Raw genomic sequence first — 57671 nt, 5'->3', positions numbered from 1 at the left:
GGAACAGCACCCCGATACTTTCCACTGGGATGTCCCTGCCATGACGCAACAGGTCATGGAGGGAGTGAGCTTCGGCGCCGAGCCGCTGACAGCGGGGCGCAGCGGCTTCGGCGGAATCCGAGCGGATGCCGTCTTCGAGGCACTGCAGTCGGTCCGCATGCGTGACGGCACGTACGAGGACTTCCGCGAAGAGGTCCTTGCCGCGCTGGCGAGACATGGAGCGGACCCTGAACTGCCGCACGAGAACTACACCCGATGATCGACGATGCGGCATACGGAGGATGAAATGACCGAGCAACGGCGGATCACCGTGGCCCGCGACATCGTGACCGAGTACCTGCGGGGGGATATCGACCCGGTCCGAAGTCCGGAAATGTTCAACGACGATATCGTGTACTTCGCGGTGGCCCGGCTCGACCGCCGGGACACCGACTGGCTATTGGCACAGCTCGCGAATCCGCAATGGCCGCAACACATTCGAGCCGATATCGCGGCGATGATGCCCGGGCATTACACCGAAGGCCAGGCGGCACTCGAGGTGGACAACGGCTGATGGACCATTGGCAATACGACATGCAACGAGCTCAACTCGCCGATGTCCGGGATGAGTTGTCCGCCATAAGTGCCACGGCCGGTTCGCGGGATGGTTTGGTCGAGGTAACCGTCGATCAGTCCGGCATCGTCACCGAGGTGCGGTTGGACTCGCGTGCGCTGCGTGGTGCCGCGGCGGATCTCGGCCGGGCCGTTACCGAAGCGGCCAGAGAGGCCGCGCGACTGGCGCACCAGAAGGTCAGCGAGACTATCGGCCCGATCGAGGATATCGTCGGCCGGATGCCCGAGCCGGAGGATCTGCTGCCGGGTGCGCCGAGTCTGCGCGAACCGGACGCAGAAGTCGTCCAGGAACCCGCACCGGTCCCCCATGAGGACGACGAGTACGACGACTATTACGACTGACGCGGTGGTCCCGTGCTGATCGTCGGTCGCCGGGCGGCCGTGGTTCCGGTCGGTGCGCGTGGCGCGTCCACGAACAATGGATGATCGACGATCTGTCCGTGGGCGTAGGTCGCATCGCGCAAGCGCTGCCGATTCGGCTTGTCGACGAGCATCAGCACCAGTTCGTCACAGCGCCGCTCGAATACCATCGCCCGCAACAGCATCGCCTCCGATGCCGAACGTCCGTCGGTGTCGGATCGCAACTCCCCCAATGCCACTCGGGATACGTCGGTTCGGCGCGACAGCATCGACGCGGCGAGCAGATCGTCTGCGTCGCGCAGTTCCTCCCACCAGTCGCCGGGCACCTCCCGGCGCTGCCGGATCGCCTCCAGGATCCGTTGCCGCAGGCGGGGCAAGCCGAGTGAGTCGGGCGCACCGCCCACGCGCCGATGCGCATCCCAGGCGAGATCGATGCAGCGCGATCCGATTCCCTGAGCCGGTACCTGTGCGAGCCGATCGAGCAGCTGCGGCGCGGCCACCACGCCGAGCCGATCCGACAAACCGGCTGCCGCCACGCTCAAATCCATTGCCGAGGAGGCCGATACGGGCCCCTCCATCGGCACCTCACGCAGTTGGGCGCGCATACCGGAATCGATGGGCTGCGACGATACGATCGCCGTCACCTTCGCCCCGGTCCGGCGTCCCCACGCGGCGCCGAACTCGGCGAGCACCCGCGCCGGATCGGAAACACCTTCCCACGCGGCGTCGGCTACCTCCCACATCCAGGGCGTCGATATTTCACGCGGAAGATACAGACCCGCTGGCAGCCAGCTGCGGCCCTCGTTCGAAGTGACGAAAGCGTTGATGCCGCCGGAATGTCGCATCACCGACACCGCCCACTCCAGCCCTATCACCGACGAATCCACCACGGCCAGCACACCGCCAAGCATTGTCCGTGCCAGCACGAGATCGCCGTCGACCCGCTCGCCGAGCATGAAGGTCGGAGCGGCGGCGGCCACCATCGCACCGCCGACGACATCACGGATCAGTTCGTCGCTGCCGCCGGTATCCGGTCGACCGCCCGCTGCCTGCGGATCACGTTGCGGCGCATTCGATTTCGCGGGCGGGACGGCCGCCGCATTCGGCACCGGCGCTGCGGGCCCGGCGGTTACCTTCGGCACCGGAGACCCGGACCCGCGCGCGTCGACCTGCGGTGCCCTCGATTCCATCGCCCCGGACCGAGACTGCGCGGCCGGGGCATTCGCCGACGGTTGCGCCGAAGACACCGGCGGCGCGGACGACGGCGGCGCGGAGATACCGGTCGAACCGGCTGCGGGCGGCAGGATAGTCGGCAGCATCGGGGACATCTGTCCTGCCGACGCCGTCTCCCGTGTGATCTCGGCGGAATCGGTACCGTGGCCGGAATCGGTTGCGGCCGTGTGTGTTTCGCTGTGCTGCGCGGTTTCGGTGGTATCGCCTCCGGCCTCGTCATGGGCACCTGCCGCGGTACCGTCCCGGAATTCGCCGGTGCCGGTCGCGGTGGACGGCGCACGCGACGAGACGCCGGTCGCGGAAGCACTCGGATCGGCACCGTCCGGCTGCACTGTCGGTGCATAGCCCGTGGTGACGCCCGGAGTAGCGGTCGGGGCCGATACCGCTGGCGGCATTGCTGGGCCGGTAGGCGAATCCGTTGGCGTGCCATGCGATGGCGAATCAGCGGGAAGTTCTGTCGGCCCGCTCCCCGGCAACCACATGTCGGTCGGATCCATCACCGGCGAATCGAATTGGGGGCCGAAGCCGAGCGGAATCGGGACCTGGTGGTTCGGTCCGGCCCCCGGATGCCCGATTTGCTGCGGTGGGCCAGGGAGATGCGGATGTGCGGGCCGGTGTTCCGGCGGGCCTCCCGGCAGATGGGGACGCCCGGAAGTCCAGGGCGGCTGCTGCTGCAGCTTACGGTAGAGCTGCTCCAGCGTCGGCAGAATCGTGGGGCCGATCGATCTGTGCGCGGTCCGCACAACATCTTCTACGTCGGCACGGGCCTCGGCGATGATCCGGGCGACACGGTCGCGCAGTGCGGCCGCCTTGGCCTCACGTTCGGATTCGTCATCGGATTCGTCGTTCGCCGCGGCTTGCTGCGCCTTGCGGATCTTGTCGGTGGCCGCCTCGACGATGTCGAGGATCTGGTTGCGGGTGCGATAGACCAGATCGGAGAAATGCCCGAAGATTTCCGCGGCGGCGTCCAGCGCGTCGGCGAAAGCCTGTGGATTCCCCCGCTGCTTCAACATATTTTCTTTGACGGGTTCGAGCCCCTCGCTGGCACGAACCCGATTGTCGAACTCGTTGCGGGCTTGTTCGGCGCCCAGGGTATCCAGCGCCGCGGCACCGTCGCGCGACGTGGTTTCCAGTGCGCTCCAGTCACCGGGCGGGACTTCAGGCCAGTTGTCCTGGACTATCTCGTCCCAGTACGGACTTTCGTGCTCCGGTGGCATCCGATGATCAGATCGAGTCGTATCGGTGCACGTGCGCGCCGCCTTCCACATCCGCGGCGGAGAGGACGTTCGTCGTGCTCACCGTCGCGGTGTGGGTAATCCGCGCCCCGCGGTTACTGGCCGCCAATGCGTGACCGAATGCGGTCACGATGCCCTGCCGGTGCGCGTCGAGCGACCGGTCGAGTGCCGATACCGGCCGATGGTGCAGGACCAGATCCGAAACCGTCCCGGCCACCTGCCCCGAGACCGTTTCGATGGCACCGGCGAATCTGCCTGCCGCAGCATTCACTTCGTGCGGTTCGTCCATATCCACCATGTCGGGGTCCCGTCTGAGAGAGGTTCGGTGCGGAGATTTCAGTTCAGCTGGTGGTGCCGAATTCGGCATTCACCATGGCGCGGAAGGAAGCTTCGGTGGGCAGATCGAATGAGTCGATGGTGTAGGGACGCGTGCCCTTGAACTCCATTTCGGCACGCAGCCCCACTCGGGACTTCACATGCGCCAGGCGCGCGAGCCGCAGAATCTCCCTGGCCAACCAGGCATCGCCGTTGTCGCGCGCGTCGTCGGTGATGTGCAGCCCGACGATCTCACCGTCACGATCACAGGCGACGCCACAGGTGTGGTCGGGATTGAACACTTCATAGACCATGCTCCGCCAGTCGGGAGCAGGTGCCGCCTCGTCCACGTCGAACTCGTCCGGATGTGTATCGGTCAACAGGATCACTCCTAAAGTCGTTCGGCGTGTTGACGATTCGAGGATGTGCTACGCACAGAAGGATCCTCCTCGGGTGCTTCCAGCCGCTCCCCAAGGGCAGTCCACGCGGCATCATCGATGCTCATGATCTGGCGCAGCTGCCAGAATCGAGCGCCGAGGTACATTTCGGCGGTTCCGTCCGGAGCCACATCGAGATGATCGGGCCCCTCGTTCGACGGGTTGAGCGTAACGGTCGTAATCGGGGGACGCGCGTCGTCGATATTCATGATCGTCGCGCCGCCGCCGGGGATGAAACTCTGTCGGCAGCGCGGACTCGACGCGATCGCGACATCGGCGCTATTGGTTGTCACCGTGATCTCGGGGTTCAGCAGCAACTGCACCGCCCAGGCCCGGGCCGCGAGCTCCGGCCGGTCGGCATTGATCGCGATGGTCAACGCGGTCGCCAGGTCGACGACCAACAATGCTTCGGCCGTGGTGACACCCACGATCACCAACCGCTTGGCGGTGCCGACAGGATAGGGCAGATCGTCGGCGCCGAGGGTCACCACATCCGAGCCGACACCGGCACCGGTCGCGGGATGGGCGACGACGGTCCCGGTCGCGACGTCGATGGTGTACGCGGCCACCAGACTCGGCATCCGTTCCGCGACACCGGCCAACCGGACCAGGCCCTCCTCGTGCAGCCACCGCACGGTATCGGCGACGGTGACCGCGCCGGGTTCTGTCATGACGGCACCGCACCTGCTGTCGCCGAAGCCGACCCGGACGGACCGGATGGCCCGGACAGACCCGAAGCCTGGAACGGCTCGGGCGGGGGCACCGATTCCATCACGCTCTGATACTGGCGCGCCGCATCGGCGGTGCTCTCCCGAATGGCCGCCATGATCTCGGTGACCAATTCCTGATTGGTGAGGCGGTCTACGGTGCCCGGCGCCAGGAACAGATCCGTCAGCCGGCCCATCGCATCAACCTCGGGGATGATCGCACCGCTGGGCGAGGGCCGACGAGCTCGGATACTGTCGATCCGCTCACGCATATCGGCGATGCGATGCCGCAATTCGCGGGCGGCATCGAGGGCCGCCTGTACGTCGGGGTGGATGTCACTCACACGGAACCTCCGGATTGGGTCGGGCCCTGGCCTGGCGCCGGTGTCGGCGGTGTCACGGTCGGGGCGATCGTCGGCCGTTCCCCGATTACCTGTTCGGTATGAGGGGTGTCGTCGACGTACATCAACCGGTCGGGATGCCAGGCGACCACCCGATTGCGTTCGTTGCCATTGGCGCCGCCACCTCCCATACCCGGGGACATCGGCATATAGGGCATCATTCCGTTACCGGCACCGGCACCGCGTGCGGCCGCCGCGCCCGATGAAGAGGATGACGCAGCTTCGATAACCGGCGTTCTCGGCATCCCGACCGCGGTGCTCGATGCCGCGCCCGCGGTCGCGACGATCGGCATCGCGCCAACCGAGACCGAGGTACTCGCGTCGCTGATGTCCGGAATACCGGCGCCGGAGATCGCACTCCCCGAGCCGCCCCCCGAGCCCAGCGATCCGAGGCCCGAGGGGATGCCGAGGTCGTCGTATCCGTAGTCGCTGTACTCGTCATCGAGGCCACCACCCGAGATGTCCTGGTTCTGCGCCATACTGGCGGCTGAGGACATGGCGCTCATCATCGCGGGCAGCATCTGGGACAGCATGCTGCTGCTATCACTGCCACTGCTGCTTCCTTTGCCACTGCCGCCGGTATCGCCCGTGCCACCCCCGGTGGGAATTTTGGAGTTGACGGTCGTGGAGTAACCGGTGATCGCCTCGGCGGAGCGGGCATTCTGCTCCTGGAATTCGGCAAGTGCCGCTTGCAGCGCAACCTCGTTCTTGGATTTCATCGCGGCCAGCAACCGCTTGCGGGCCGCGATGATCTCCTCAGGTGTCGGATGTTTGGCCTTCGCGGTGCTGAACGCGGTGCTGTAGGCGTCGACATTGTCGGCGAGTGCCCCCAATTCGGTGCCGAGCTGGCCCAACCAGTTTCGATGTTGGGTCAAGTGCTCGGACACCGTGGTGCCGACCGGGCTCCAGTTCTGCATCAGGGTTGCCGCACCGTCGACACCTTCGGCGGCCGCGGTGTGGAAACTCCCGGTGTACCTGCGGACATCGGCCGCGAATTTGGTCGCCGGGCCAGGACCCGGGCCGGTGTGCAACTGCTTCGCGAAGGTGAGCGGGTCGACGGATCCGGTGGCCGCGGGCAGGTTGAAGGCAGGTGCCTGTCGGGGACCGAATTCCTGCACATCACCTACCGGATTGGCGAGGATATCCGCGCCGCCGCCATTCACGACGCGCGCGCCCAGATCGTCGGCCGCGGTGTAATCGGCTGCCGCGCCGCCGATGTGGTGTGCGTGGCGTTGGACCTCGTTGAGCACGCCGAGCACGCCATTGAACAACGACGCGGCCTGCGCGTTGAGCTGGGGCACATGCGTCCCGGAGATCGGGTCGGCCCCCGCGGGCTGTACCCAGCCGTTCGGCAGTCCCGCTCCGGTGTCACGCGCCAGTGCGGCCAATTTCGCGGCGACATCGATGAGTTCCGCCGGATCGACATTCAGCGGCGCCATCGCCTCCTCCTCTCACATCCGGCTCACGATCACGCCGGAGCGGCCACTGCGGGCATGGCCGCACTCGCCGACGGATCGCCGGTAACCGGGGTACCCGCCATCTTGCCCTGATCGTGGTCCTCGGGTGCAGTCGCTTCGATGCCGTTCGGGTGGTTGAATCCGACGAATTGGCCGAATTCCCCAGCACTGTCGGACATTTCCGTCGGAGTGAACTGCTTGAGTTGACCGTTTACCACAACCTCCAGTGTGCCGCCGTCGTCGGCGGGGAAGGCCACCACGATCGCGGTGCGGTTGTCCCAGGTCGCGACATCACCGGTCATCAGCTGGTACGGATCCACCGGGGTCCCGATCTGCTTCTTATCCGACCACTTCGCCGGAGTCTTCGCGTATGCCGCCTGGGCGTCGGTGCCGCTGGCGTTGCCGAACGCCGCATCCAAAGCCTGTGCGACAGTGACGGATACCTTCTGGGTCCGACCGTCCGGGAAGGTGTACACCACGGTTCCGTCGGAACCCGGCGTGCGACCCGGCATTCCGGTCGTCGGCTGTGTGGAGGACGAATTCGCCGGAGGCGCGGTATGGCTCGCGGGCGCGGCCGCGGGCGCGCTGGCCGCGGGCTGTACGGGTTGCGCGGGTGCGACAGCGGCGGGGACGGCACGAAGTTGGTCCTCGTACGGGTCCAATTCGCCGCGCCGACTGTTCAAGTCGGTGTCGGCCTGACCGCGGTTCATCATCTGCGCCATCAGCATCGGCAGCATCGAACTCATCATGTCCATACCGGAACTCGCCGGTGATGCGGCCGCCGCACTGGGCACCGATGGTGTGGCGGTACTCGGATCCGTGGCCCGGTTGTTGAGGTTGTCGAGCGCCTGCTGCACCTTGTCGTCGAGCGAGCCACCGGTCGGCGTGGTTCCGGTGTCGACCCCGGGTGTAGTCGGGTTGAGGTCGTCCAGCCCGGGGACTTTGGAACCGTCGTCGATGGGGGTGACCTGGGTGGGGTCGGTACCCGGCGTCGTCGGAGTCGTCGGCACGGTAGGGACCGTCGCCGGGTCCAGGAGCTTCTTCTTCAGCTCCGCGTTCTCCTGCTGGAGCGCCTTGATCTGCTCTTCCAGCTTTTTGAGCGTCTCGGTCTCCTTGTCGGCACCAGCTTTGACATCCTTGCCCGCGTTGGCCGCCTCGTCGAAAGCATTTGCGACAGACTGGATCGCCTCGTTGCAGAACTCGTAGATGTGCTGATCTTCCTTCATCCCCGGTTTGGGCACAGTCGGGGCATTGGTGGAAATGTGGTCGATGCCACCATTGACAGCCTTCTGCGCGGCAATGGAGATGGCCTCTTGCTTCTTCGCCAGCGGCGCAATCGCCTTGGACGAGTCATTGATCAGGTAGGCTGCCTGTTGCAGGCTGGCTGCTGTGCTCCCGTAGTTCGTGAAATGGCCGGCCACGTCACCAACTTTCACCTGCTTAGGCATTTCCATAACAGGCGGCTCCCCCTTATTCTCCTCGCCGTTGCCGCAACTGTCGAAATAGCCTTGGAATTTCGCGGGCAGCGTCTTGTACCAAGCTATCGTGCCTGGCAGCGGCACATACTGCGCATACTTTGGATCCGTCATCTGATCCGGGTCAGGCATCCGCATCGGGAGGTGAATTTGAATCTTCAAGGAGTTGCTCCTCTGCCGCAACCGCTACGCGTAAAGGAGCGTGGTAGGTAGTTCACCCACTGCTGATGCCGCCCCGCTTGGCTGATCGTAATCTCGCCAAGCCTTTCCCCCGTACGCCGTGGCCACTGCCGCGGTCACGGTACCCAAGCCCATCTTGTTCATCGCAGACTTTGCGTACGCCAATCGGGGCAACCCGGCGTTCTTGACAGTCTTTGTAAAAAAGGCGGTTCCGGCGTCTTTGAAACTCTGGCCGAGCGCCTTCGCGCCGCCTTTCATCAAAGCGCCCTTGGCCGCACCGCCGACCAATCCACCAGGAATGGCGCCGAGGGCGCCATTGACCAGGGTGGCCTCCATCACGTCGTCCCAGCCTTTACCCTCGAACGCCGCGACTGCACCACCCACAACTCCGCCAACCAGCGCGCCACCGACCGGCCCACCAAACGCGAAGCCCACGCCGGTCGCGACGCCGGAGAGGACGTCTTTCCATCCGAGACCGAACATGTGATCACCTATCCGCTGTCGAGTGCGCGCCTACCCGCGATAGACCGTTGACGACCGTGCGTGGAACTTCTATCGACTCCCTCATTGTTGAGGATTCCCAAAGATGGGAACCCGAGGCAGGCGCTGAACGAGTCAGGATGGTTGCGGACAGGACGTGCCCCGGCCTGCCCGGATTGCCGTGGCCCCCAGTTTGTTCCGGTCCATCGGGGCGATGGATGTAGGAGGAGCTCGGATGTACCTCCGCCGCTCGCTGCACGGGTACCCGATATCGCCGGTCGCCCACGCCGACGTGCGGTGGCTGTTCGGCGGTGTGCGGTGACCAGCGCCGAGGCGGAGATCGCCGTCGAGCATCCGGAGGATGAAGGCAATGCCGAACAGGGGCAATCCGCCCCGGTAACCCCGTGGACGAACAGGCAGCGGCGCACGAATCCGTCCGTGCCGGGCCAACCGGGGGCACCGGGACCGAATAGTTCGTCACCAGCGAATCAGGGAACGACCAACACCAATCCCGTCCCGGGTCAGAGTGGTGTGTCGGCGGCGCCGCAGGGGCAGGTGGTGCCGGGTGGTTCGGGTCCGGGTTCGGCGGTGGTGCCGCAGGGCAATGTTGTCGCCCCGCCGGATGCGGGGGCTGGGCAGCCGGGGCAGGCGCCTGCTGTGCAGCCGCAGGCGCAGGCCGCGCCTGCTGAGCCTGACCCGTTGGTGGATCCGGATACGGTGGCGGCGTTGGCGCCGGCGGCGCTCTCGGCGGGGGCGATGGCGTTGGGTGTGTTGCCGATGCTGGCTTCGGCGTTGGCCGGGCTCGGTAGCGGTGGCGGTAACGGCAGCGGTGCTGGTTCAGGGACGGGTACCGGTGCTGATGGTGGTGCCGACGGGTCCGAGGGTGGGTTGTCGCCGGAGGCGCAGAAGGCGTTGCAGGCGTTGAAGTTACTCGCCGCTGTCTATGGTGACGGTAAGACCGATGACCCGGAGGTCAAGCAGTTACGGCAGCAGTTGGGGATCAACGGGACCGGTTCGGGGGCGACCGCGATCAAAGCGCGGCAGTTGTTCCAGAAGAATGCCGCGACCGCGTTCAACAACCTCGACAACCAATTGGCTTCCTACATCACCGGTTTGGCCGGTAACCACAAGGTCGACAAGAAAGCGGTCACCGCGCTCATCCGTGAGGTCAACGTCGCGTTGGCCGAACTAGGCCCGCAGGCCTACACCAAGGCCGGACGCCAGAAGGTCCACCAAATCCTCACCAGCGCACTACAAAAAGCCAGCCAGATCGTCACCGGCAGCAACGCAAGCGCCAGCGCTACGGCCAATGCGATCAACCGGCTCACCAATCAATATCTGTACAACATCGCCGGGAAAAAGTATGCGGCCGCCAGTACCGCCGGTACCAGTGGCCAGATGCCCGGCGGAACAGTCGGTGACTGGATCCAGCAGGCGCTGCAGGTGCTGCAGCAGATGGGCTACGACATCAGCAAGATCGATCCGCAGGCCATCGCGATCATCATCCAGCACGAATCGGGCGGCAATCCCAATGCCACCAATAACTGGGACAGCAATGCCGCCAAGGGCACACCATCGATCGGCCTCATGCAGACCATCGGCCCGACGTTCAATTCTTACGCTGCACCCGGGCACACGAACATCTACAACCCGGTCGACAATATCGTCGCCGGGGTCCGCTACTCGATCAGCCGATACGGTTCGGTCAGTAATGTGCCGGGTGTCAAGGCAGTACGCGCCGGCCGACCATATGAGCCGTACTGATGGCGCCCCCACAGCGAAACGCACCGGATCCGAGCCTCGACAACACCCACGAGGCCCGGCCCGGCACAACGACATCCGCGCCACGCCGGAACGCGACGCGAGGCAGGCCGGCGCGGGCACCGACCGGAACACCGGCCGCTCTCGCACAGCAGCCTGCCGCGACCGCGGCGACGCGCAGTCCAGCCGGGACGCCGATCGCCGAATCAGCCACCGCCGCAACCGGATCGCCTGTCGGCGCCCGCCCCGACGCACTCGCCGGATTCGGTGCGAGCGCACCGTTCGCGGCGGCGGCGCTCGGTGCGCTGGCATCCATGGCCGCCCAGTACGGCAACGCCAACCCCACCGCGGATACCGGTCAGCCGTACGCACCACCCGCGCTCGGCTCCGGACAACCGACCTCATGGCCCGGCGAATCGGGCACACAGTACGCGGCGAACAATCTCGACACGGCGCGGCGCGGACAGTCGACGCAATCGTTGAACGCCGAACTCGGCCGCCTGCTCGGCGGCGCCGCAGACAGCACCATCCGGGGCCGGGCCGCCATCGATGGCATTGTCGCCGAGGTGAATACCGCCATGACCGCGCTCGGTGGCGTCGCGGACACCACCGCCGGGCGGCAAATGCTGATCACCACTCTCAGCAATGCCTTACAGCGCGCAGGCGCCGTACTCGGACAGGGGCAGACCGCAGCGGCGATCACCGCGGACAAGGTTGCCGCGCTGGCCGACCGGTTTCTGCAGAACGCACGCCCGATCAGGCAGCCGCAGCGCCGAACCCAGCCGAGCACCAGCGCAGCAAGTGCACGTCCGCCGCGCACGCGCCCGTCCGGTCGCCAGGGTCAGTGGATCAACGACGCCCTGCGCATTCTGGCCGCCAACGGATACGACACCCGGTACATCAACCCCGCCGATATCGCCGCGATCATCCAGCACGAATCCGCGGGCGATCCGAATGCGATCAATCTCTGGGACAGCAACGCCGCCAAGGGAACTCCGTCCAAGGGTCTGATGCAGACCATCGATCCCACATTCAACGCCTACGCGCTGCCGGGGCACCGCGATATCTGGAATCCGGTCGACAACATCATCGCGGGCGTGCGCTACGCCATCCACCGCTACGGTTCGGTCAGCAATGTGCCGGGCATCCAGGCGATGCACGAAGGCGGGCATTACGTCGGATATTGAGCAGGCCACTCGGGTCGGCGTTGGATGGGTCAAGACCAGCGAGTGGCGTGATAACCACTCGGCAGCTTGACCACTTTGACGACATCACCGGTATGCGGGGCCTCGACGCATTGACCGTTGCCGATGTACATCATGACGTGACCAGGATTCCCGTTGTTGAATTGGGCGTCGGGGAAGATCAAGTCGCCGGGACGGATGTCAGCCGGATTGACCTTCGGCAACTGTTGATACTGGGCCGAGGCCACACGCGGGATCTTCACACCCGCCTGAGCAGCGGCATATTGCATCAGACCGGAGCAGTCGAAGGAACCCGGACCTTCGGCACCCCACACATACGGATCGCCCTGCTGGGCCATCGCGACCTCGACCGCCTTCTGTCCGGCCGTGGACGCCCCGGCGGCCGAGCCGGCGTATTTCTTTCCGGCGATGTTGTAGAGATACTGGTTCGTCAGCCGATTGATGGCGGCCGCGGTGTCGGTGGCGCTTGCGTTGCTGCCGGTGACGATCTGGCTGGCTTTTTGTAGTGCGCTGGTGAGGATTTGGTGGACCTTCTGGCGTCCGGCCTTGGTGTAGGCCTGCGGGCCTAGTTCGGCCAACGCGACGTTGACCTCACGGATGAGCGCGGTGACCGCTTTCTTGTCGACCTTGTGGTTACCGGCCAAACCGGTGATGTAGGAAGCCAATTGGTTGTCGAGGTTGTTGAACGCGGTCGCGGCATTCTTCTGGAACAACTGCCGCGCTTTGATCGCGGTCGCCCCCGAACCGGTCCCGTTGATCCCCAACTGCTGCCGTAACTGCTTGACCTCCGGGTCATCGGTCTTACCGTCACCATAGACAGCGGCGAGTAACTTCAACGCCTGCAACGCCTTCTGCGCCTCCGGCGACAACCCACCCTCGGACCCGTCGGCACCACCATCAGCACCGGTACCCGTCCCTGAACCAGCACCGCTGCCGTTACCGCCACCGCTACCGAGCCCGGCCAACGCCGAAGCCAGCATCGGCAACACACCCAACGCCATCGCCCCCGCCGAGAGCGCCGCCGGCGCCAACGCCGCCACCGTATCCGGATCCACCAACGGCTCAGGCTCAGCAGGCGCGGCCTGCGCCTGAGCCTGCGGCTGCACAGCAGGCGCCTGCCCCGGCTGCCCAGCCCCCGCATCCGGCGGGGCGACAACATTGCCCTGCGGCACCACCGCCGAACCCGGAGCCGAACCACCCGGCACCGCCTGCCCCTGCGGCACCGCAGGCGCCCCACCCTGCCCCGGCGCTGGTGATGAGCCGTTCTGCCCCGGCGGCGTACCGGATCCCGGATTCACCGGGCCGGTGCCTGTGCGCGGTGCCGCCTTGTGCCCTCGCTTACCCGACCAAGGCGTCACCGGACCGGACTGTGAATCACCCTCTCCCCCAGCGTCTTCGGTCGGCTCGTCGACCACCTCCGCCTGGTAATCGGCAGGCCAGACCTCCGCGCTCGTCACGAATCACCCCCGAGCACTCGCTTGATCCGGACATCACGGCCGGTCGGCATCGACTGCTCGACGAACCGTCCGGAATAGGGATCATAAGTCATGACTTGGGTTGCGCCGAGGGCGATTCCGGTCCGGGTCGGCGCATTGTTCTTGTACTCCCAGAAGACCAGATCACCCGCCGATACCGCGGACTGGTCCACTCGCTGCCCGCATGCCGCTTGCGCCGCAATCGTCTTCGGAAGCACGATTGCCGCCTTCCCTACACTCGACGATTGCCCGCAGGCGGTACCAGCCGAACTCGGCTGTCGGGTCGAATTACCGGCTGGCGGCACGACCGCGGTGCCCTCCGGTGGTACTGCCGTCGGGTCACAGCGTCCGGTCACCGCGGCGGCCGAGGCCTGATAGATAACGTCGCGCGTGAGTCCCGCCGCACTCGAGGGTCCATTCGGTGCACCGTCCGCGCTCCCGGTCGATGCTGTCAGCGCGTGGTTGATGGCCAATTCGCGAGCACAGTCACCGAGCAATCCATTCATGGCCGTCTGCAGCGGCGGCAGTTGGTAAGGCGCGGTGTGAATCGCGCTGGCGCAGGCGCGCTGCCAGTCCGACGCGGACGTATCATCCGGTGCCACAGTCAATTCCGCGTACGGGTTCGCGGTGGGCGCAGTGGAGGGCGCGGCGGCGGAGCCGGAGGCGGTGGCGGTGGTCGTGCGCGGTGCGGCGGTCTCGGTCAGCGACGGGTCGGGACCTACCGCGCTGTCGCACTGGTAGTGCAAGTCGGCCGAGATGGCCGAGGTTGTGCCGCCGACGACGAGAACCATGATCACGAGAAGCGAGCCGAGTCCGGACACCGCCGCGAGCAATAACCATGCCCAGGCGGGAATCATGGCCAGGAACATGAGCCGACCGATCATCGAATACCTCTCCGCACAGGACCTGCGACTTTACCTTCCCACGAATACAGACTTAATTCCCCAGCAGCCTGCGGACCTCCGCCATTGTTGGCTGCCACCTGGGATCGGCTGCATTTGTTCCGCGTGGCGTCACCGTATTCGACAAATCTCCGGACCGACCCGAGCCGAAATGTTCTGAGCGGACGGCCTGGTAGACCTGGTCGCGGAGCCTACGGATTGCCTCTGGATCGTCCGCGTTACGGATTAGCGCGTTAGTGGCAGCCTGCGATTTCTTGGCATGCTCGTTCATAATCCACTGCTTCATACGATCTGCCGTCATCTCGTCGACACCTGAAGCCTGCAATCTGCGATATTCGGCGCTGGTAGAGGACGTGTTGCCGTTTATCACATCATTGAGCGCCTCCATCTTCCTTCGCGCAAATTGAGGGTCCGCAGCGATCTCTCGCATATATGTCTCGACATAATTCAGATGCGAATAATAAGGATTGCTGTTATCGGCCAAAGTAACACCGCCCGCCCTGACCCTGCGGAATTCCCGCGCCGCCTGCTGCAGCGTCCCCATATTGGCGGCAACCTCCTCGGCAGAGCCGGTGCCATTGATCAGCATGCGTCCTGAATTCTGGGTATGTCGCAAAGCAGCGGCCAGGAACGCCAGGTCGCGATCCTGGAGCGGCTCGTTTGCAGCAGCCTGGCCGATAGTCGCACGCGAGCGCGCCGCAAGTCGGGCTCGTTTCTCGTCCCGCGCACCGGCAGACAACATGGCCCCGAACGAATCGGCCGCAGTGCCACCCACATCGATAACGCCTTGCACCGCTGCTGCGTTGCCCAGGAACGAGTCCAAACCGCCGTATTCTGCAGCTTCCTCGCGGGCATTGGCCGCGTAAAGTTCGCGGTTCTGATAAGACTGTGAATACCAACCGTACTGCCCGCCGAACCGCTTGTCCTTGGCCCACACGCCGCCCTGCGCTTCGGTAATCGCCTTTTTCATCCTGGATTGCGGATGGAACGACCCGGGCAGCCCCATCATCATCCATTCGGTCAATGGCGAGTTGGCAAGCGTGCTGGCGCCGCCCATCAAAGCCATCAACCCCATGCCCCCCATCTTGTGGCTCGCGCCGAACTGCCCCATACCGAGGGCATAACCACCGCTGCCACCCGCGCCTGTACCGGCTCTGGCACCGCCATTCTGAATGGCCAGCGCGAACCGGTTCGCAATCCAGTCGTTACCTTTCTCCAGACTCGCATTGAGGCGCTTGATCTGGAAGATGGCGACGATTTCCACGATGGCTCCGATGACGAACACCGACATGACCTGCCCGCCCGCCTGTCGGAACAGATTGCCGATAAACAGCTCATAGACGCCGAGGAATATGACGAACGCGGCCATGCGTCCGGCCGAGACGAATCCGTGGACCACACAGCGAACCGTGAACGTCTGTGTCGGTCCGTATATGAATCCACCCGCGGCGAATCCGAATATCGTCATGAATCCGTAGTAGATCGAATCCAGCGCGGCCCAGATGACCTTGATGGCCAAATATGCGCCGAAAAGCAACAACACCAAACCAGACAACAGCAGCAGGATCCCGGCGCCGATTTGACCGACGCTCGGGTTATCGGCCGACGCATAGGCGGCGCTGTCCCCGCACGACTTCATCCCGTTCTTGACCCGGTCCTCGTCACCGGCCATGACCCCGGCCGACCACACCGCCTTGCAGGATGCCCGGTCATCCACCACATGCCCGAAGTTCCACACCTGCAACGGACGTCGCGCGAAATTGTCTGCCATATCCGCTTGCATCGTCCGGATCAACTGGTTCGGATTCGGATTGCTATTGCCGTTCAACCCGGCAGCCACCGAAATGCCCACATTCCGCCCCTGCGCGAGCAGTCCGTCCGGTGCCAGTACTTCCGCCAGCGGCTCGGCCAGGAACAGCGGCCCGAGTATCGCCACCGCCACCATCGTCACGACCTGCATCGAGCCCTTGGCGAAATAGCCGCGCACGTAGAACACACCCACGGGGACCGCGCCGATCGCCACCGCGGTCATCAGCATGATCGGCGTCGCGATCTGCCCCGACAGAGCGTGGGCCACGCCCTCCAGCGGCTTGCTGACAACCGTCAGCCAGCCGAAATCCAGGGTATCGGTGGGCAGCCAGATCCCGGTTGTCGTCAAAACCAGCCAGATCGCGAACAGCAAGATGATGACGAACGACATCACAATGTTGCCAGGGCTGAGGACCCCGCCGCGATTGGTGGCGAACAGATAGCTAGAGAGCTCGACCCCGGACGAGTCCTTGATCCGCATCCAGCTGAGCGCACTGTTGGGTGCGGACACGGTGCTCGTGCTGGTTTGCGCGCTGGCCAGCACCGCCATGATGCCCGGACAGATGAACAGCACGAGCAGAACAATGGTCGCCAAGGTGATCCAGCGTCGACGGCGAGTCGCACCGATCCATTTGCGACATCGACGGAAGACCGCCGACGGCCGCCACTGGACTGGATCGAACAGCTCCGCGTCCTGGCCCAACCCGAAGTCGGTCTCCCCCGATCGAATGCCGCGACCAGTAGCGAATCTCAACGCACTGCCTGTCTTTCCGAAATAGCCGTGCGGCTGCCCGCGGGAGCGCTCGGCGTGCTGTTGATCGCGGCGGCGCGATCGATCCGGGCCGGGCCGAGCACCTTGCCACGGCCGATCCGGTTCAGCGCGTCGCGCATGAACATCTCGCCACGGCGTTCCTCCGGGACCTGACGACCGGCGCCGACCGGCGGGGACGTCTCCTCACGCAGGATCTGCAGCAGAAACGGCGCTTCCTCCAGATCCACGCCGAGCCATTCCAGACTGTTGCGGGCCAGGGTCTCATCGCGCTGCCGGAAGACGAACCGGTTCGGGATGAGATTGTGCGCGGCCCCCTGGAAGTCGGTCGCCGGATCATGCGAGGCCAACCCGATGGCCGCCAGATGCTTACGACCGTCGCGGCTGAAATCCGAGGTGACCGCCGAACCGACCTGTGTCTGGGTGAAGTGGTGCGCCTCGTCGCCGACCAGGAGTCCGAACCTGCCGTTATCGGTGAGGAATGCCTCGCGGGCCGCCACGCCGACGAGTTCGTACAGCGCGGTCCCGAGCCGTTTGGTCAGCGGCAATCGGTTGTACAGGTGTGGTGTGGTGAGCTCCTCCGCCGTCGGCAGCGCCAGTTGGTGACTCCGCACGACCGTCGCAGCGGCATTGAGCCGCAATGGTTTCAGTGTCGGATCGAACAGCACCGGCACCCGCTCGACAACAGTGCCGAGGCGCGCCGCGAGATCGGCGTATTCCTCGGAATTTCCGGGCTGGTCACGCAGCCGCCGCACGACATGGAACAGATCGAGCAGACTCCGGATACCGTGTTCGGCCATCCCCCTGATGGTCAATAGATTGCTGGCGGCCGCGCCAGCACCGGAGGTCGGCGAGAGATCCAACAGCGGCAGGATGGAGTCGAGCGCACGCTCACCGGCGATTCTCGGCTCGAACATGCGCAGCGGGTCCAGCGACACCGTCGGATTCGCGAGATCGATGACAACCGCGTTATCGATCGCGGCAGCGAAATGCTCCCATTCACCGACCTGGCTTCGGTCGATGGCCAGGAACTGCCCGCCCATATCGTGGACGAGCACCGCCATCAGCTTCAGGAAATACGATTTGCCCGACCCGAGTTCGCCGGTCACCGCGAATGATGCGGACAAGTCGTGCAGCGCGGCCTCCATGATGCCGAAATGGATCGGCTCGTATTGGCCGGACAGCAGGTTGATCCCGATCACCGGGCCGCTGTCGTCGCCGATCTGGCTGGTGATGAACGGCACGAATCCGGCCCACATATCCGATGGCACGATATGGGCGAAGTCGTCGAACGCCCGGCGCGGCGGGCTCCCGGGGACCAGCATCGACCACAGATCGACCTGGGTGCCCAGCGGTGCGGTCATCTCCACCTGGAACCGCTTATAGCGACGCTTGAGCATATTGACCGCGTCCATCGTCACTTCGCGCGAGGGTCCGCCGATTGCGATGACGGTAGTGAAGGACACCTCCGACTCACCGCCGTTGACCTCGAAATGCTGGTTGTATTCGCCCAACATCTGCGCCTTCGAGGTCAGCGTATTCTGCGCGAACGAAACCTCCTGGTCGCGCTGATCCATCTGTTCGCCCAGGCGACGCAGGCTCAGCTCATTATTCTTGAGCACCTGGTCGGCCGGTTTGGTGGAAACCCGCATGCCCCAGTCGACCGTGACATCGCCCAGGCCCTCCAGAACATTCAGAAATTCGCTGCCACCGGGAAAACGCATACCGGCGTACGGAAAAGAATGTGGAGTCAGCATCGCCTGATAGGACGGGCGATATTCGTAATCCGGCTGTACGACCTTGATCACCGGGACGAACGACGGTCGTAGGCGCCGTTTGCTGTCGGCCTGCGCGCCTTCATCCAGCGCAGCCGAACTGAATACCGCCGCCGTCGCATCGTCCAGTACGCCGGCGCGGGTCGGGGCCACCGGATCGCCCGCCGCGCCGCGCGACAGATAATGTTCCCAGAGCCATTGGAATAAGGCGGCGGGTACCGGAATCGGATCGAAATCGCCGCCGATCCGGGACAGGATTTCGTTGGCCTTTTCGTCGTAGGCATCCAACTCGGCCCGCGAGATGGCCGTCGCATCGATCGTGGTGGTACTGCCCCGCCACATCCGCGATATCGTCGACATACCGGAGTTCGCGGAGCCGACCGGGATCGTCAGCAGAAAGATCCGAGTTTGCGGCGCGATCGCGCGGACCCGTTCGAACGATGCGACCACCTCGTCCGCGTAGTCTTCACATTCGTCGAGATCGACGCCCTCCACCATCTTGGTCAATACATCGATCGTGTTCAGCCGCGCCTGGATACCGAGTAGGAGCGAACCGCTCGGCAGGCTGTTGATCAGGGCATGGTGGGCCAGCTTCACGTCGTGCTTGTCGCCCGCTTTACGCAATCCGTAGCCGAGCGGATTGATGAAGTAGGTCGCGGTGACCAGACCCGAATGGGTGAATTGCAGATTTCCGCGAATCGCGGCGGTGGGCTGCAGATCTCGTCCGAACGCCATCAGCGGCTCCCTTCCGATGTCGAGCCGCCGTTGCCGTTCATTCGATTGCGCAAGTCGGCGCCGCTACCACCCGCGCCGATGACCTCGAGCAGGCGGATCTCCGATTTCGAAGTCGTCGCCACCGCGGTCGGCCGATCCGGCAGAAGCAGTACGACGGACTCTTCGATGAACATGGTCTGACGCGCCGACTCCGTGGTGACCGGCATACCGGAGGCGGACACCGGCTTGCGGTACACGATGATCCGACCGACCCACAGTGCCCGGGAGGTCATACGCACCCCCGTATACGGCACCAGCCCCAGCGCGAACACGACCGCGATCGTCACGACCAGCCCCACCACGAAGGTCACCGCCGGGTTGAGCGGAAATGTCATCGCGCATACCGAGGTGATCACCATCAACACCACCGCTCCCGCGACCTGCGGCAGGGTGTACGGCCCGAAGGGCAGTTTCTGCCCGTTCTGGGCCTTGCCGATCATGGTGGGAACCCGCTTGATCGGCGTGAAGACCTTGATCACCTGCTGACTCATCGATAGCCACCGATGGGGTGATCGGGGACAACGATGTTGGAATCGGTGCGCGCGTAGTTGACCAGTGTCGGGAGTATCCAGAACAGGACAGCGGCCAGCAGCGCCGATCCGGCGACGGCGAGGATTTTCGCGGGCGACAGCTTGGATTTGGCCGCCTCGGATATCAGCACACCCATGCTCAGGATGGTGATCAGGATCAGGCCCGCCCACCGGACGAAGATCAGGATGTTGTACAGGATCGCGCTCAAATTACCCATGGCCGTGCCTCTTTCGTATCAGTTCTGGGTGGCCCGCGGAATCTGCACCGTGGTCGACGGCACCGACGTCGTCGAGCTCGGCGCACCTGCCCGCGGGTTCTGCTGGTCGGCGATAACGGCAGGCGGGTTGGTCATCGCGGGTACGGAATCGACCGACTGCACCTGCCATTGGCCACCATCGCGGACCATGGTCAGCGGATAGGCGAGCGTCGCGGCCGCCCCGCCGTCGGCCTTGGGATTGACGGTGACGAGCACCTGCGCGCTGGAACGCGCTGTGCCACAACTGTTGTCGTCCGAGGTGACCGCTACGGTCTCCACGGCGCTGAACGGGGCCGGTTTCAGCGCGGCGATACCGGCATCCAGGGTGATGTAGCGGCCTACATCGCCATTACCCGTCAGATAGGTGGTCAGAAAGCCCGAAGCCACTTGCGCGAGCGGCGTATCCGCGGTACACGGCGAGGAGTACGCCTGCGCCAGATCGGCGCCCCGGCTGGGCGGTTCGACCAGGGCGGGCAGCGCGAGCGCCCGCAGTCGACCGTTGAGCACCGACACGCCGACCCGATAGAACTGGCGGACCTCCGCGTTGGCGCTGCTGCTGCTGTTGGTGGCGGAGGTACCGGTAGTGCTGCTGCTGGCAGTCGGGGCGGACTTACCCACCTTGACCGAAACGGTCACCGACCAGACCTCGAGTGTGTCGAAGCTGCCGACGCGCGATACGTACACAACGGCGGGATCGGATACCTGCCGGGCCGTCGAGGGCAGCGTGATCTGCTGCGCACTGGCTCCGACGTATTCGCCGAGCCGATCCTGTTGTCCGGCAACCGAACTCAAGTAGGTCACAATGAACTGCTGGGCGAACGAGCCGGCCAATTGCGCACGCCCGATGGTCGCCGGTGTCGCACTGTCGGACGGCGGCGGCGGATCGGAGGCGAAGAAATCGAGGATCGCGTGCCCGCCGCCGAGTACGGCCAACACCGCGAGCACCGCGACGATCACATTGTCGCGACGGCGGCGTGCGACCATTCGGCGAAGTAATTCATCGCCCGAATCCGTCGATCTGCCAACCATTGTCCGCACTCCCGAAATGGTAGAGAGCACCATCATTTCCAGCCCCCGTCATCGTTCCCAATGTTGGGGACAGCGGATCAGTACACAGGACTACGTTTCAAGCGATGTTCGAGCCGATACTGCAGCTGATCGTCGTACCCGATCGGCGCGTGCCCCTGCGAGGTTTCCGGCGCATGGCGCCCGGATTCCAGCATCGGCATGTCATCGGCGACACGCACCAGCTGGGCGATCGCGAGTTGCCGACTCGGATAACCCGGGTACGGGTACAGCAGCAGCGACGTCGGGGTGTAACCACCGCCGTAGTTGAGGGCCCGCACCGTGACTCCCGCCGTATCGCCGGATTGCAGCCGATCACTCAGCGCCATCAAACGAACGCGGTCATCCGGATGGAAGACATCCACCGGACGGAACAGATAGTCCCATCGAATCCAGGGCGCAGGATCGGTCAGCCAATGCGAGATGCTGGCGCGCTCGGTCTGGATGATCGCAAGATGAGTTCCGGCCCGACGGTGCGCTTCGCGCAATCCGACCCGCTCCAGCGTCGGCCACTCGGACATCTCATTGTCCGAGGTGACATCCTCGATCAACAACCACGCGCCCTGTGTGCGAGCGTCGTCACGCGCCCGGATACTGATCCGCCACCGCCCCGGCCGCTCGGGACCATCGGTCACCGTGACCTCGAACTGAAGCTTGTCACCAGCCTTCGGACTGTAGAGCAGATCCAGGACCTCGGCATGTCGATTGAAGGCCGAGATCCGATGGAACAATTCCGCGATCGACATCACCGGCACGTGTTGCTCGGCGGAGTTTCCTGTCAGCCTGGTCGCACCGATCGGCTGCTGAATGGTCTGCGTATCGAGATCCCAGATCGCACCGACAGCGGGCGGTAGTTCCGGACACGTCGTCGCCGCGGAGCCCATCCACAAACGGACCGCGTGCACATCGCCACCCGGCCCGAACACCGGTCGTATCCGCAGCGCGTGCGGACCCGCACCGGTTGCGAGCGTCAGATCCACGTCCTCGGCTTCGTCGCGCGCCGCCCGGATCGCATCGATCAGGCTCCGGGTCTTGAGGCTGTCGTAGAGCGCCGGAGTCCGCGCCATCAGCCGCTGGAGCACTCGCTGCCAGTCGGCGAATCCACGCGGTGCGTCTCCGACAGATGCCACCGACATCGCCTCGGGCGACAAAGTCTCGATCGTTATCCAAGGATTTACTGCACCACTTGTCATCGCACTGCCCGTACCAACCGTTCGTCGGAAGCCGCCACCTGTGTGTGACACGGATAATGTACCGCTATATAACGGCTCGTTCAACAGGTTTGCGGATGTCGACATCAGTTGCAGTCTGCATCACCTGACCATCCAGCGTTCAGTGAGCGGTTGTTTCTTAACGTCCGCTTAAGAACGCATGCGGACACGTGAGAATTCCCGCAGCTCAGCGCAGTTCGCGCCGGTACGGCAGAATCGCGGCACACGGCCTGAGACCAGCGACGAACACACTGGTCTCAGGCCGTGATTGCACGCCCGCGATCGCGACGAGCTAGCCTTCCCCCGCCGTCAGGGCCAGCACACCGGCACCGGCCAGCACACCCACCGCGCCGAGTTCCGATGGCACCACCCGCAATCCGGTCAGATTGCCGAGCCGTGCATGCGTCGCTACCGCAGCACCGAGGGCCTTCCACAGCGAAGTGCCCGGCACCGCCAAGCTGCCACCGAGGACGACCAAGTCCAAGTCGAGCAGCGCGGCCACCGAAGCGACCGCGCTGCCGAGCGCCGTTCCGGCCCGGGTCAGCGCGGCATCGGCGAGTTCGTCGCCTGCACGCGCCTGACCGACCAGGTCGTCGACCGATGTGCCCTGCCAGCCTTGTGCGCGGGCCCATTTCACTGCCGAGATTCCGCCCGCCACTGCCTCCAGACAGCCACGTCCCCCGCATTCGCAGCGCTCATCGAAGCCTGGCACCAGCACATGGCCGAGGTTTCCCGCGTTTCCGGTCCGACCGACCACCACGAAACCACCGACCATGACCGCGGCACTGATCCGGTCCGAGACCGTAACCGCAAGCGCGTCGAGTACGTCGTTCGTCGCACCGAAGTTACGCTCGGCCAGGCCGACGCACACGCCGTCGAGCGCCAACAGAACGAGGGCACCCGGAAACAGCTTCTCCACCGCCGATACGATCGCGAAACCAGTCGCCCACTCTGCGATTCCGGGCGGCGCCACTACACCGGCGGCCATATCGAGCGGCCCGATCGAACCGATTCCGACTCGGGTCACATCGTTACCGCCAGCCGCCTCGAGTAGCAGGTCACGGCAGGTATCCCAGGCCGCGCGGGCCGGGATCGGGACCCGCCGGATCTCGTCCTCGCCGACATTGTCGGCCACCCGACTCGCCGCGAAACCGTCCGGACCGATCTCCAGAGCCAACATCGTCATGAGTTACACACCGCCAGAATGAAGTCCGTCGTGAACAGTGGACGAATCATAGGTCAGTGCGCGCCGGTACCGGTCGGTTCCAGCCTCCGACCGAGCACAATGTGACGGCGCGGGGTCGCGGGAGCGGGTTCGGCGGGGGCCGGGCGCGAGCCGGTTCGAATGATCCGCAGCGGCCGCTTGTGGTCGATGGGGGTGATGCGATGACGGTCCAGGTCCGAAACAACCTTCCCCGCGCTGTCATAGGGCACTCCTGCCCAGATCATCGCGCGCGGGCCGGTGCCGCGCTCGATGAGCGTCTGCGCCAGTTGTTCACATTTCGCGAAGACCGGGCAGCTCTCGCAGATTCGCATCGCCGCACGCCAAGAGTCCGGAGTGCCGACGTCCAGGTCCCAGTCGTCGGGCCCGTCCGCGCAGGGCGGCCGATGGGATGTCCCGCTGGGAAGCGTGGAAACCTTTGCTGTCACAACGGTTTCCACGACGAGGGAAGATTGCGTGATGCTCATAGCCGTCTCCGGGGATGCCGAGGGCGCGCCAACTCCGTTGTGCGGGCCCATTGGTCGGGCGGTCATCAGGGCTGCTCAACAGTCCCCGGAAGGGCCAGCATGTGCTGGTCTACGCACGTTAACGCACGATTGGCCAACTCGGCAATCGTTTCTGCCGCTACTTAACGGCACGTTGACCAACATGTGATCCTGGCGTATCGTTAGTTAACGGTACATTTGTTCGCGGGCCATCCGCTTGGGGCGAATTGTGGTTTCCTATGGATATGGCTGTTGAGTCCGAGTACACGATCGACGAACTGGCGCGGGCGGCCGATACCACCGTGCGCAGCGTCCGCGTGTACCACGAACGAGGACTCCTTCCCTCCCCCGATGTCCGGGGGCGCATCGGCTATTACGGGTCGGATCACCTCAACAGACTGCAGACGATCAGTCGTCTGCTGAGTCGGGGCATGAAGTTGAACGGGATTCGGGAACTGCTCGAGGCCTGGGATCGTGGTGACGGATTGGCGGAGGTGCTCGGTGTCAACGACCAGCCCGTCTCCGAACCGACGACGGTCGCCGCGCCGGGCACTCCCCGGGCACAGCGCAAGCATGCGCCCCCGGAGCTTCCGGAGTATGTGCAGCAGGCGCTCGCCGCGAGCGGCGATCCGCACGAGGCCTACCGGGTGACAAATCCGCGCTGCGCCGACCTGACCACCCGACTCGTCGATGCGGGCATCCCCGCGCGCGACGCCTTCCAGGTGGTCGAGCGGCTCAGAGCCGACTGCAATCAGATCGCCGATCAGTATGCGACCCAACTGTTCTACTTCCTGGCGGGCCAAGCCTATGAACAGTCCGGGCGCACACCGAAGGACCGCGCGAAACTCGAATCGGAGTTGGCCATCGCGCGGCTGATCGCCACGCGCGCCACAACGGAGTTGATCGATCAGGCCTTCGCCAGACATTCCGAACTGCCGCCCACCTGATATCGAATTACGCCACAACAATTCGATGTGCTGTCGGTAACAGTCGCCGGGCTCCGCTACGAATTCGATTACGAATCATCCTGAGCCCAATGGGTTTTCGGTGTTCGACCAACCATTACATTTGTCAGCGTGGTCGGGCGATCGGATAATATCGTTGGTACGCGACTCGGATCGGGCAGGTCAGATCGCCCGAATACGTTGTCGGACTGGGAATTCTGGGATACAGCGCGGTGGCAGCCGCGTGCTGTGATCCGTCGATACGGTTATTGGATCGGCGCGACTCGGCTGCGCAGAATAACGGCCCGGCTGCTGCTCGGCGTATTCGCGCTATTCGTCGTTCCGGTGACGATCGGCGCGGCGGCGACGGCACAGACGGGAACCGCGACCGCCGGATCATCGACGATCGATGGCGTCGGCTGGATGAATGTCCGGGATTCGCACGGAGTTCCGCTGGCCAATTATGTCTTCGCCACGAATCACGGCAGCATTCTGCATCCCGGAGATGCCGCGGTGTCCTCCGCACTCGATCTGGAATTCGCGGGGTTCATGGCCACCGAGGTCACCGGCATCTGGGTGATCGACTACGTGGTGAGCTTTCGCTGGCTCGACCTGATCGCGGAGCCGTTGACCCGGGTCGCCGACACACTCGCCGGACAACTCGGCACCCCCCTCATCCTTGTGCTCGCGGTGACCATCGGCGGAGTACCCGTGGGCTGGTTCATCGTTCGCGGATACTTCTCCAAGGCCACACTTCAGGTCGTGACGATGATCGGTGTCGCCTTGTTCAGCGTTCCCTACCTGGCACACCCGATGGCCGATGTGCTTTCTTCGGACGGATTGCTCGCACAGGGACGTGACGTCGGGGTGGCGGTAGCCGCGGGCCTCAACGGCCAATCGAACCCGAGCCCGAATGTGGTCGTTGATTCGATAGAGGGCACGCTCGCCGACAACTTCGTGCGTTATCCATTGCAGGTGTGGAACTTCGGCCATGTCGTGGACGACTCACCGGCGTGCCGAGCGGCGTGGTCGGACGGGGTATTGGCCGGTAGCGATGACAAGGTCACCAGCGGTATGAAACGCTGCGGCGACGTCGCGGCGTACACCAAGAGTCAGAATCCCAATGCGGGCCAGATCTGCACCGGACTGCTGTTGCTGGTTTTCGCCGCCGTTTTGCTGATGTTCGGCGTTTATCTGTCCGGAAAGATCGTGGTGGCCGCGGCGGAGGCGATCTATCACGCGTTCATGGCCATCTTCGGCTTCGCCGCGGGCGGATACGTCTATGGACCGAGTCAGACCTTCCTGCTGCGCAATCTGGTGGATGCTTTCGTATCGGCGGGGAAGATGATCGCGTTCACCGTGTATCTCGGCATCTACGCCCTGGTCCTCGGCGATGTCTTCAAACAGGCGCAGGGCCACGGCATCGCGGTGATCTTCATCGGTGGATCGTTCATGATCATCGGAATCGTCTTGCTACGTCGGATGAGCCGCGGCCTTGCCGCCGCGCCCGCCCGGATAGCTGGCCGGATCAGTGGTGTGCTCGCGACCGGACATGCGGCACAAGCCAGTGGTGGCGGTGGCGGAGGCGGCGCCATGATGGGAGCGGGCGGCAGTATGTCCGGAACCCAGCGCCTCATAACCGGACTCGCGGCGCTCAACACTGTGAACGCCTCGCCGGTGACCGAGTATCTGATGGGCCGCAGGCGCGCGCCGTTGAGTTCCCGCTCGAGGCTGCGCCAGGAAGCGGAGCTCGCCAATATGGTGCAGGCTGCGGAGGCGGGGCGCTTCGGCTGGATCCGCAATTACTACCGAACGCGCGAGCAGATCATCGACTCCGCGCGATCCGCCGCGGCGACCTACGGCCACACTCCGATGGGCGCCGCCGTTGCAGTGGACCGGGTGATCGACCGCGGCGGCGGCCTCGGTGATGCCGAAGCGGCCTTGTTCAGTGCAGGATTCACCGACAAGGAAATGCGGACCAACGCGATCAAGGCCTACAACTACCGCACGAGTTGGGGGCCGAATATGTGGGACGGGGACAAGCATGTCGGGCAGGCGATCGCCTCGCTCGGTGTGCTCAAGTTGGGCGAAACACCGGCCAATGTCGCGCTGTTCAAGCGGACCGCGCATCGGCTCGCGGAACGTCGCTTCGCCGATCCCGATCTGCAGTTCAGCAGCTTCACGGCGCCGGAGCAGCAGTTCCTGCGCGACTACTTCAACAACCCCACCGAACGGGCTATCCATGCGATTCGGGATGTCGTGTCGGGTACCGGAAATTCGTTGCCCAACATGACCGGCACCGTGACCCGGGAGCGGGCGGCGCTCATGAACAGGTTTATCAATGTGCACCTGAGTCGGGAGTACCTGGCGGCCGCCGAGGCCGAAGACTTCGCGGCGGCATCGGGAATCCTGCAGAAGATGGCTCTGCCCGAGTACTGGACCGGCAGTAGCACGTTGACGCCGTCGAAGGCGATACCGACGTTCTAGCCGATGACCGGAAGCTGCTTCCAGCCGACTTCGAACAACTGTCCCGCCATGCGACGGCTCGGCTTCGGCCGCGAGACGGGACAGTTGGGTCGGGATCCAATCGAGCTGCCCCGGGTCTCGAAGGGTTTGCGCCACAATAGCGTCGGTGACTCGGTCGAAGTGAGAGTCGGCGCGACCGCTACTCGGGCCGAGCCGAGGTGAGAATCTGTTGTTTCTCCCGCGCACTCAGCCGAGGATCCACCTGCGCGAATACCGCACCTATATTCCGGACGGCCGACATTACCGCTGCGAAGGCAGGCGAATTCGGTAGTTCGGCCGACGACCACGGCACCCGCGCCGACGCCATTCTTCTGCAAACACCATGCGACGGTCGCGGCCCACGATTCCAGGTGACCGAATGAATGGCGCGGGTGGTATCCCACTCCCGTTGCGGAATTCGAGATTCCGCAATCGGGAGTGGGGTCACGAACGGCACCCATCGCAGGTCGCGGCAGTTATCCCCGGCACCTCCCGGCAAGGGGGGAACAAGAGGTGAGCAATGGAACCCGAAGGGCTGCGCGACCAACGCCTTTCCGCATCGTGACGTCTCCAACACCACATCGAGGTCCAATTCTTAGCGGTGCCAGGTGCGCAACAGTACCGCCACGAGATGGCGGCTCGCACAATCCCCGTTCCCATTTTTGGGAACTCGACTTACGCTGCACTGTCTGGATCAACCGGAGGGCGCATGTCTGATCAGTACGAGCCGGTCGGCCGCAAAAGGGATGCGGCCGCAACGCGACTCGCCATATTGGCGGCCGCACAACAACTGTTCGCCGAACGCGGCTACGAACGTGCCACGGTGCGCGAGATCGCGGCACGCGCCGGGGTGAATCAGGCGCTGTTGTTCCGGTACTTCGGCAATAAGGACGAACTGTTTCGCGCATCGATAGCGGATCGGGGGCGGCGCGTGCTCGAGGAGGGCCCCGTCGAGGCGCTGCTCGGCCGCCTGTTGGCACGCGCACTGGAGCCGACCGACTCTGCGGCACAGGGGCATTGGCTCCAGGCGGCGCTGCGTTCGAGCGGACACGACGAGGGCGCGGCCGCGGTGCGGCGGGAACTGGGTGACGAATATGTGCGCGCGCTCTCCGCGCTCACCGACGGTCCGGACGCCGAGTTGCGTGCCGATCTGCTGCTGGCCTGGTTGCTCGGTATCGGTTTGGTCCGCTCGGTACATCGCCGAGATCCGCTGGCCAGCGCCGATCCGGCGGCGATTGCCGAGCATGTGCTGCGCGCCGCGCGGGTGCTGCTGGCAAGGGTGGATGTGAATTTTCCACCGTCATAACGGGATTCATCCATTGACGCGCCGACGCGCCCTGCCTACCCTCAGTTGTAAGCACTCGCTTACATCGCTTGGACACCTACCGTCCGCGTCGCGGAAGGGAGATCTGATGAGGGCAGCATCGCACAGCGATTCGATGGGTGGCGGCGGTCGGGCGACGGGTGGGCCTGTCGACCACGAGGTGCGCAGCTTCCCGTTCAGCACCCCGGTCCGCTTGGATATCGATCCGCTCTACGCCCGGCTGCGCCGCGAAGAGCCGATCAGCCGGGTACGACTCCCCTATGGCGGTGAGGGCTGGCTGGTCACTCGGTACCAGGACGTCAAACAGGTACTCGCCGATCCGAGATTCAGCCGTGCGGTGGCGGTCGAGCGCGAGGATATTCCGCGCACCACACCGGAGCCCGCGCGCCGCAATTCGCTGCTGAGTATGGATCCGCCGGAACACACGCGGCTACGCAAACTGGTGGTCAAGGCGTTTACCGGCCGCCGGGTGCAGGCATTGCGCCCACGCGCCGAGCAGATCGTGGACGAGCGGCTCGACGAAATCGAGCGCTGCGGCCCACCAGCGGATCTGGTGCAACTGCTCGCCTTGCCGCTGCCGGTCACCGTGATCTGCGAAATGCTCGGCGTCCCACCGCAGGACCAGCACCGATTCCGCGAGTTCTCCGATACGGTGCTGTCCACTACCGCGCACACTCGCGAACAGATCAGCACCGCCCGCGCGGGCCTGGAGGCCTACCTCGCCGAACTGGTGGCGCAGCGTCGCGAGGAACCGACCGACGATCTGCTCGGCGCATTGGTCGCCGCACGCGATGACGAGGACCGGCTCAGCGAGGCGGAGTTGGTCAACCTGGGCATCGGCCTGCTCATCGCGGGCCACGAGACCACCGCCAACCAGATCGCCAACTTCTGCTATGTGCTGCTGACCGAACCCGACCGCTGGGAGTTGCTTTGCGGCAGGCCTGAACTCGTCCCGAGCGCGGTCGAGGAACTGCTGCGTTACGTCCAATTGGGATCGGGCGGTTCCTTTCCCAGAATCGCCACCGAGGACCTCGAACTGGGCGGTGTCGAAATCCGGTCCGGTGAGTCCGTATTCGTCAATACCCAGGCCGCGAACCGGGACGAAACCGTCTTCGACGATCCCGAATACCTGGACCTGACCCGAGAACGCAACCCGCACATGGCCTTCGGGCACGGCGCGCACCACTGCCTCGGCGCGCAGCTGGCCAGGGTGGAGCTGCGAGTCGCGCTCGGATCACTGCTGCGACGCTTCCCGACCCTGCACCTCGCCGTGCCCGTGGACGAGGTCCCGTGGAAAACCGGCCTGCTCGTGCGCGGACCGAAGGCACTCCCGGTGGCCTGGTAAGCATCTCTCCCGATGCGACAGACCGCCGCGATACCGCCGCAGCCCCGCGCACCTGCCGTCGAGGCGCGCACGAAATCGCGGGGCGCGAACACGCGCGACAGGCGAATCGGTGCGCGGGAACAGCCTCAGGCCGCGCGACTGCTGGTTGTCAGTCCGTGAGGGCGGCAGCGAGTTCTCGGCACGATTCGCGCAGGATCTCGCAGTAGTCGTCCAAGTCGGGGACTATCTCCGGATCGCATGCCACGGATACGGTGAAGGTGTCGCCCGCGCCGACGAACGAATGCGCCAATCCGATTTCCGGATACACCGGCGGCAGCATGCCCGCGAAGCGAAACGGCTTGCCCGACAGTGACCATTCGGTGGTCGGCTCGCATCGGATGCTGGTCAGGATGGTGTGTGCGTATGCCGGGGCGTCCGGGTCGGCGGGCCCGAATGTACCGAATCGCGTCCGGTAGGTGCGGCTGGGCAACAGATCGATGAGTTCGAGTCGATTGATTTCCCGGCGACCCGATGGCGAATCGCGGCGCACGCGCAGTGTGGCGTCGACCGCCCGTGCACGAGCGGCGAGGTCGGGTTCCGCAGCGGCCAGCTCGACCGCGGCGGCGCCAACGTAATTGACACCCATTACCGGCGCGTCGGGTACCGCGACGGTCACAAGTACCGCGAGATCGTCAGGGCACGATCCATCCCGCTTTTCGAGATAGCGCTGCATGGCGCGGGATATCGCCGTCAGCCCGACCGCCGTCACCGTAATCCCGGGCGCACGGACGACGCTCAGTTCCAACGGAATCGTCCGCATGGCGCGTCCCGGCCCGATCCGGCGATTGAGCCGGGTGGCGGTGACCGGTGGCGTATTCGGCCCGCTCTCGTCGTTTTCGCGGGCGATCCGGCGCATCTCACGCCGGACCCGCACATTGAAACGCAAGGCCTGCAACGGCCAGCGCAGTGCACCGACCACGGCGGCGAGCGCCGGGCGCGGACGCCGCGTTGCCGGACCCTGCCCGTCGATTCGCAACGGCGCCGAGGCGAACAACGCCTCCGACAGCGACGTCATCGCCGGACCCGCGATCAGCGCATGACTGACGTGGATCAGCACAACGGTGCCCACACCGCTGAGCGTCGCGATACCGGTGACATTCGGAAAGACATGGAGCTGCCAGGCACTGACCCGAGCATCCAGCGGTTGCTCGAGAATGCGTCCCATCTCGTCCTGGCACTGTGCCCAATCCAGTTGCGCCGCAGCATGGGTGACAATGTGGGCGTCGATCGGACTGTCGTCGGCCACCCAGAACGGATGCCCGAGCCCGCCGGGCACCTCCTGGACCCGACGGCGCAGCGGCTCGAGCAGTTCGGCCCGCGCACCGAAATGGTCGGCGATATCGGCAGCGGTCAGCGGCGCGTCACCGTTGTCGAATACCCACCACATCGGCCAGTCGGTCACCCGGCCCGAGCGGGCCAAGTAGTAATAGGCGGCGTCATTGGCCACCATCTGTGCTTCGTACATCATGCTGCTCTCGTCGGTTCGATTGCTGCACTATGCCATCCGTCATGGGCCAGCACGTCTGCCGGAATCCACATCGGGTGCGGGCGACCGATCCACCCAGCCGCACCCCCGGCGCCCAGCGCTTTCTCTGGTGCCGTGCCCAGATAGCTTCTGCCGTATCGCTGCCGGGCCCGGGGTTGCGTCGAACGTAGTCGAATGGTGGTCGCCCACGCCGAATTCGACCGCCATATCACTACGCTCGGCGAGCTCGCGGAGGCGGCACTAGCCGCGCGACACTTTCGGCAGCAGTGAACGCCATCCACGAGTACCACCCGATGCGGGGGTGCTCACGGCGGACAGGGCGGCGAATTCGTCGTCGGTGAGTGTGATGCTGGCGGCTGCGGTGTTCTCCTCGAGATGCGCCACGCTGGAGGTACCCGGAATGGGCAGGATGACCGGCGAGCGGCGCAGTAGCCAGGCGAGCGCGAGCTGGGACGGGCTGGCATCGTCGCGCGTGAGCGAATCCAGCGGACCGCCCGGTCGCGCGAGATCGCCGGTGGCCATGGGGAACCACGGGATGAAGGCGATGTTGTTCGCCTCGGCGTAGTCGAGTACGTCCTCCGCACTGCGGTTGGCGAGGTTGTACTGGTTCTGCACCGAGACGATATCGGCGATCTTGCGGGCCTTCTCCAGCTGAGCGACACTCACCTCGGACAGGCCGATATGCCGGATCTTGCCCTCTTGCTGCAGCGACGCCAGCTCACCGAGCTGGTCGGCGAGCGGCACCTGCGGGTCGATCCGGTGCAGCTGAAACAGATCGATGCGGTCGACGCCGAGGTGGCGCAGGCTCAATTCCAGCTGTTGGCGCAGATATTCGGGGCGCCCGATCGGCACCCACTCACCGGGACGGGGCCGGGCCAGCCCGGCTTTGGTCGCGATGACCAGGTCGTCCGGATAGGGGTGCAGCGCCCGGCGGATGAGCGACTCGCTGACGAACGGCCCGTAGGAATCCGCGGTATCGATGAGCGTGATACCCAGCTCGACGGCGCGACGCAGGACGCGCACGGCCTCGTCCGGGTCCTTCGGGTCGCCCCATACACCGTCACCGGCCAGCTGCATTGCGCCATAGCCCAGGCGGTGAACCGGCAGGTCACCACCGAGGGCGAAGGTACCCGAGGCGGCGGCGGGACGGGACTGGGCTTCGTCGGTCATGCTTTCCTCTCTACAGCTGGACGTCGCTCGGAGCGGGGAAGAAACCCGCATCGATGAAGGACCTGACATAGGCGTCCAAGGCCTCGGCATCGATGGGCGGGCAATGGATACCGTACTGCGCCAACTCGAGTCGGGTATTGGTGTCCTCGACGGCGGCCGCGGCCCCGCCATAGTTGCCGCTGACCAAGGCGGCGCGCACCAGCGAATCATCGCCGGTCGCATCGCGTGCCGCCGCTTCCTCGGCCAGTTTGGTCGCGAGCTCCTCGATCGATGCGATCTCGATCGGAATCCCGTTCCTGCGCAGGGCTTCGAAGATATCGCCGATCGCCACCGGCAGGTTGTTCACCAGGTGATACGCCGCACCGACCGGCTGCTGATCCGCCAGCGCGACGATGGCGCCCACCACATAGTTCACCGGCACCAGCGACATGGTGGCGTCGCCGATCTCCGGGGCGAGTCCGAGGATCGCGGCCGCCCGGATCATGTTCCAGAACGAGTCGTCGACGCTGTTCACCCCGACCCGCGGGTCACCGCTGACGATTCCGGGACGGTAGATGCTCACCGGCACGCCGCGCGCACCGGCCTGGCGGACCAGTTGTTCGGCGACCCATTTACTTGCCACATAACCGTTTCCGGATACCTCGCCGACCGCTACCTGCGCATCCTCACGGGCGACGAAATCCGGTGCGGGAGCATTCGGAATCACGGCGTTGACCGTGGAGACGAAATGCACCGGCTTGACCCGAGCGGTGGTCGCCAGCCGCAGCACCTCGCGGGTGCCCGATACATTGGCGGCGCGCAAGCGTGCGTAGGGCTCGATGTGATTGACGCGAGCTCCGTTGTGGTAGATCGTGTCGATCTGCTCCGCGAGCCGGGCCCAGTCGGACTGGTCCAGTCCCAGTCTGGGTGCGGCCAGATCGCCTGCGACAGCGACGATTCGGCCCTGATAGGCATCGTCCCAGATCCGGTACAGCTGCATGGCGTCGCGAATTCGCTTGAAGGCCCGCTCGCTATCGTCGCCGCGCACCAGGCACCAGACCGTTGCCTCGGTGCTGGACAGGAGTTCCCGGAGCAGGTGCACACCGACGAATCCGGTTGCGCCGGTAAGCAGTACGTCACGCGGGGACTCGACCCGAGCTGGTGCGAGACCCGCACCATCGATGTCCGGTTCGAGTACGGCATCGGCGGTGATCGTCGCGGTGTCGGTGCCCGGGACCACGGCCGCGGGCTCATCCGGATTGTCCAGGCGGGAGGCCAGGCCGCGCACGGTGGGCGCGGTGAACAGCGCCGCCATCGGCACGTCGATGCCGAGACGGGTGGCCAGTGCTCGCTGCAAGGTGAAGGCGAGCAGCGAGGTACCACCGAGGTCGAAGAAGTCGTCCTCGGCTCCGGCCCGAGCGATGCCGAGCACTTCGGCGAAAACCTCGGCGACAGCGAACTCGGTGGCGGTCGCCGGTGGCACGAATTCGCGGGCACGCAGGACCGGCCGCGGCAGTGCGGCGCGGTCCAGTTTGCCGCTGCTGTTCACCGGGAAGGATTCGAGCACCATGATGGCCGAGGGCACCATATAGCCGGGAAGCACGTGCGCCAGCGATTCGCGCAGGACATCGGCATCGAGCTCGGTTACCGGCACCACATACGCGACCAACTGATCGCCGGTCTCCGACTTCGCCACCACGACCACGGCCTGGGCGACCGACGGATCCGCCAGCAGCGCGGCCTCGATCTCGCCCAGCTCGACCCGGTGGCCACGGATCTTCGCCTGGAAGTCCGTGCGCCCCAGATATTCCAGTACACCGTCGGCGCGGCGGCGCACCAGATCACCGGTCCGGTACATCCGGGCACCGGCCGGGCCGTACGGGTCGGCGACGAACCGATCCGAGGTCAGGTCGGCACGGCCGAGGTAGCCGCGCGCCAATTGGCTTCCCGCCAAATACAATTCGCCGACGACACCGGCGGGGACGAGATGCAGCCGGGAATCCAGCACATAGGTCCGGGTATTCCACAGCGCCACACCGATCGGCACCGTCAACCGATCGTCGATGGAGGCGGGCCGGTACGTCACCGATACCGCCGCCTCGGTGGGGCCGTACAGGTTGTGCAGTCCGGCATCCGACAGCGCGGCGAAATCCGCGACGGTGTTGGGCGGCAAGGCCTCACCGATGACGAACACGGCACGCAGCGAGGCCAATTGCTCTACCCGGGCAGCGGCCAGGAAGACCTGCAGCACCGACGGAACGAAATCGGTGACCGTCACCTGATGGGTCGCGATCAGCTCGGCGATATAACCCGGATCGCGCTGCCCGTGCGGTGCGGCGAGCACCAGCCGCGCGCCGACCCACAGCGGGGCGAAATAACCCCACAGCGACACGTCGAAGGTCGTCGCCGTCTTCTGCAGGTAGACATCCTCCGGGCCGAACCCGTACTCCGCGACCATCCATTCGATCTGGTTGGCGATCGCACCGTGCGAGACCATGACGCCCTTGGGCCGACCGGTCGAGCCGGAGGTGAACAGCACATACGCCGGATGATCGGCGTGCAGCGGTGCACGCAGCTCACCGGAATCGACCGGCTCGCCGGAGTATTCCGACAGCTCGAGGGTGTCGATATCGATGACCGGAACTTCGGTGACGGGTACCGAATTGCCGTCGGTCGTCAGCACACAGACCGGCTCGGCCGTCGCCACCATGTACCCGATCCGGTCGGCCGGATGGTCGAGGTCCAGCGGCAGATACGCGCCGCCCGCGGTCAGCACCGCGTACATCGCGGCGACCAGCTGCGGTGACCGCGGTATCCCCAGCGCCACAACGGATTCGGGACCGACCCCCTGTGCGATCAGGTACCTGGCGATGCGGTTGACGCGCTCGTCGAATTCCCGATAGGTCCAGGCGGTCTCGTCGTGCACGACCGCCACCGCATCCGGTGTCGTCGCCACGGCACGGCGGTAGCCGGTCAGCAGGTGTTGCGCCGATACCGGGTGCGCGGTGTCGGCCGCATCCGACAGCAGCGCGGCGCGTTCGGTCGCATCGGTCAGCTCGATCTCGCCGAGCACCACATCGGGATCGGCGGCGATGGCGGTGAGCAGGCGCGCGAACCGGTCCACGAAACCCTGCACGGTGGCCGGGTCGAACATATCGGCGGCATAGGTGACCATGCCGCCGATACCCAGCGGCGTGCCGGCCTCGTCGTAGGCGTCGCCGATATACCAGTGCAGATCGAACTGCGATACCTCGACGCCGATATCCAGGCTCGCGACGGTCAGCCCCGGCAGTTCCAGTGCGACGCGGTCCAGGTTCTGGAACGACAGCCCCACCTGGTACAGCGGATGCCGCGCGGGCGAGCGCACCGGGTTCAGCACGGTGACCAGCCGCTCGAATGGCACATCCGAGTTCGCGAAGGCCTGCAGATCGGTCTCACGCTGCCGGGCGAGCAGCTCCGTGAAAGGTGCGCCGCCGTCGTACCGGGTTCGGAATACCAGGGTATTGATGAACATGCCGATGAGGTCGTCGAGCACGGCGTCGCCACGCCCCGCCATCGGCGTACCGATGGCGATATCGTTCGTCCCGGACAACCGCGCCAGCAGCACGGCGAGTGCGGTGTGCACGACCATGAACACCGTCGCACCCCGCGCACGCGCCAATTCGGCCAGCGCGCTGTGGGTTTCGGCGTCGATCCGCACCGACACCTGGCCGCCGGCGTAGGAGCGCACCAGCGGGCGCGGCCGGTCCGAGGGCAGGTCGAGCTGCTCGGGAAGTCCGGCCAATTCCTGCTGCCAATACCCGATCTGCTTGGCCGCCAACGATTCCGGATCGTCCTCGGACCCGAGCAGCTCGCGCTGCCAGATGCTGTAGTCGGCGTACTGCACCGGCAGCGGGGCCCAATTCGGCGCCTGTCCGGCGCTGCGCGCCACATACGCGGTCATCAGATCCCTGGCCAGCGGGCCGATCGACGAACCGTCGCCCGCGATGTGGTGCACGACCATCGCCAGCACGTATTCGCGCCCTTCATCGCCATCGCCGAGGTCGAACAGACTGACCCGGACCGGCACCTCGACGGTGAGATCGAAGGCGGTCCTGACCAACGCGGCCACCGCGTCCACGATTTCGGCCGGGTCGATGCTCTGCACCAGCATCGGCGGAATGGCCTGCGCCGCAGGCAGGATCACCTGCACCGGGCCGTCATCGATGGGCGGGTAGACCGTGCGCAGAATCTCGTGGCGGGTCACCAGATCCCCGATCGCCGCCCGCAGCGCCTGCGTATCGACGGCGCCGGTCAGGCGCACCGCCATCGGCACGTTGTAGGCCAACGAGGAGGTATCCAGGCGGTTGAGGAACCACATGGCCTGCTGCGCCGCCGACAGCGGAATCCGCTCCGGCCGCGGACCGGCGATCAGTTCCGGACGGTCAATTCCGGCCTCATTCTCACTCAGCCTGGCCGCGAGTGCCGACACCGTCGACGCCTCGAACAGCAGACGCACCGGAACCCGGGTGTCGGATGCGGCGCCCAGCCGCGCCGCGAGCCGGGTGGCGATCAGCGAGTTGCCGCCCAATTCGAAGAAATCGTCGTCGGCGCCGACCGGTGTCCCTGGCGCGAGCAATTCGGTGAATACGCTCGCGACCAGCTCTTCCCATCGTCCCGACGGCGCACGGTAGGCCCTGGTGTGCAGGACCGGCGCGGGCAGGGCGGCACGGTCGAGTTTGCCGACCGGGGTCAGCGGAATCTCGTCGAGCACCATGACCGTGGTCGGCACCATATGCGCGGGCAGGCTGTTCGCGGCGAAGGCGGTGAGCTCGTCGGCATCGGCCTCCGCACCGGCGGCGGCATGCACATAGGAGACGAGAATGGTTGCACCGCTGGCGATTTCGTGACCGACCGTGACCGCGAAGTCGACGGTTTCGTGCGCCGCGAGCACGGCGTCGATTTCGCCGAGTTCGATGCGGAAGCCGCGGACCTTGACCTGGAAGTCGTTGCGGCCCAGATATTCCAGCGCACCGTCGACCGTTCGGCGGACCAGATCGCCGGTCCGGTACAGCCTGGCGCCGTCGCGATCGAACGGATTGGCCACGAACCGGGCGGCGGTCAGCGCGGGGCGCTCATGGTAGCCGCGGGCCAGCTGCGCGCCGGTGATGTAGAGCTCGCCGACCGCGCGGTCCGGCACCGGCGAGAGCCGCTCGTCCAGTACGTATTCGGTGATGGCGCGGATCGGCCCGCCGATGGTGACGGTCTCCCCCGGCACCAGCGGCGCACTGATATTGGTCATGATCGTGGTCTCGGTCGGCCCGTACCCGTTGTAGAACTCGCGGGTACGCCGCCCGGCGATCGGAATCGTCCAGCGCCGGACCAGCTCCGGCGGGCAGGCCTCGCCACCGGCGATGACCACGCGGAGTTTGTCCAGGCCGGTCGGGTCGACGGATGCCAACGCGGCGGGCGTGATGAACGCATGCGTCACCCGCTCCCGGCGCAGCAGGGCGGCCAGCTCGTCGCCGCCGTAGACCGTCGGCGCGGCCACCACCATGGTCGCGGCGCCGCCGACGGCCAACAGCAGTTCCAGCACCGATGCGTCGAACGAGGGCGATGCGAAATGCAGGGTGCGCGAACTGCTCGTCACCCGGTAGCGCTCGCGCTGTTCCGCGCAGAAACTCGACAAACCGGCCTGCGTGACGACAACGCCCTTGGGCTTGCCGGTCGATCCGGAGGTGTAGATGACATAGGCCGGATGCGCGGCGCGCAACGGCCGCAACCGATCCGCATCCGTCACCGGATCGCCGCTGTAGTCGTCGAGCCGCTGATCGATATCGTCGGCATCGATGGTCAGCCACTGCACCTCGTCGGGCAGGTCGGCGCCGACCTCGGTGACGGTAAGTCCCAGCACCGCATGCGAATCGGCGATCATGTGCCGGACCCGCTCGGCGGGATAGTTGGGATCCACCGGAACGAATCCGGCGCCGGTCTTGGCGATCGCCCACACCGCGAGCACGGACAGCGCCGAACGCGGAATGCCGATCGCGACCAGATCCTCCGGGCCGATGCCACGGTCGATCAGCAGGCGAGCCAGCCTGCTCGAGCGCTCGTCGAGGTCGACGTACTCCCATTCGGCGAGCTGTTCGGTGGCATCGGCGAAGATCACCGCGACACCGTCCGGGTTGGTGTCAACGGCATCGGCCAACAGCTGCGGCAGCAGCGTGACCTGTTCGGCCGGTCCTGGTTCGGCGGTCCGGACGGGCGCGGCCAGTGCCCGGTTCCGTTCGGCCTCGTCGAGGATGTCGATGGCACCGACGATCACCTGCGCATCGGCGGCGACCGCGGCGAGGATCCGCTCGAACCGGCGGCCGAGGCCCTCGATGGTGGCTTCCTCGAAAAGGTCTGTCGCATAGGCGAAGCCGACGACCAGCTCGGCCGGCGTGCCATCGTCGTGCTGGCGTGCTTCGACGATCACCTGCAGGTCGAATTTCGCGACGATCTCACCGGTGTCGACTGCCGAGACGGTCAGGCCCGGCAATTCCAGTGTCGGCTGCTCGATGTTCTGGAACGACAGCATCACCTGGAACAGCGGATTACCCGAGACGGCACGGGCGGGCAGTACCTCCTCGACCACCCGCTCGAACGGGATCTCCGCATTGGCGAAGGCGGACAGGTCGGTCTCGCGGACCTGCTCGACGAATGCCGCGAACGAAGCGTCGCGATCGACATCGGTGCGCAGGGTCAGCGTATTGACGAACATGCCGACCAGATCGTCCAGTTCGGCCGAACCGCGACCCGCGATGGGCGTGCCGATCGCGATATCCGAGCCGCCGGACAGCCGCGCGAGCAGCGCGGCAAGCGCGGCGTGTATCACCATGAACAGCGACGAATTGTGCTGGCGCGCAAGGTCGGCCAGACCGCCGTGTACCTGGGCGGGCACGGCGATTTCGGTCGCCGCACCGCGCATCGACGCCTGCGCCGGACGCGGACGGTCCAGCGGCAGCCGCGCGGTTTCGCTCACACCGGCCAGCTGTCGCCGCCAATACGCCAATTGCTGTGCGGCGATGGAGTTCTCGTCGTCTTCGGTGCCGATTACTTCGCGCTGCCAGAGCGCGAAATCGGCGTACTGCACCGGCAGCGGAGCCCAACCGGGCGCGATCCCCGCGGTCCGCGCGAGGTAGGCGGTCGCCAGATCCCGCGCCAGCGGTGCCAGCGAGACACCGTCCGCCGAAATGTGATGCGTGACGAGGACGAGCAGATGCTCGTCGCGGGCCGGGTCGGAGAACAACCGGATGCGCACGGGTGGATGCTCGGTGACATCGAATCCGGCGGACAACAGTGCCGCGACCCGTTCCGGATCGGCGGTCGTCTCGACCTCCAGCCCGTTCGGCAGTGTTTCGGCCACGGACAGGATCTGCTGGCGCGGCGTCGCGTCCGGACCGTCGACCGGGAACCGCGTGCGCAGCGCTTCGTGCCGCTCCAGGACATCAGCGACGGCCACGCGCAAGGCGGGTACGTCCAGCGTGCCGGTGAGCCGGATGGCGAACGGCAGGTTGTAGGACGGGGATTCGGTATCGACCTGGTTGAGCACCCACATCCGATGCTGTGCCAGCGACAGCGGGATGCGCTCAGGTCGCACCGCCCGGGTCAACGGCGGCCGATCCGCGTTCTCGGAATCCGGCACGATGCGCCCCGCCAGGTCGGCGACCACGGGTGCGTCGAACAGCGTGCGCACCGGCACCCGCGCGCCCAACGCCGCACTCAGCCGAGCCACGACCTGGGTGGCGACCAGTGAGTTGCCGCCCAGGGTGAAGAAGTCGTCGTCGGCGCCGACTCGGTTCACACCGAGCACCTCCGCGAACACGCCAGCGACGATTTCTTCGAGCGGAGTGGACGGCGCGCGGAATTCCCGGCCCGCCAGGGTCGGTCGCGGCAGCGCCTTGCGGTCCAGCTTGCCCGCGGTACTGAGCGGGAACTCGGCCAGCTCCACGATCGTGGCCGGAACCATGTACGCGGGCAGCGTGCCCGCCAATGCGGCACGCAGCGGCTCCACCTCGAGGTGCGTGCCGGGCGTCGGGACCGCGTAGGCCACCAGCTGGTCGCCGAGCTCGGTCGGCACCACAAGGACCGCCGCCTGACTCACCGACGGCTGCGCCAGCAACGCTGCCTCGATATCGCCGAGTTCGATGCGCTGTCCGCGCAGTTTCACCTGGAAGTCGGTGCGGCCCAAGTATTTCAGGACACTCGGCGCACTCCAGGCCACCAGGTCGCCGGTCCGGTACATCCGCTCGCCCGTTCCGAACGGGTTGGCCACGAACCGTTCCGCGGTCAGATCCGCGCGCCCGAGATAGCTGCGCGACAGCTGATCACCGGCGATGTAGAGCTCACCGGTGACCCCGGCGGGCACCGGCCGCAGGCGCGAATCCAGCACGTACAGGCGGCTGTTCCAGACCGGCGATCCGATCGGCAGGCCGCCCTGATCGTCGACGGTCGCGAGCCAGGTGGTGACGGCGACCGCGGTCTCGGTCGGCCCGTACACGTTGAGCACTGACGCATCGCAGACCGCGCGTACCGCGGCCACGGTCTCCGCGGGCAGCAGCTCGCCGCCGACGATGATGTGCCGCAGCGTCGGGATCGCACCGGCGGGCGTGTGGGCGGCGAATACCGCGAGCATCGACGGCACGAAGTCGGTAACGGTAACCTGCTGCGCCGCAATGGTTTCCGCGATGTAGGTGGCGTCGCGATGGCCATCTGGCGTGGCCATCAGCAACTTGGCGCCGAGCCGCAGCGGAATGAAGTAGCCCCACATCGAGGCGTCGAAGGTGAAGGCGGCCTTCTGCAGGTACACGTCGTCGGCGTGCAGCGGATACCGGGACTGCATCCAGGCCAGATGGTTGCCGATCGCCCGGTGCGAGACCGCGACACCCTTGGGCCGTCCGGTGGAGCCGGAGGTGAACAGCACATAGGCCAGGCTCTCCGGGCGCACCGGCCGCAGCAGCTCCTCGACCGTCAGTGGGGTACCGGCGAATCCGTCCAGCTCCGCGGTGTCGATGTGCAGCAACGGAATTCCGTCCGGCACCGGCACGGCGTCCCCGGTCGTGGTGAGCACGCACACCGGCTTCGCCGCGGTCAGCACGTGCTCGACGCGATCGGCCGGATGATCCGGGTCCACGGGCACGTACGCACCGCCCGCGGTGAGGATCGCGTACATGCCGACGACCAGATCCAGCGAGCGCCGGATCGCGAGGCCGACCAGCGATTCGGTGCCCACACCCTGCGAGATCAGCAGGCGGGCCAGGCGATTCACTCGCTCGTCGAGTTCCGCGTAGGTGAGCTCGGCGCCCTCGTAGGCCACCGCGACCCGATCCGGATGCGCCGCCACCGCGCGTCGATAGCCGTCCAGCAGCAGTTCGGGTTCGACCGGATGACCGGTATCGTTCCAGTCCAGCAGGATTCGATCCCGCTCGGCGTCGGAGAGCATGATGTCGATATCGCCGACCCGGGCGGCGGGATCGCCGATCAGCGCGTCGAGCACCCGGATCAGCCGCGCGGCAAAGGTTCCCACCTCATCGGCGGTGAACCCGCCACCGGCATACCGCCACGTCAGCTCGATCGTCGACGTCGCGATCGCCACCAGCGTCAGCGGGTAGTGCGCGCCGTCCTCCATACCGACGGCGGTCACCGACATGCCGTCGATGGAATCGGCGGCGGCGATCGCCTCCCGGTCGATCGGGTAGGACTCGAAGACCAGCAGGGTGTCGAATTGCGCGCCGGCACCGGCGATCTGCTGGATATCGGTGAGACCCACGTAGTGGTGGTCCAGCAGACCGGCCTGCTCGCGCTGCAGCGATTGCAGGAATTCGCCGACCGCGAGCCGTCCGTCGACCCGCACGCGCACCGGCAGCGTATTGATGAACAAACCGACCATCGACTCGACGCCGGACAACTCGGCCGGACGGCCGGACACCGTGGTGCCGAACACCACGTCGTCACGACCGGTGAACCGTCCGAGCAGGATGCCCAACGCCGCCTGCAGCACGGTGTTCACGGTGACGCCGAGTTCAGCCGCCAACTCCGAGATCCGGCGGGTGCGCTCGGTGTCGACCTCGGTGACCACCTTGCCGCCGCGGCCTTCGACCGCCCGCGATTGCGGGGCGAGCAGCGTCGGCTCCGTCACACCGGACAGCGCCTGTTCCCACGCCCGCAGCGAAGCCTGCCGGTCCCGACCGGCCAACCAGCTCAGGAAGGTGCGGTAGGAGGGCACTCGCGGCAGCGCGGACCGATCGCCCCGAGTCGCGTAGAGCACCAGCACATCTCGCATCAGCAGCGGCATCGACCAACCGTCGAGCAGGATGTGGTGGGTGGTGATCACCAGATGCCACTGGTCGGTGCGATACAGGGTGAACCGCATCAACGGCGCAGCCGACATATCGAAGCCGGTCTCCCGCTCCGCCGCCACCTGCCGCCGCAGCTCCGCCAGCCGCTCCGATTCCGGCAGATGCGTCAGATCCACTGCCCGCCAAGGCACTTCGACCCGATCCAGGACCACCTGCACCGCGCGGCCGTCGGCGGCGGTGACGAATGCGGTACGCAGATTCGGATAGCGGTCCAGGATGGCCTGGGCCGCGGCCCGCAGTCGCTCGGCATCCACGGTGCCGCCCAGGTCGACCGTCGCCTGGCTGGTATAGACGTCGATACCCGCCTCGGCGAGCTGCGCGTGGAACAGCAGACCGGACTGCAGCGGCGACAGCGGCCACACATCCGACAGCGCCGGGTAATTCCGTTCCAGCACTTCGATATCCGACTGGTCGACCGTGACCAACGGCAGATCCGACGGCGTCAGCCCACCGGCATCAGGACGTCGGGCGTGCTCGGCCAGCGCGTGCAGCGCCGCGACCCACAGATCGGCGAACTCCTGCGCCCGCTCCCGCGAGAGCAACCCGCGCGGGAAGGCGAAGGACGCACCGAGCTGCGGTCCGTCCGCGCCATCGGTGACGATCGCATTGATATCGATCACGCCGTTCGCGGGCATATCCGGATCCATCTCGGCATCCAGCTGCCCCAGATCCCCGACCGGCACCCACCCCAGGGCACCGAGCTGTTCCGGAATCTTCCCCGTCGACACCCGGCCCAAGTAGTTGAAGCTGATCTGCGGGGCACCGCCCAGTTCGGCGGCGGTCTCGGGGTTCAGGTAGCGCAGCAGGCCGTAGCCGAGCCCCTTGTCGGGCACCGCGAGCAGCTGCTCCTTCACCGATTTCACGATGTCGCCCAGGGCTTTTCCGCCCGCGAACGCGTCGGCCAGATCGGCACCCGCGAGATCGAGACGGACCGGGAATGCGCTGGTGAACCAGCCGACGGTCCTGGACAGATCCGCACCGGGGACGAGCCCCTCTTCGCGGCCGTGGCCTTCCAGTTTGACCAGCGCGGTGCCGCCCGCGGTTTCGCCGCGCCACTTGCTCACCGCGAGCGCCAGCGCCGAGAGCAGGCCGTCGTTGACACCACCGCGGTACCGGCCCGGGATCGCGGTCAGCAGCGCATCGGTCACCTCGGCGGGCACCGTCACCTCGACGCGATCGACGGTACCGAAGGTGTCCACCGCCGGATCGAAGGCGCGCGCACCGAACAGCGGGTCTTCGGTACCCGAAACCTGTTGCCAGAATGGCAGTTCCGCGACCCGTACCGGATCCTGCGCTGCCTCGCGCAGGGCATGCGCCCAGCGCCGCATCGAGGTTCCATTGGCGGGCAACGCCACCGACTGTCCCGCCGCCAGCTGCGACCAGGCCATCGCCAGATCCGGAATCAGAATTCGCCAGGACACGCCGTCGACCACGATGTGATGCGCGACGACCAGCAAGACATCACGACGGCGACCGCCCTGCGGGAAAGCGAACCAAACGCACTGCACCATCACCGCATTCGCGGGATCGAGTCGGCCGAGTGCCGCGTCGTATTCGACGCTCGCCCGCCGCGACAACTCCGCATCGTCGATATCGGCGGGCAGCTCGACCCGATGCACCAACGCGTCGACGTCGACCGCGCCGGGCGCCAAGGCCTCGAAGGTCCTGGCGGTGTCCGCGGTGGCTTCGCGCAATCGAGCGCGCAGCATGTCGTGGTGGTCGAAGACCGCGCCGATGGTCGCTACCAGGGTTTCCCGGTCGATGCCGTCGGGCAGCCGCAGCGCCATCGTCTGCGAGAACCGCCGATACGACGAGTCACTCGGCAGCATCGCCGCCATGATCGGCAGCAACGGCAGCTCGCCCACCCCGCCGCCGGGCAGTTCCGCAAGGCGCTGCTGCTCCACCGCGTCCGCCGAGGTGGCGATCTCGGCCAATGCCGCGACCGTGCGATGTTCGAAAACCTCGGCGGCGGTGAATACGACACCGCGCGCCTTGGCCCGCGAGACCAGCTGGATCGACAGGATCGAATCGCCGCCCAGTGCGAAGAACGAGTCGTCGCGACCGATGCGCTCGACCCCGAGCAATTCGGCGAATACCTCGGCGATGATCTCCTCGACCGGCGTCTCCGCCGCGCGGAACTCGCGCGGCGCGAAGACCGGCTCGGGCAGTGCCGCGCGGTCGAGCTTGCCGACCGGGGTCAGCGGGATCTCGTCCAGCACCACGAAGGCGGCCGGAATCATGTACGCGGGCAGCGACTCCGCGAGGAATTCGGCGAGCGCCTCGGTATCCACCTCGGCCCCGGCCCTCGGCAGCACATAGGCCACCAGCGCGGTCGCACCCGACGGCAGCGTCTTGCCGAGGGTCGCCGCGAAGTCGATATCCGGGTGGCCGGTGAGCGCGTTGTCGATTTCGCCGAGTTCGATGCGGAAGCCGCGAATCTTCACCTGGAAGTCGGAGCGACCCAGATACTCGATGACGCCGCCCTCTTCGGTGCGCCGCACCAGATCCCCGGTGCGGTACAGCCGCGCGCCCGGTGTGCCGATATCGGCGCCGAAGGGGCTGGCCACGAACCGCTCGGCGGACAGGCCCGGGCGCCCGAGATAGCCCTGTGCCAAGGCGGGACCCGACAGATACAGTTCGCCGATCACCCCGGCGGGCACCGGGCGCAACCGCGCATCCAGTACGAACGCGCCGATACCCGCGATGGCCGTGCCGATCGTGATGGTTTCGCCCGGCGCCAGCGGCGGGGTACTGGTGGCGAGAATCGTCGCCTCGGTGGGTCCGTAGCCGTTGTGGAACGCACGCTCGCCCGCCCAGCGGCCGACCAGCTCCGGTCCGAACTTGTCACCGGCCACCACGACGACCCGCAGCTCGTCCAGACCCTCCGGATCCACTGACTCCAGGGCGGCCGGGGTGATGAGCATGTGGGTGACGCGCTCGCGCCGCAGCAGGTCCGAGAGTTCGGCCCCGCCGAAGACCGATGGCGGGGCGATCACCAATGTCGCACCGGAGGAAAAGGTCAGCAGGAGCTCGAGCACCGAAACGTCGAAGTTGGGCGAGCAGACATGCAGGACCCGCGAATCCCCGGTCACCGCGTACTGTTCGCGCTGCGCGGCAACCAGTCCTGCCAGCCCACCGTGCGTGACCACGACACCCTTGGGCCGCCCGGTCGATCCCGAGGTGTAGATGACGTAGGCGGGGTGGCGCTCGTCGAGCCGACGGACCCGGTCGGTGTAGGAGATCGGATGAGCCGGGCGTTCGGCGATGCGTCCCGCATGCACCGGGTCGTCGAGTTCGATCCAGTCCACGGTCGTGCCGAGCACCGGGCGGTGTGCCGTGGTGGTCAACCCGAGGACGGCACCGGAGTCGGTGAGGATGTGCGCGATCCGGTCGGCCGGATAGCTGGGATCCACGGGCACGTATGCGGCGCCGGTCTTGGCGATCGCCCATACGGCGAGCACGGATTCGATGCTGCGGGCGATACCGATCGCCACCACATCGCCCGCGCCGACACCGTGTTCGATCAGTTCGCGCGCCATGCGCGAGGACAGCTCGTCGAGTTCGCGATAGGTCAGCTGTCTGTCATCGGACGGGTCGCCCGAAGGGTTGAACCGGATGGCGACGGCATCGGCGGCGGACTCCACAGCGGCCGCGAGCAAATTCCCGAAGAGGAGACCGACTCGGCGTCGACTACCACGTGCGGAACGACGATCCCTTGCCATTTCCGGTACTACACCTCTCACCTATTGCGCGCCTAAAGACCACACCCGCATAATGGAACGCACGTACTTCACTAACGGACCGCTTACCGCCGCGAGCCAAGCGTTCGAGTTTACAAGAGCGAACTTGTCGCATATCCCCAAGCGCGGGAATCCGTTACGACACTCGCTCGAAGAAACGCGATCGGCTGCACGCCGCGGCCCGTAACAGCCTAGGTGAACGTCGGCCCCGACGTTCCCATCCTCAGCCGCGCCCCCCGGATCAGTACGCTCTCGCTATCACGGCAAAACCACATGATCCGCCGTGTGCCCCGCGTCCGAACGAAATCTCCACGGTTCATCAGGACCTGCTGACAACGGCATTCGCACCACCGGGCAGGCTGACCAGCCGGGCAGTTCATCGGGCGGCTCCAGTCCGGTCGCCACCGGCAAACGTGATTTCCACGACATTTTCGCGGAAGCGGGTCCGACGCCCGAAATCGACGTGACCGTCATCACAACGATCAGCCGAAGTGGTACAGCTCGAAGCCGACCGCGCGCGAGGCGGGGAATCCCGGCTTCGGAGCGGTCGCCATGTCGATGACCGCCCGCACCTGATCCGCGACCGGCTCGGGGCTGAGCACCTCGAGGTAGCGGCGGTGCTCGGCCAGCGAGGCGGCGGCTTGCTCGATGGTGTCGGTGACATCGACGGCGTGGGTGGCACTCGGTCCGACCACCGCGGCCAGCCGGGGCGACCACGGAATGTCGGTGAGATCCGGAAAGATCCACTCATTGCCCGCATCGGATATGGCATCGAGGGCAGCGCGGCCGACCGCGCGATGATCGGCGCTGTTGGCATAGCCGGGAGCCCAGGTGTCGCCGAAATTGAACAGCAGCACGAATTCCGGACGATGACGGCGAATCGCGGCGGCCAGGTCACGACGCAACGCCAGGGTTTCCTCGACGCGGCCGTCCGGATAGCCGAGGAATTCCACCTCGTGCACGCCGACCACCTTGGCGGCGGCGAACTCCTCGGCCTCGCGCAGCGGTCCGGCCTCGGCGGGCGGCATGCCCGCGATCCCGGCTTCGCCGGAGGTCACCAGGACGTAGCGAATGTCCTTGCCCTGTCCCGTCCAACGCGCCACCGCGGCGGCCGCACCGTATTCGATATCGTCCGGATGCGCCACGATGACGAGACCGCGCTGCCAATCCTCGGGAACCTGCTCCACGTGGGTCATTCAAGCAGACGCCGCGAACACGGGTGGGCCGTGCGCTGTCCGCGACGGACGGCGCACGGCCCACCTCTGGCAACCGCGGCCCCGGAGTCCCGGCGGGGCCCGCGGGTGGAGGCTACAGCTTGGTCACGGTGGAGTTGTCCGAGCCCGCGACCGCCTTGTACAGCAGGTACAGCCCGAAGACGATCGCGCTGATCACCAGAATCGGGAACAGCCCCTTGATCAACGCACCGATGATGGCGAGCGCGATCCAGACGACCGCTACGACACCGATGATTTTCCACAACATGGCAGCCTCCAGAAGGTCTCGGGCGAACCGCCATCCGACGATCCGACTCCTCAATGCTGGCAGCCGGATATAGATAAATCACCAGCTCAGCACCGATATCCGGGTGAAGATCAGGGTTCACCCTGACCTCGCGTCGGCACCTCGAGCCGCGCGCCACCGCGCACTGGATCTCCGAATTCGGCAGTGCGACAGCGGGAAACATCGAAGTTGTCGCCTCTGGCGCACCTGGGACACTATTGGCTGTCCGCTTGCATGTATTCCGAACCTTAAGGGGCCACCCATGACCAGGTACGCACACTATGTCGGCAGTCTTCCAGCGGACCTGATGACGGGCGATCGCGCTGTGCTGCAATGGTTTGCCGACCGTACCGCGGGCTGGCCGGTCACCGCGCTCCCCTGCGATCTGGACCCGGACTGGATCATGGACTATCTGCTGACGCGCAAGCAGCATTCCGACGTCTTCGAGATCGTCCAGGACGGCGGCTACGCCGACTACAGCGACTTCCCAAGCTACGGGCTGCGATCCGGGCGCAAGCTCGAAGTGCGGCAGGTCTCGATGGACCGCGTCGAGCGCATCGGTGAGGTGGTGGCCGCGTTCGAGTCGTTGCAGCGCGAACGGCCGGAGCTGGCCGAGACGAAAGTCCAGATCAGCCTGCCGAATCCACTGGATCTCGCGATGTTCGTATTCGCGGGCGCGGCGGTATCCGGCGGCCTGCCGGTCGGAAAGGCATTGCGGCACTTCGATCTTGCGGTCGCCGCGCTGCGGCAGCTGCCGGTGTTCACCGAAGCGGTGGTGCAGGAGGTGGCGGAGGTGATCGCTCGGCACGACGATCGGATCGTCTGGCAGTTGGAGTCGCCCTTCGCGCTGTTGAGCATGGTCAAAGCGACACAACTGGGTTCGCGGTGGGCGTTGGCCCCGCTGGTGGCCCGCCAGCTCGCCGGTGTGCTCGGGCGGCTGCACGAGATCGGTGCGGAAACCATTGTGCACCTGTGCTACGGCGACTACCAGCACAAGAGCCTGCTGGACCCGCGCAGTCTGGCTCCCGCGGTGACACTGCTCAACCGCACTGCGCGACTGCTGGATCGGCAAGGCGTGCCACTGCCCCCGGTACACATTCCGTGCGCGTACGGCGCCGAGCCCGCACCATTGGAACCTCGCTTCTACGCTCCCCTGCGCAAGTTGGCCACCGACTGGCGGGTGATCGCGGGGGTGGTTTCGACCGATTCCGTCGAGAACAGCGACCGAGCGCGTGCGCTTTTCGAGCAGGCGCTGGGTCGCGATGCCTTCGGTGTCGCCACCGCATGCGGACTCGGACGATGCACCCCCGAGGTCGCCCGCCACGCCGCGGAGGCCACGGTCGCGGTAGCAGGGGCCGTCGAGCAGGCAGCCGAATAGTCGTCGCGATCAGATAACGCGGGTGCCCTTGACAGTTCGCACCCGCGTTGCTGGCCACTGTCCAGGCAATTGACTTCTACCGCAACGCAATCCGGGGATTGATCGCCGCGCGGAGCTCGCCAACCGCAGAAGTCAACTTTGCGAACGCCTCGCGCGGACCTGGTTTGGGCTTTACCCTGAATTTGCCGGAAAGCAGGGGGTGATGCCAAACGACACCGAACAGCCTTGCCTGTCACGCCCAGGCGATTCCCACCGATCGCGGCGCACGATCTCGACAAAAAGCGCTGCGCTGATATGCATTCGCGGACACCGCGCCGCCGCATCCGACACCCGCCCAGGCGTGCTTTGTAAAGGGCGAGTCGGCGATAAGGTCCGATTCGCGGTATTGGCTACCCTTCAGACACCGGTTACCACCGATTGCCTGGATCTCCAAATCTGCTTCGGCGATTGATGATTCGATAGTTGCCGCTACAATCTGACGAGGGCGTCGCCACGAATGGCTAACTGATGGCGACGCTCGGTCCGGGTTGATCCACCACCGTGGGACCGGAGTTGGTTCGGTTGCCGATGCGGACGCACAGTCCGCGTTGGTGCCCGCTGTTCCAAGGAGTGTGCTATGGCGAACGATCCGCATGTCCTCGTTGTCGGTGGCGGCCCAGCGGGGTCGACAACCGCGGCTCTACTGGCTCGATCAGGAATACGGGTGACGCTTCTGGAACGAGATACGTTCCCGCGGTACCACATCGGTGAGTCGATGCTCGCGTCGTGCCTGTCGACGCTGCGTCTTTCCGGCGCATTCGACAAGGTCGCGGCGCACGGCTTCCAGATCAAGCGGGGCGGCTATTTCCAGTGGCAGAACGATAACTGGCTGTTGGACTGGTCCCAGCTCGTCGATGCCGAAGCCTGGTCATACCAGGTCGAGCGAGACGCGTTCGACGACATTCTGCTGCGTAACGCGGCCGAACAAGGCGCACAGGTGATCGAGAACGCCAATGTCGAGAACGTGATTTTCGACGGTGACCGGCCGGTAGCCGTGGAATGGACCGGCCCCGGCGACAACCGCACTCGGACCACCGAATTCGATTTCCTGGTCGACGCGTCGGGACGGTACGGCCTGCTCGCCAAGCGGCGCTTCAACATGCGTCGCCAGCATCCGGCCTTCCGCAATGTCGCGGTCTGGTCGTACTGGGAAGGCGCGCGCCTGCACCCGGACAGCCCGGAGGGCGCGATCAATGTCGTATCCACCCCCGAGGGTGGTTGGTTCTGGCATATCCCCCTGTCCAACGGCCGATTCAGCGTCGGCTATGTGGTTTCCGCCCGCAAGGCGGGCGAGCGACTACGCGAGCAGGGTCGAGACGCGTACTACCTCAACACGATTCGCGACAGCAAGGCCATGAGCGCATTGCTCGAAGGCGCAACGCAGGTCGCCGAGGTCAAGGCCGAACAGGACTACTCGTATGTGTCGGACCGGTTCAGCGGTCCGGGCTATGCCCTGGTCGGCGACTCGGCCGCCTTCCTCGATCCGCTGCTGTCCACCGGCGTGCATCTGGCCACCTATGGCGGGCTCGTCGCCGCCGCCGCGATCGCGACCGCCCTGCGTGGCGAAATGAGCGAGACCGATGCGATGGCCTTCTACGAGCACACTGCCCGACGGGCCTACTCACGCTTCCTCGTGCTGGTCTCGCGTATGTACGAACAGTACATAGGCTCCGACGAATACTTCGCGCACGCGGACAAGCTCACGGAGGCGCACGAGGGCGACACTCCAGAGGTGTCGTTCACCCGAATCATGGCCGGGCTCACCGATGTCGACGAGACCTCGGGAGAGCAGGGGCGCACACCGACCGACACCATTGCCTCCGCGCTCACCGAGACCGAAAAGCTGCACGCGGACTCGGCCAACCTCGAGTACATGGGTCATCTGGATATGTCGGTCGTCTGGGACCACTGGCGTGACCCGCTGGCGGATACGGTGCTCGACAATGTGCGAATCACCACCGAACCGGTACTCGGCCTGACCACGCGGCCCCGCGACGCCGCCGAGATCGAGGCCATAGCACGTCCGGTGCTCCCACCGAAGGTGGCCGACGTCCCCGCGCTCTAGTTCCGGCCTTCGTGAAAACCCCAGCGCGAAGTCGATCACTATGACTATCACGCGCTCCGACCCCGAACCGCCGGGCGATTCCCCGGTCGGCGGTTCGGGTTCCCGGACAGCCACACAGCAGATCGCACGATTCGGCGATCCGGTCACCCGGATGCTGCTGGCCAGCGACGGCTTCACCCAGCCGAGACTCGAGGCCATACTCGGCACGGATCTCCAGGTGCGGGTGCTGCGCCAGGACGAAATCGCGGCCGAGCAACTGCCTGCCACCATCGCCGACGCATTGCGACTGGACGGTCCCGACCGCGTCATCGTGCGTCGTTCGTGTCTGATCAATGCCGATATGGTGACCGCATCGGTCAACTATGTCGTCGCCGTGAGCGGCCCCGCGGCCGCGGCGGGCGCCGACGATGTACACGTGCCGATCGGGCGCGGCTTGGTTTCGCGGGGGGTATCCCAGCGTCGGCATGTGCTTCGAGCGGGCGTCACGCGATGGCCCGATGGTCGCCTCTGCGCGGCCAAAGCGTATGTCATCATGCTCGGAGATCATCGGCCGCTGTGCTACATCCGCGAGATATTCAATCCCAGCTTCGTGCCACCGGAACACGCCCCCATCTCGGATGAGGATCTGAGTTGGGCCGATGAGCCGGAATACCCCCGATCGCTACCTGCCGCGCCAGCCCGCCGTGGTGGCTGCGATGCCGAATCACCGCGCACCGGCGGGCAGTGTTCGCGAGCGCTGCCGGAGCTGATCCACCCGCGCGAATGCGACTCGCTCACCGCCGATCTGGCGGCGGCGGCGCGCGGACAGGCATTCGCGATACATCTCGGCGCCCGCAGCTCGGCCACCCTCGATGTCGCGACACTGCCCGACCGCCGTGCTCTGGCCATCTGTGCTGCCGCCGTATTGAACCACGGACTGGATATGCCGATCGTGACCATCGGCCAATTGCGGTATAGCGGCGAATCATGCGGGGCTCCAGCCGATTCCGCTGACGAAACTGGGGATCGGGAATACCCCCGCGCCGCGGCACAGGTCGAGAATTGGCGCATGGCGACCCCGCCCATCGCACTCTGCGCGCAGATGCTGCGCGGCGCCGCGGAGCGCTACCCGGCATCGGTGGTGCGCGATCTGCTCGTCGAGGTCGCCGCTATGCTCCCGATCGCGGCCAGCGCGCCCGCAGCTTCCCGCGAGCTGTACAGTTCCATTGCGGCCCTGCATATCTCGCGCGCGGTACGATCGTGCGAGTCGGATGCGACTCGACCTCAGCCGATACGGCACGAGTGGGACCGTTCGACCCAACTGCTGTGGATCGGCGACCGAAACCACGAATTCGCGCCCCAGCACCTGTCTTTCGCCGCCGGGGTCCGCAACCCGCTGGCGATGACCCTCGGACCCACCGCGACGCCGGACGATGTCGAGTTCCTGTGCCGGTACCTGAATCCCGCGCGTCGTCCCGGTCGGCTCACGCTCATCCCGGCGCTATCGGGCACCCGGACCGCCGCCGCACTTCCGGCGTTGTTCGAGGCGGCCGCCCGGTGCGGCACCCCGGTGAGCTGGATGTGCGATCCGATGCATGCCGACGATCCGGCCGCGGCGATCCACACCTACCTCAGCGCTTGCCGGAGCACGGGCACCGCACCGGCAGGCCTGCACCTCGACTGCGAACCCCGAAGTCGCCTCGACACCAGACTCGATACCGGACGGGCATTGCACTGTGTCATCACCACACTGAGCGCGATGTGGGCACGCTGATCGACGCATGCCCGTCGAATCGCGAGGGAGAAGTAAGTGCAAAGTAGTCAAATCGTCGTGGTCCTAATGGATCTCGCCCTCATCATGGCAGCGGCACGGATCCTGGGGTGGCTGGCCGAACGGGTCGGCCAGCCCGCGGTGATCGGGGAGATCACCGCCGGGATACTCGCGGGCCCGACCGTATTGGGGCCGCATCTGTCGGACATGTTGTTCCCGCACGAGGTCCGCTCGTATCTGACCCTGCTCGCCAATGTGGGCGTCGCGGTGTTCATGTTCGTCGCCGGGCTGGAACTCGACCGCGGTGTATTCGCGGGCAGCCGACGCTCGATCCCGGCGGTATCGGTCGCCGCCTACGCGGTGCCGTTCGTCTTGGGTTGCGGCATCGCCGCCACCGCGCTCGCGCGCCACCGCACCGGCGACCTACCGAGCTTCACGCTATTCGTCGGCTGTGCCCTGGCGGTGACCGCATTCCCGGTGTTGGCCCGAATCCTGCACGATCGTGGCCTCACTCGCACCGGAATCGGTCAGCTCAGCCTCGCCTGTGCGGCGCTGGTCGACATCTTCGCCTGGACGGCGCTGGCCGTCGTGCTGGCCGTCGCGCACCCCGGCGCGGGCAGCCAGTGGCGACTGGCACTGCTGGTGCCCGTGGTCGCGGTGACGTGGTGGATCGTGCGTCCGGCATTGGCGCGGATCGCCGCGGCGGGCACCGAGCAGACGATGATCGTGATCGGTGTCGGCGGCGCGCTGTTGCTCGGCGCGATAACCGAATGGATCGGACTGCATTTGATATTCGGCGCGTTCGCCTTCGGTGTGGTGTTCCCGCGCGCGCGACGCGAAGCGGTCGAATCCGGCACCCGGATTCTGAGCTTGGTGCTGCTGCCCGGATTCTTCGTCGTCGCCGGACTCGCTGTCGATCTCGGGGCGATCGACCGGGCCGCCGTCGGCGAGTTGGTGGTGATCATGGTGGTGGCCGTCATCGGGAAGCTCGGAAGCGTTTATGTCGCCGGGCGACTGACCGGTCTGACATCGCGATCGGCGGCCGCGTTGGCGGCCTTGCTGAACACCCGCGGCTTGACCGAACTAGTCATTCTCAACGTCGGACTCAGCACGGGACTCATTGGCCCGCAACTGTATTCGATACTGGTGGTAATGGCGTTGGTGACCACCGCGATGACGGCGCCGCTGCTGCGATTGATCGGTGTCCACGAAACGCCACGGGTCGATTCGGCCGCGCCGGTCAACCGCTTGCCCATCGGTGGTCCGGTCGAATAGTCGGCGACGACACGCTCGAACAAACGGGGTCGCAACGAGGTTCCCGGGGCATCGTCGCCTGCCCGTTGCTATGTTGCTAGCGTGGGCGAGTCGCCAGGTACCGGAAAGGTCCTAGGAAGGGTGTGTCGTTTCGAGCGCTCGACGACGCACCGCTGACCTTGCTCGAGGAACCTGCCCGCGCTCATTGATTCAGTCTTTGTCGAATTCTGTTCCACCGTTTGGAGTAACGTCTTTGACCACACCGCATTCCCCCACGTCCGATCCGCACACCGGCACGACCGGAGTTTGCCCGGTTCAGCACGGATCATCGAGCCTTACCGGTGAGCGGATCCCGCTGTACACCCCGGAGTTCGTCGCCGATCCGCACCACGCCTATGACGAGATGCGGCGCAAATACGGCACGCTGGTTCCGATCGAGTTGGCCCCCGGAGTACCGGCCACGCTCGTGATCGGCTACGCGACCGCGGTGCGAATCCTCAACGACCCCACGCACTTCCCCGCCGACCCGCGCACCTGGCAGAAGACCATTCCCGAGGACTGCCCGGTGCGGCCGATGATGGCCTGGCTCCCGGCCGCACGGAACAACGACGGACCTACCCACATCCGCTATCGGGAGCCCTCCATCGCGAGCATCGACGGAATCGATGTGCACGGACTGCCGTCGATCATCGAACAGATCGCCATCCCGCTGATCAACACCTTCTGCAAGGCCGGGAACGCCAATCTGGTTACCCAGTACGCATTTCCGCTCGTCCTCGGCGTGCTCAACCAAATGGTCGGCTGCCCACCCGATATCGGGCAGCGTGTCGCGAACGGCATGGCGGCGCGCTTCGACACGGTCCGCAGCGCTCAGGGCATGGTCATGCTCAAAGAGGCACTACTGGAGCTGATCCAGCTCAAACGCGAACACCCCGGCGACGATGTCACCTCACGGCTGGCCCACCACCCGGCCGCCCTGGACGACATAGAAATCTTCGCCCAGCTGATGAGCTTCTACGGCGCCGGATTCGAAGCGCAGCGCAACCTGATCACCAACGCGCTGTTGCTGATGATCACGGACGACCGGTTCAAGTGCGCCGATGTCCTCGGGCGGAACCTGTCCACGATCACCGCGATCGACGAAGTTCTGTTCAACGACCCACCCATGGCGAACTTCTGCACCACCTACCCGCGCCAGCCGATCATGGTCGACGATATCTGGTTGCCCGCGGACCAACCGGTCGTCATCAGCCTCACCGGCTGCAATAACGACCCACAGATCCGTGGCGACGACGACGCCGACGGACGACGTCTCGGCAATCGCTCACATCTGGCGTGGAGCGCCGGTCCGCACGCCTGCCCGGCCAAAGGCGTTGCGTACCTGACCGTTCAGTACGCCATCGATCAGCTCTTCGACGCACTGCCCGACATCCAGCTCGGGGTGCCCGCGGACCAGCTGATCTGGCGACCCGGTCCGTTCCACCGTGCGATGGCGGCATTCCCGGTCGTCTTCACGCCGTCCGCGCCGATGAAAATCATGTAGGTGTCGGCCGATGCTCGCGGCCGAGATCGTCGGTGGTGCGGCGATCTCGGCCCTGCGCTCGGCGGGGTTCTCAGGGCGGCGGAAATTCCGGGAACGGAGCGGACTTCGGGAAGACGACCGGCAGCGCGGTCAACGCCCGGTGGAACGGTCCGGTGCGCCAGCCGAGTTCGGCTGCCGGTACGGCCAACTCGATCTCGGGCAGGGCATCGAGCAGTTGGTCGATCGCGTCCTGGGCGATCAGATAGGCGGCGTCCTGTGCCGGGCACATGTGCGGTCCGGCGCTGAAGGCCAGGTGTGACCGATTGCCATCGCGCTCGACGCCGTCGACGGCATTGACGGTGGGATCGCTGTTGCATGCCGCCATGCTGATGACCACCGGCTGGTGGGCGGGCAACCACACCCCATTGAGCAGAATCGGTTGCCGGGGATAAGAAAAGCAGTAGTTCGCCAACGGCGGGTCGGTGAACAGCACTTCGTCCAGCGCGTCGCGGGTCGACAGACTACCGCTTTGCATGCCGGCGGCGAAGCGATCGTCGGTCAACATCAGTCGCAATGCGTTGCCGATGAGATGGACCAGCGGCTCGACACCGACCGCGTAATACGTCACCAACTGCTGGATCACCTCCTCATCGGTCAGACCGCTCGGGTGACGCATCAGACGGGTCGTGATGTCGTCACCGGGTGCCTCACGTTTGCGATCGATGTGCTGTCGCAGCGCCTCGTGCAGCATGCGATCGCCCGCACCGATCTCGGCCCCGACATCGAACATTGCGTCCATCGCCGCCGCGATCCGCGCGCCGATATCGGAGTCGACTCCCAGCATGGTGTTCACCGCGGTGAAGACCAGCGGAAAAACGTAGCGCTGCAACACATCAGCCTGGCCGTCGGCACAGAACTCGTTGATCAGCGGGATGGCGATCTGCTCGATCACCGCGTGCATGCCCAGCAGGTCGACGTCGTTGAGCGCCGCGCTGGTCGGCTCGCGATAGCGTTTGTGTTCCTGCCCGTCGGTGCGCAGGGCATTCTCCCGCCGCCGCATCATGGCGAGCACCGGGCACTCGGCCGGGACGTTTCGCTCCCAGGCCCGAGGATCGGCCGG

Annotated in this window: 38 protein-coding genes (2 of these 38 running past the window's edge); 14 read left to right on the top strand and 24 right to left on the bottom strand. The window is 65.8% G+C overall.

The genetic code is table 11. The features are described 5' to 3' along the window. The 3 genes in view from ACQP1T_RS12495 to ACQP1T_RS12485 are tightly spaced (at most 27 nt apart) and all read left to right on the top strand, a layout consistent with a single transcriptional unit that may run on beyond the window. Nucleotides 1–259, top strand: the 3' end of a protein-coding gene (locus ACQP1T_RS12495) for a T3SS effector HopA1 family protein (protein ID WP_433760118.1). The gene continues 3017 nt to the left of window position 1, outside the view; 259 of the gene's 3276 nt are visible here — the last part of the coding sequence; its start codon lies off the left edge, out of view; the stop codon is at nt 257–259. Nucleotides 260–286: 27 nt separating this feature from the next. Then, a complete protein-coding gene (locus ACQP1T_RS12490) occupies nt 287–553 on the top strand; it encodes a hypothetical protein (RefSeq protein ID WP_433760116.1) in 267 nt (88 codons plus the stop codon). Further along, nucleotides 553–954 (top strand): YbaB/EbfC family nucleoid-associated protein, encoded by a 402-nt coding sequence (locus ACQP1T_RS12485; RefSeq protein WP_433760115.1) that lies wholly within the window; start codon nt 553–555, stop codon nt 952–954. Before ACQP1T_RS12490 ends, ACQP1T_RS12485 begins: the two co-directional genes overlap by 1 nt. Here the strand turns inward: ACQP1T_RS12485 and ACQP1T_RS12480 are convergent. From ACQP1T_RS12480 to ACQP1T_RS12445, 8 genes are all read right to left on the bottom strand, one after another. Continuing rightward, a complete protein-coding gene (locus tag ACQP1T_RS12480) occupies nt 945–3422 on the bottom strand; it encodes a hypothetical protein (RefSeq protein ID WP_433760113.1) in 2478 nt (825 codons plus the stop codon). The genes ACQP1T_RS12485 and ACQP1T_RS12480 overlap by 10 nt on opposite strands. Before the next feature lie 7 nt (nt 3423–3429). Continuing rightward, nucleotides 3430–3729, bottom strand: coding sequence for a hypothetical protein (locus ACQP1T_RS12475; protein WP_433760111.1), 300 nt, complete (start codon nt 3727–3729; stop codon nt 3430–3432). A 52-nt stretch (nt 3730–3781) separates the two neighbouring features. Beyond that, entirely contained in the window at nt 3782–4135 is a 354-nt protein-coding gene (locus tag ACQP1T_RS12470) for a hypothetical protein (protein ID WP_433760110.1), read from the bottom strand. A gap of 11 nt (nt 4136–4146) precedes the next feature. Next, the gene (locus ACQP1T_RS12465) at nt 4147–4863 is read right to left on the bottom strand and encodes a hypothetical protein (RefSeq protein ID WP_433760109.1); all 717 of its coding nucleotides are present in this window, start codon (nt 4861–4863) and stop codon (nt 4147–4149) included. Next, nucleotides 4860–5243: a YbaB/EbfC family nucleoid-associated protein gene (locus ACQP1T_RS12460; protein WP_433760108.1), complete on the bottom strand. Its 384-nt coding sequence runs from the start codon at nt 5241–5243 to the stop codon at nt 4860–4862. Before ACQP1T_RS12460 ends, ACQP1T_RS12465 begins: the two co-directional genes overlap by 4 nt. Further along, the gene (locus ACQP1T_RS12455) at nt 5240–6739 is read right to left on the bottom strand and encodes a PPE domain-containing protein (RefSeq protein WP_433760106.1); all 1500 of its coding nucleotides are present in this window, start codon (nt 6737–6739) and stop codon (nt 5240–5242) included. Before ACQP1T_RS12455 ends, ACQP1T_RS12460 begins: the two co-directional genes overlap by 4 nt. 29 nt (nt 6740–6768) lie before the next feature. Next, on the bottom strand, nt 6769–8346 hold the full coding sequence (locus ACQP1T_RS12450) for a hypothetical protein (RefSeq protein WP_433760105.1): 1578 nt from the start codon (nt 8344–8346) through the stop codon (nt 6769–6771). A gap of 72 nt (nt 8347–8418) precedes the next feature. Then, nucleotides 8419–8895, bottom strand: coding sequence for a hypothetical protein (locus tag ACQP1T_RS12445; RefSeq protein ID WP_433760104.1), 477 nt, complete (start codon nt 8893–8895; stop codon nt 8419–8421). 315 nt (nt 8896–9210) lie between these two features. Between ACQP1T_RS12445 and ACQP1T_RS12440 the strand changes: the two genes are divergently transcribed. Both ACQP1T_RS12440 and ACQP1T_RS12435 read left to right on the top strand, forming a co-directional pair. After that, nucleotides 9211–10656 (top strand): DUF4226 domain-containing protein, encoded by a 1446-nt coding sequence (locus ACQP1T_RS12440; protein WP_433760102.1) that lies wholly within the window; start codon nt 9211–9213, stop codon nt 10654–10656. Then, nucleotides 10656–11840 carry a transglycosylase SLT domain-containing protein gene (locus tag ACQP1T_RS12435; RefSeq protein WP_433760100.1) on the top strand — a complete coding sequence of 395 codons (1185 nt, stop codon included), beginning with the start codon at nt 10656–10658 and terminating at the stop codon, nt 11838–11840. Before ACQP1T_RS12440 ends, ACQP1T_RS12435 begins: the two co-directional genes overlap by 1 nt. 29 nt (nt 11841–11869) lie before the next feature. On the opposite strand, the gene ACQP1T_RS12430 is transcribed toward ACQP1T_RS12435, so the two are convergent. The 10 genes from ACQP1T_RS12430 to ACQP1T_RS12385 form a co-directional block, all read right to left on the bottom strand. Further along, entirely contained in the window at nt 11870–13315 is a 1446-nt protein-coding gene (locus ACQP1T_RS12430; RefSeq protein WP_433760098.1) for a DUF4226 domain-containing protein, read from the bottom strand. Further along, on the bottom strand, nt 13312–14217 hold the full coding sequence (locus ACQP1T_RS12425) for an NlpC/P60 family protein (RefSeq protein WP_433760097.1): 906 nt from the start codon (nt 14215–14217) through the stop codon (nt 13312–13314). Before ACQP1T_RS12425 ends, ACQP1T_RS12430 begins: the two co-directional genes overlap by 4 nt. Nucleotides 14218–14269: 52 nt before the next feature. Continuing rightward, nucleotides 14270–16639: a hypothetical protein gene (locus tag ACQP1T_RS12420; protein ID WP_433760094.1), complete on the bottom strand. Its 2370-nt coding sequence runs from the start codon at nt 16637–16639 to the stop codon at nt 14270–14272. Between the two features lie 155 nt (nt 16640–16794). Beyond that, nucleotides 16795–19323: an ATP-binding protein gene (locus tag ACQP1T_RS12415; RefSeq protein ID WP_433760092.1), complete on the bottom strand. Its 2529-nt coding sequence runs from the start codon at nt 19321–19323 to the stop codon at nt 16795–16797. Beyond that, the gene (locus tag ACQP1T_RS12410; RefSeq protein ID WP_433760091.1) at nt 19323–19853 is read right to left on the bottom strand and encodes a hypothetical protein; all 531 of its coding nucleotides are present in this window, start codon (nt 19851–19853) and stop codon (nt 19323–19325) included. Before ACQP1T_RS12410 ends, ACQP1T_RS12415 begins: the two co-directional genes overlap by 1 nt. Next, on the bottom strand, nt 19850–20110 hold the full coding sequence (locus ACQP1T_RS12405; RefSeq protein ID WP_062991015.1) for a hypothetical protein: 261 nt from the start codon (nt 20108–20110) through the stop codon (nt 19850–19852). The genes ACQP1T_RS12410 and ACQP1T_RS12405 overlap by 4 nt, the downstream gene beginning before the upstream one ends. 18 nt (nt 20111–20128) lie before the next feature. After that, nucleotides 20129–21178: a conjugal transfer protein gene (locus ACQP1T_RS12400; RefSeq protein WP_433762174.1), complete on the bottom strand. Its 1050-nt coding sequence runs from the start codon at nt 21176–21178 to the stop codon at nt 20129–20131. A gap of 77 nt (nt 21179–21255) precedes the next feature. Beyond that, nucleotides 21256–22407: a GAF domain-containing protein gene (locus ACQP1T_RS12395; protein ID WP_433760090.1), complete on the bottom strand. Its 1152-nt coding sequence runs from the start codon at nt 22405–22407 to the stop codon at nt 21256–21258. Nucleotides 22408–22717: 310 nt separating this feature from the next. Continuing rightward, complete coding sequence (locus tag ACQP1T_RS12390; protein ID WP_433760088.1) at nt 22718–23611, bottom strand: ROK family protein; 894 nt, start codon at nt 23609–23611, stop codon at nt 22718–22720. A gap of 53 nt (nt 23612–23664) precedes the next feature. Beyond that, complete coding sequence (locus tag ACQP1T_RS12385; protein WP_433760086.1) at nt 23665–24114, bottom strand: hypothetical protein; 450 nt, start codon at nt 24112–24114, stop codon at nt 23665–23667. Nucleotides 24115–24377: 263 nt separating this feature from the next. Here ACQP1T_RS12385 and ACQP1T_RS12380 point away from each other — a divergent pair, with 263 nt between their 5' ends. The 4 genes from ACQP1T_RS12380 (at nt 24378) to ACQP1T_RS12365 (ending at nt 30250) form a co-directional block, all read left to right on the top strand. Next, a complete protein-coding gene (locus tag ACQP1T_RS12380; protein ID WP_433760085.1) occupies nt 24378–25079 on the top strand; it encodes a MerR family transcriptional regulator in 702 nt (233 codons plus the stop codon). 246 nt (nt 25080–25325) lie between these two features. Beyond that, a complete protein-coding gene (locus ACQP1T_RS12375) occupies nt 25326–27563 on the top strand; it encodes a hypothetical protein (RefSeq protein WP_433760083.1) in 2238 nt (745 codons plus the stop codon). Nucleotides 27564–28290: 727 nt separating this feature from the next. Beyond that, nucleotides 28291–28887, top strand: coding sequence for a TetR family transcriptional regulator (locus ACQP1T_RS12370; RefSeq protein ID WP_433760082.1), 597 nt, complete (start codon nt 28291–28293; stop codon nt 28885–28887). 106 nt (nt 28888–28993) lie between these two features. Continuing rightward, entirely contained in the window at nt 28994–30250 is a 1257-nt protein-coding gene (locus tag ACQP1T_RS12365; RefSeq protein ID WP_433760081.1) for a cytochrome P450, read from the top strand. Nucleotides 30251–30398: 148 nt separating this feature from the next. Here the strand turns inward: ACQP1T_RS12365 and ACQP1T_RS12360 are convergent, their stop codons facing one another. The 5 genes from ACQP1T_RS12360 to ACQP1T_RS12340 all read right to left on the bottom strand — a co-directional run bounded on the left by ACQP1T_RS12360 (nt 30399) and on the right by ACQP1T_RS12340 (nt 48525). Next, nucleotides 30399–31757, bottom strand: a complete 1359-nt coding sequence (locus tag ACQP1T_RS12360; RefSeq protein WP_433760080.1) for a wax ester/triacylglycerol synthase domain-containing protein — start codon at nt 31755–31757, stop codon at nt 30399–30401. 258 nt (nt 31758–32015) lie between these two features. After that, complete coding sequence (locus ACQP1T_RS12355; RefSeq protein ID WP_433760078.1) at nt 32016–32945, bottom strand: aldo/keto reductase; 930 nt, start codon at nt 32943–32945, stop codon at nt 32016–32018. Between the two features lie 10 nt (nt 32946–32955). Further along, nucleotides 32956–47025 (bottom strand): amino acid adenylation domain-containing protein, encoded by a 14070-nt coding sequence (locus tag ACQP1T_RS12350; RefSeq protein ID WP_433760076.1) that lies wholly within the window; start codon nt 47023–47025, stop codon nt 32956–32958. 500 nt (nt 47026–47525) lie between these two features. Beyond that, a complete protein-coding gene (locus tag ACQP1T_RS12345) occupies nt 47526–48230 on the bottom strand; it encodes a PIG-L deacetylase family protein (protein ID WP_433762173.1) in 705 nt (234 codons plus the stop codon). A gap of 121 nt (nt 48231–48351) precedes the next feature. Beyond that, nucleotides 48352–48525 carry a hypothetical protein gene (locus ACQP1T_RS12340; protein WP_433760074.1) on the bottom strand — a complete coding sequence of 58 codons (174 nt, stop codon included), beginning with the start codon at nt 48523–48525 and terminating at the stop codon, nt 48352–48354. Nucleotides 48526–48805: 280 nt separating this feature from the next. Between ACQP1T_RS12340 and ACQP1T_RS12335 the strand changes: the two genes are divergently transcribed. The 5 genes from ACQP1T_RS12335 (at nt 48806) to ACQP1T_RS12315 (ending at nt 56572) form a co-directional block, all read left to right on the top strand. After that, on the top strand, nt 48806–49921 hold the full coding sequence (locus ACQP1T_RS12335; RefSeq protein ID WP_433760073.1) for a hypothetical protein: 1116 nt from the start codon (nt 48806–48808) through the stop codon (nt 49919–49921). 616 nt (nt 49922–50537) lie between these two features. Next, on the top strand, nt 50538–52025 hold the full coding sequence (locus tag ACQP1T_RS12330) for an NAD(P)/FAD-dependent oxidoreductase (RefSeq protein ID WP_062991035.1): 1488 nt from the start codon (nt 50538–50540) through the stop codon (nt 52023–52025). Between the two features lie 40 nt (nt 52026–52065). After that, entirely contained in the window at nt 52066–53778 is a 1713-nt protein-coding gene (locus ACQP1T_RS12325) for a 3-deoxy-7-phosphoheptulonate synthase (RefSeq protein WP_433760071.1), read from the top strand. A gap of 36 nt (nt 53779–53814) precedes the next feature. After that, nucleotides 53815–55050 (top strand): cation:proton antiporter, encoded by a 1236-nt coding sequence (locus tag ACQP1T_RS12320; RefSeq protein WP_433760070.1) that lies wholly within the window; start codon nt 53815–53817, stop codon nt 55048–55050. Between the two features lie 232 nt (nt 55051–55282). Continuing rightward, entirely contained in the window at nt 55283–56572 is a 1290-nt protein-coding gene (locus tag ACQP1T_RS12315) for a cytochrome P450 (protein ID WP_433760069.1), read from the top strand. A 70-nt stretch (nt 56573–56642) separates the two neighbouring features. Here ACQP1T_RS12315 and ACQP1T_RS12310 read toward each other — a convergent pair whose 3' ends face one another. Beyond that, a protein-coding gene (locus ACQP1T_RS12310) for a cytochrome P450 (protein ID WP_433760068.1) crosses the window boundary here: on the bottom strand, nt 56643–57671 show its 3' portion. 246 nt of this gene lie beyond the right edge of the window; the window shows 1029 of its 1275 coding nt (coding positions 247–1275); its start codon lies beyond the right edge, outside the window — the gene reads right to left on this strand; the stop codon is at nt 56643–56645.

The organism is Nocardia sp. CA-135398, assembly GCF_050955845.1.
Taxonomy (GTDB): Bacteria; Actinomycetota; Actinomycetes; order Mycobacteriales; family Mycobacteriaceae; genus Nocardia.
Note: the sequence above shows the minus strand (reverse complement) of the source record. Positions and strands in the feature narration are given on the sequence as shown.

What these genes read in the sequence shown, in the direction of transcription:
- ACQP1T_RS12490 (WP_433760116.1), top strand. Translation starts at nt 287, where the DNA reads ATGACCGAGCAACGGCGGATCACCGTGGCCCGCGACATCGTGACCGAG.
- ACQP1T_RS12485 (WP_433760115.1), top strand. Translation starts at nt 553, where the DNA reads ATGGACCATTGGCAATACGACATGCAACGAGCTCAACTCGCCGATGTC.
- ACQP1T_RS12480 (WP_433760113.1), bottom strand. Translation starts at nt 3,422, where the DNA reads ATGCCACCGGAGCACGAAAGTCCGTACTGGGACGAGATAGTCCAGGAC.
- ACQP1T_RS12475 (WP_433760111.1), bottom strand. Translation starts at nt 3,729, where the DNA reads ATGGACGAACCGCACGAAGTGAATGCTGCGGCAGGCAGATTCGCCGGT.
- ACQP1T_RS12465 (WP_433760109.1), bottom strand. Translation starts at nt 4,863, where the DNA reads ATGACAGAACCCGGCGCGGTCACCGTCGCCGATACCGTGCGGTGGCTG.
- ACQP1T_RS12455 (WP_433760106.1), bottom strand. Translation starts at nt 6,739, where the DNA reads ATGGCGCCGCTGAATGTCGATCCGGCGGAACTCATCGATGTCGCCGCG.
- ACQP1T_RS12450 (WP_433760105.1), bottom strand. Translation starts at nt 8,346, where the DNA reads ATGACGGATCCAAAGTATGCGCAGTATGTGCCGCTGCCAGGCACGATA.
- ACQP1T_RS12445 (WP_433760104.1), bottom strand. Translation starts at nt 8,895, where the DNA reads ATGTTCGGTCTCGGATGGAAAGACGTCCTCTCCGGCGTCGCGACCGGC.
- ACQP1T_RS12435 (WP_433760100.1), top strand. Translation starts at nt 10,656, where the DNA reads ATGGCGCCCCCACAGCGAAACGCACCGGATCCGAGCCTCGACAACACC.
- ACQP1T_RS12425 (WP_433760097.1), bottom strand. Translation starts at nt 14,217, where the DNA reads ATGATCGGTCGGCTCATGTTCCTGGCCATGATTCCCGCCTGGGCATGG.
- ACQP1T_RS12415 (WP_433760092.1), bottom strand. Translation starts at nt 19,323, where the DNA reads ATGGCGTTCGGACGAGATCTGCAGCCCACCGCCGCGATTCGCGGAAAT.
- ACQP1T_RS12410 (WP_433760091.1), bottom strand. Translation starts at nt 19,853, where the DNA reads ATGAGTCAGCAGGTGATCAAGGTCTTCACGCCGATCAAGCGGGTTCCC.
- ACQP1T_RS12405 (WP_062991015.1), bottom strand. Translation starts at nt 20,110, where the DNA reads ATGGGTAATTTGAGCGCGATCCTGTACAACATCCTGATCTTCGTCCGG.
- ACQP1T_RS12400 (WP_433762174.1), bottom strand. Translation starts at nt 21,178, where the DNA reads ATGGTTGGCAGATCGACGGATTCGGGCGATGAATTACTTCGCCGAATG.
- ACQP1T_RS12395 (WP_433760090.1), bottom strand. Translation starts at nt 22,407, where the DNA reads ATGACAAGTGGTGCAGTAAATCCTTGGATAACGATCGAGACTTTGTCG.
- ACQP1T_RS12390 (WP_433760088.1), bottom strand. Translation starts at nt 23,611, where the DNA reads ATGACGATGTTGGCTCTGGAGATCGGTCCGGACGGTTTCGCGGCGAGT.
- ACQP1T_RS12385 (WP_433760086.1), bottom strand. Translation starts at nt 24,114, where the DNA reads ATGAGCATCACGCAATCTTCCCTCGTCGTGGAAACCGTTGTGACAGCA.
- ACQP1T_RS12380 (WP_433760085.1), top strand. Translation starts at nt 24,378, where the DNA reads ATGGCTGTTGAGTCCGAGTACACGATCGACGAACTGGCGCGGGCGGCC.
- ACQP1T_RS12370 (WP_433760082.1), top strand. Translation starts at nt 28,291, where the DNA reads ATGTCTGATCAGTACGAGCCGGTCGGCCGCAAAAGGGATGCGGCCGCA.
- ACQP1T_RS12365 (WP_433760081.1), top strand. Translation starts at nt 28,994, where the DNA reads ATGAGGGCAGCATCGCACAGCGATTCGATGGGTGGCGGCGGTCGGGCG.
- ACQP1T_RS12360 (WP_433760080.1), bottom strand. Translation starts at nt 31,757, where the DNA reads ATGATGTACGAAGCACAGATGGTGGCCAATGACGCCGCCTATTACTAC.
- ACQP1T_RS12355 (WP_433760078.1), bottom strand. Translation starts at nt 32,945, where the DNA reads ATGACCGACGAAGCCCAGTCCCGTCCCGCCGCCGCCTCGGGTACCTTC.
- ACQP1T_RS12350 (WP_433760076.1), bottom strand. Translation starts at nt 47,025, where the DNA reads ATGGCAAGGGATCGTCGTTCCGCACGTGGTAGTCGACGCCGAGTCGGT.
- ACQP1T_RS12340 (WP_433760074.1), bottom strand. Translation starts at nt 48,525, where the DNA reads ATGTTGTGGAAAATCATCGGTGTCGTAGCGGTCGTCTGGATCGCGCTC.
- ACQP1T_RS12335 (WP_433760073.1), top strand. Translation starts at nt 48,806, where the DNA reads ATGACCAGGTACGCACACTATGTCGGCAGTCTTCCAGCGGACCTGATG.
- ACQP1T_RS12330 (WP_062991035.1), top strand. Translation starts at nt 50,538, where the DNA reads ATGGCGAACGATCCGCATGTCCTCGTTGTCGGTGGCGGCCCAGCGGGG.
- ACQP1T_RS12325 (WP_433760071.1), top strand. Translation starts at nt 52,066, where the DNA reads ATGACTATCACGCGCTCCGACCCCGAACCGCCGGGCGATTCCCCGGTC.